We start from the raw sequence: 56,751 nt of genomic DNA, 5'->3' as shown, positions 1-56,751 counted from the left end.
AAGCCGTCGAGCGTCGGCGCGCGCAGCCCGCGGAGGAACAGGTACACCAGCAGCGCCGCGAACAGCAGCATCACGATGATCCCCGACTCGATCGCGAGTACGAGGAAGAAGCTCTCGACGAGGACGCTGTCGGTCGAGTACAGCTGCGCGCGCGGGCCGACCTTGCCGAGGCCGAAGCCGAACGGGTGCGCGACGAGCAGCGGGATGTTCTCGAGCAGGCTGTCGCTGTGGCCGATCAGCGACGGGTCGGCGACGTGCGAGATCACCTTGTCGATGTAGAGGTAGAGCGTGACTCCGCCGACGGCCGCGGCCGTGGTCACGGTGAGCATCGCCCACACCAGCATCGGCTTCGCGCGGAACAGCGCCCAGGCCACCAGGGTCACCGCGAGCATCGCCAGGCCGATGTAGCCGCTCCGGGACTGCGTCAGGTAGACGGCCACCAGCGGCAGGAGCGTCAGAGCGCCCTTCAGCCACAGCGGCCAGCGGGGGCGGGTCCACAGCACGGCGAGCGCGATCGTGACGGCGACGGCGCTCTCGTTCGGGGCGCTGTAGGGGCTGAAGCCGCGGGGCACGATGCTGCCGGCGACGAAGAGGGAGGAGGGGAACGGCGTCCCGGGAGCCAGCGGGAACACCCCGAGGGTGAACAGCCAGTCGAGCCCCTGGTTCCAGGTGAGGATCGTCGTGATCGACGAGAGCTGCAGCGCGACGACGAACGCGGTCGCGAGGATCCCGAGGTGGCGCTTCTCGAGCACCGCGGGCACCACGATGAGCGCGAGGAACGGCAGGAAGTCGTTGCGCCAGCCGTACGCGGCCTGGATCGGGTTCTCGGTCCACACGGCCGAGACGGCGCCGAGGCCGACGATCATCAGCACCAGCACGACGATCGGCACCGGCACCCGCTTGATCCGCCCGCTGACCAGCACGAGCAGGAAGAGTCCGAGGATCGTGGCGTCCTTGATCGCGCCGAACGCGGTCGCCGAGGCGCCCGGCAGGAACGCGGAGGCGACTCCGTTCGCGGGGAGGGCGAAGACCAGCAGCAGGACGCCCAGCCACGGCAGGCCGAGCCCGTCACGGCCGAGGAGGGCGCGGAGCGTGCGGCGGGTGCGCACCGGTCCGCGGGCGACCGTGCGGGAGCCGGCCCGGGGCAGCGGCGCCGCGGTGCGGGTCATGCCGCGCCGCCCCGCATCGTGAGGCGCCGGACGACCAGCGGCACGTCGGAGGGCCGCGGGACGATGGTCCGCGCCGGGGGCCGGATCGCGAGCACCATCACCACCAGCGCCATCAGGATCCCGCTCGCGTTGGCGATGGCGGCGGCGATCGCGCCGTTCGCCGGGCCGAAGGCGAACAGGAGCACGAGGCAGGTGATCAGCCCGGCGCCCTGCGCGACGGTGAGGCTGATGCCGCGGTTGCGCGCCGAGAGCACCTCGCCCGCGCTGACGGTGACGACCACGAAGACGGAGCCGAGGATCGCGAAGAAGACCGCGGGCATCGCCTCCGCGAACTCGTCGCCGAAGAGGAACGGCACGCCCCAGGGGGTGACGACGGCGAGGAACACGGCCGAGGCCAGGCCGACCGCGAAGGCCGAGCGCAGCGCGTCGCCGGTCGCGGTGACGCGGGCGCCCCCCTCCGTCCGGCTGATGTCCGAGAACACCGGAGCGGCGACCGCGTGCGCGAGGAACACGGGCAGCGTGCCGATCGTCACGGCGACCGAGTAGAGACCGGCCTGGTGCGAGCCGATCAGCGGCAGCATGATCACCTGGTCGAGGCGCTGGTACGCGGCGTCCGAGGCCTGCGCGCCGTAGAAGGTGACGGAGCCGCGGACGAGCGGCCGCCAGGGCGCCGGAGCGGCTCCGCGGGGGCGGTTGAGCAGCGAGCCGATCAGCGCGGTCATCACGGAGCCGGCGAAGTTCGACCAGATCACGCCCGAGACGGTGATCGAGTCGAGGAGGAACAGCACCACGATCCCGCCGACGTAGACCAGCGGCTGCGTGGCCTGGAGCAGCGCGACCGCTCCGAAGCGGCGCTGCGCCCCGACGACGCCGATGTCGATCATCCAGCAGACCATCAGCGGGGTCCCGGTGATCGCGACGAACACCGCGATCGTGGCCGCCTCGTCGAGCGCCGAGAGGAGGGTCGAGGTGAGCAGCCAGGCGACCAGTGCCGCCGGGATCGCGGTCAGCAGCGCGAGCCGCCGGGCAGTGCGCACCGCGCCGAGGTCGCCCGCCGCGGCGAGCACGCGCCGGCGGATCTCGAGGGGCATCCCGAGCGCGAGCACGATCGGGATCAGGTACATCGAGGCGAGGGCCGCGGCCGTCTCGCCGCGTCCGCTCGGGCCGAGGGCCTGCGCGATGAGCGGGGCGCTGACCAGCCCGAGCGCCGCCACCGAGAGGCGGCTCGCGAGCATGGTGATCGGGGAGTTCAGGAGGCGCAGCAGCCCGCTCACGAGGCCTCCGCGGCCCGGGCGCCGACGGCGGCGAGCAGCCGCTCCTCGAAGCCGTCGAGAGCGAAGGTGCCGGTCTCGTCGTGGACGGTCAGGTGCATGCTGTCGCGCAGCGGCGCGATCTCGACCCAGACGCCGAGCGGGAAGCGCAGGTGGGCGGGCATCCCGCCGACCATGGTGTCCGGCTCGATCCGCGGCAGCAGCTCCTCCGGGACGGGCACCTCGGTGGAGGGGAGGGAGACGTGGATCTCCCACGGCACGCGGGGCGTCCCGCGCGGCGTGCGCAGGGGTGCCAGCGGGTGCTGCACGAGGGTCTTGATGCTCAGCAGCGCGCTCGCGAGCAGCCAGGTCGCGGGGAGGCCCGACCTGGTGGCCGCGGACAGCCGCTCGAGGAGCGAGGTCGCGGACCAGTCGTCGGCGCGGAGGCGGCCGAGCGGGAGGGAGGGCGAGAGGTTGCCGCCGACCTCGGTGCCCTTCGCGACCCAGCGGCGCGCGTCGACCGGGACGACGACGCGGAAGTCGAGGCCGTCGGCGGCGCAGTCCTGCAGGCAGCGGAGCACGAGGCTCGCGGTCTTGAGCGACACCGGCGGGCGGGCGGGGCGCCGGCCCTCGCGCGCCTGCTCCGGGGTCGCGGCGATCGCCCGCAGAGTCTCGGGGCCGAGCACCGCGGTCACCAGGCGCGCGCGGCGGTCCGACTCCTCCTTCGAGAGGGTCGCGTCGAGCTGGTAGCCGGTGCCGGTCGCGGCGGTCAGGGTGCGGAAGGTGTCGCGGGCCCTCCTGGCGCCGGCGAGACCGGTGAGCTCGAAGCGCTCCACGATCTCGCGCAGCGGAGCGGCGGCGAGCGGTTTCGGAGCGGTGCCGTCGGCCCCCGGGGCGCCCAGCTTCTCGATCACGAGCGCGACGACCGCGGTCGCTCCGGTGCCGTCGAAGAGGCTGTGCGGGAGGGTGAAGCCGACCGTCGCGCCGTCGAACAGGATCCGGACCGGCAGCTCGCCTGGCGCGAACTGCGGCGCCAGCAGTCGGTGCGCCAGGTCCTCGCGCTCGAGCGGGCCGTCGACGATCCGCACGGCGCGCTCGGCCGCGTCGAGGGCGGCGGCCACGTCGATCCGGCGCCACCCGCGGAGGCGGGTGCGGCGCCGCAGGAGCACGGCGCCGCGGGGCGAGAGGAGGAGGTCGCGCAGCGCAGTGCGCACACGCTCCGCGGTCACGCCCGTCAGCGGGCCGACGTGGTAGCTGATGAGGAGGTCGTCGTAGCCGAGGTCGCGCGGGGCCCTCACGCCCGGCTCCTGCTCGCTCCCGCCGAGGCCCGCTCGGCGATGACGCTGAGCAGCGAGCGCTCGTAGCCGGCGTTCACCTCGGCCCAGGAGTAGGAGTGCACGGCCCGCAGGTGCCCGCGGTACGAGAGCCGCTCCTGCTCGATCGGGTCGTTCAGCACGGCGAGCACGCCCTCGGCGATCGCGTCCGGGGTCGGAGCGACGAAGCGCCCCGCCTCCTGGAGCACCTCGCGGTTGAAGACGGTGTCGCGGGCGACGACCGGAGCCCCGCAGGCCATCGCCTGCACGAGAGCCGGGTTGGTGCCGCCGACGCTGTGCCCGTGGAAGTAGGCCCCGGCGTGCTGCCAGAGGGAGTGGAGCCGGGTGTCGTCGCTGACGTGCCCGAACCAGTGCACCCGCGCGTTCTGCTGCGCGAGGGCGCTGACCGCCTGGTCGATCGGCCCGCCGTAGCCGGAGGAGCCGACGACGACCACGTCGTGGGTCCGCGCGATCCGCTCGGCCGCCTCGATGAACTCGGGCACCGTGTTCTCGGGGACGAAGCGCGCCACGATCAGCGCGTAGCCGCGGTGGGTGAGCCCCGGCTCGACCGGGTGCTCCGGGGGGACGTCGCCGCCGTAGGGGATGACGTCGCCGTCGCGGCCGAACTCCCGCTTCCAGCGCGTCTCGATCGCCGCGGCGTCGTAGACCATGCGGTCGCCGTGGCGGGCGGTCCAGACCGCGCCCTGGTGGAAGACGAACTTCGCGAAGCGGCCCCACTTGGCGCGGTCCCACTCGATGCCGTCGACGTTGACGACGGTGGGGATGCCGCGCTGCTTGAGGATCGGCAGCCAGAAGCCGTTGGCGCAGTTGAGCACCAGGGCGACGTCGGGCTTGCGCTTCGCCGCGTCGAGAGCGGCCGTGAGCCCGTAGGAGAGGGTGCTGAGCGACTTGCTCTCGACTCCCCGCGTCTGCCGGGTGTTCACCCGCTCGTCGCGGTCCGGGTCCTGCAGGGCCGTGGTGCCCGGCCTTCCGTAGACCGTGACCTCCCATCCCCGCTCCGCAAGGAATGGCGCGAGACGTCGGACGGCTGTCTCGAATCCCCCGTAGTAACTGGGATAGCCCCGCGTGCCGATAATGGCGACCGACCTGCCCATGTCCCGGTTCTCCCTTTGTTGTGCGGCGCCGTGAGAAAGGCGCGCGCCCGACGAAACTCTGCTGTCGCAATACCAGGCGATGCGACGGTGCACAGCAGTTGTCCGACGGTGTTGTCACACCCCCGAAGGCGGGTATTGGCGCTCATACTAGCGGCGAACGGACCGCCGTTCGCCACCGCTGGAGGGACAGGATCGCGACACCCATCAGGAAGAAGATCGAGAGGATCAGGACGGTCATCCCGACGATGATCCGCTCCCCGCCGGAGAGCTCCGGGTCGAGGAACTCGTACACGTAGCGCGACGTGAGAGCGCCCCTGGCGAAGGTGTAGGCGAACCACAGGACGGGGAACACCATCACCGCCCAGACCAGCCGGAGGTCGACCGGGCGGGCGCCCGGGACGGCGAGCAGCTCGACCAGCGCGAGCGCCGGCACGAGCACGTGCAGGACCACCGTGCTCGGGTTCAGCTGAGCCGGGTCGCCGAGCACGGCGGGCCCGTATATCACCAGGAACAGGCCCGACATGCTCAGCAGCGTGGCGGTGTTGAGGGTGCGCATCGCCGTGATCGCCCGCGACTCCCCGTGCGCCGCAGCACTCCTCCTGCCCCCGGATCGCGCGGATCGCCAGGCGCTCCGGCCCGCGATCGCGAAGGCGATCACCGAGAGGATGTTGGTCAGCGCCGTGACCGAGCTCAGGAAGTCGGCGGTCGCGTCCGAGCCCACCTGCGTCTGGGCGACGACGACCGCGTTGAGCACCACGACAGCCCCCAGCGCGGCGACGGCCCAGCGGACGAGTGCAGTGCGGCGTCGAGCTCTCATGGGGCCCTCTCCTCGGTGCGGCGACCCTCGGGCCGGTACTCGTGGGCGTCCGGTGCAGGAGTCCGTTCGCTACAGTCGGGACATCCATGAGAACCCATTCCCAGACAGGGGTCGAATGCCCGGCACAGGTTCGCACCGAGGATCCCTACGGGTCCTGCTCGATGGTAATTGGTGGATTCGCGGCCCGATCTCCAACCGTGAGGTCATGCGAGAGATCACCTTCTCCTGGGCGCGGCTCTTTCCTGAGGATTCCCTTGTCATTGCTGTCCCCCTGACGGGGGTGGAGACGGCGAGACGGGAGTTAGCGGGACTCGCCCGAGTAGTGCCGACGAGACTCCGGCCGCAGGGGATCAGTGCTGTTCTCGAACTCGCTCTGCTCTCTCTCCGGCTCCGCCCGGACATCACTCTGGCGCACAACTTCACCCCCCTGACGGGGCGGTCCGCGGTGTTCATCCAGGACTTCCTCTTCCTCACGAATCCGGAGTGGTTCACGCGGAAGGAGCGCGCCTACTTCTCGCTCATGCCGCTCAGCGTCCGCCGCGCCGACGTGGTGATCGCGAGCAGCGTCGCGGAGTCGCGCCGCATCGTCCGCACGTCCGCCGCGACGAGCGCGGTGCCCGTCGGCCTCGGCCTCAACCGGGCGTTCGCCGCCGCGGAGCCCGTGGCGCCCGCCGGCGTCGACGGCCTCGACGGCTTCCTCCTCGCCGTCGGCCGCCTCAACGCGCGCAAGAACCTCGCGACCACGATCGAGGCCGCTCTCGCCTCGGGAGTGCTCTCCCCCTCCTTCCCGCTCCTCGTCGTCGGCGAGGCCTCGGGCGTCCGCACCGAGTTCCCCCCGGCCGTGCGCGCCGCGCTCGACGACGGCTCGGTGCGCCTGCTCGGACGGATCGAGACGGAGGAGCTCCGCTGGCTCTACGAGAACGCCGCGCTGTTCCTCTTCCTCACCCTCGACGAGGGCTTCGGCCTGCCGACCCTCGAGGCCCTGGCCTGCCGCACGCCGATCCTCGCCAGCGACATCCCCGTGTTCCGCGAGATCCTCGGCGAGCACGCCCGCCTGGTCGATCCGCGCGACGTGCCGGCGATCGCGGCGTCGATCCGCGAGCTCGTCGCCGACCCGCCGGAGCCGCTCGATCCGGCTCCGGTGCTCGAGTACTACAGCTGGGACGCCGTGGTCGCCCGGCTGCGCGCCGCGATGGTGGCGGTACTGCCGTGAGCGGGCCGTCCGTGTCGATCGTGATCGTCACCTACAACAGCATCGGCGTCATCCGCTCCTGCCTCGACGCGCTCGCCGGCCGCGACGAGAGCGTCGAGATCCTGGTGGTCGACAACCTCTCGCGCGACGAGACGGTCGCCGTGCTGCGCGCCGAGTACCCGGACGTCCAGGTCGTCGAGAACACCGAGAACGCCGGATTCTCGCGGGCCGTCAACCTCGGCGCCGCCCACGCCACCGGCCGCCACCTGCTGCTGCTGAACCCGGATGCGCAGATCTCGGCGGAGGTCGTCGGCTCGCTCGCGTCACTCCTCGACAGCGATCCGACGATCGGCGCCGTCTCCCCCCTCCTCGAGAACGAGGGCGAGGACGTCGTGATCGTCGCCGCCGGCCACGCCCCCACGGTCCGCCGGATGCTCCTGCACCAGACCGGCCTCTCGCGCCTCGGTCGCCGCTTCCCCTCCTTCGAGGGCCACTACCTGTTCGCCGCCGACCTGCACGGCCGCCCGCGCGACGTCGACTGGGTGAGCGGCGGCTGCCTGATGATCCCGCTGGCCGTCTGGGACCGCGTCGGCGGACTCACCGACCGCTGGTTCATGTACGCCGAGGACGTCGAGATCTGCCTCCGCCTGCGCGCCGAGGGCCTGCGCGTGGTCCTCGATCCGCGCCTGCACGCCCTGCACGCGATGGGCGGCTCCTCGAGCGGCGTCGACGGCCGCGTCGGCACTGCCTGGATCGTCAACCTCTTCGACCTGTACGGCTGGCGGATGGCGCGCTCGGACCTGCAGCAGCAGGTCTGGCGGGCGGTCGTGCTCGCGGGGATGGCGTCGCGGATGCTGGTGTACCGGCTGTCCGGCCTGCGCCCCGGACGCGCCGCGGCGGCGGCCGGCCAGCTGCGGCGGTACGGGGTCTACATGCGGGCGCTGCGGGCGGCACCACTGACGCGCGACCGCGAGCCGCTCGCCTGACAGCCCCTCTCCGTGCGGCGTTCCCCGCGCACGGTCCGCTGCCCGCGATCGAGGCGTCACGAACGGTCGCTTCCAGGCGTGCTTGACGACCGTTCGTGACGCATCGGAGTCCCGTTCGCGCGACAGGCTCGTCCGTCGGCCGGCAGCGGGCGCGGGAAAGGGGCGGCAGCCCCGGGTCCAGCCCGGAGCCGCCGCCCCTCCTCGCCGCTACTTGCCGGTGCCGCGGTACGCCACCCGGAAGGTCTCCCGGGTCCCGTCCGGGGCGGTCGCCGTCACGCGGAACGAGCCCGACGGCACCCGGGAGAGGTGCGTGTCGACCGAGACCGTCTTCGTGCGGCCCGCCGCCAGCGAAGCGACCTTCAGCTCACCGAAGGCCGTCGGGATGCTGAGACGGACCGGCGCGCTCCCCTCGTTCGTCGCGGTGGCGGTCAGCACGACCGAGCCGCCGCGCTTCACGCCGGTGATCGTCACGTCGACGTCGACCCGGGTCGCCGGGGCGACCACGGTGACGGCGGGGAGGAGCCGGCTGACGCCTCCCGAGACCGCGGTGATCGAGACGGCACCCGTGCCGGGGCCCGCCGTGGCCGCGGGGAGCGGAGCGGAGCCGTCGGCGCCGGTCGTCGCGGCGGCGGTCGTGCCTCCGTCGGCGAAGCGGGCCGGACCCTCGATCGTGTACGCGACGTCCGCGCCCGCCACCGGCTCGCCGGCCGCGTTCGCTGCGGTGACTCCGAGGCCGGTGATCGCCGCTCCGGTCTCGACGGTCTGCTCCGCGCCCGCGGGGGTCAGCGAGGCGACCGCCGCCGGATCGGTGAACATCGACGGAGTGAGCGGTGTGACCGTCAGGCTCTCGAGGCGCGCCGTCCCTCCGGAGGAGAGGAGCGAGACTCCCGTGCTGCTCGGGTCGGGGAAGACCTGGTCGGTGATCGTCGCGCGGCCGCCCTGCGCGAACGTCTCGACGGAGGCGCGATCGACGTAGAGCTCGAGGTGCAGCTCGCCGTCGTCGAGCGCCACCGGGGCGGTCTCGACCGACGGGAAGTCGGCGTCGAAGCCGACGTCGCCCGAGCGGGTGCGGTCGACGCTCAGCTGACCGGACGCGATGTCGTAGGTGATCGGCGTGCGCTGGGAGCCGTCAGCGGAGTTGCGGACCGAGAGGCCGAAGGAGTCCGCGTCCCCGGCGCTGAAGACGGCGTCGAGCTTGTAGACGCTGCCCTCGGCGGCGGCCGGGAGTGCGGTCTCACCGTCGGCGATGTCCGTGGCGCCCAGTGTGAACGCCTCGTCGCCGCGCTCGAGGGCCGCGGTCTGATCGACGACCTTCTGCACGAGCTTCGGGGCGCCGTCGACGGTCTCGAGGGAGAGCTCGCGCGGGAGGGCCATCGCTCCCCGCCAGGTCCCGGTCGGGATGGCCTCGCCGTACTGCCAGTTGTTCATCCACGCGATCATGATCCGCTTGTCGTCGGGCGCGTTGTCGAAGGTGACCCCTGCGTAGTAGTCGCGGCCCCAGTCGAGCCAGTCGTAGTCGACGAGGCGGCTCTGCGCGGGCTCGTCGGACAGCATGAACTGGTCGGCGAGGATGTGGCCCCAGCCGGCGCGGTTGTTGTCGACGACCTGCAGGTGCGCCGTGCGGCCGGCGAGGTCCGCGACGTCCCAGCTCTTCCAGTCCAGCGTCTCGCTGTCGCTGCCGGTCGCGGTGCGGACGATCTCCCCGTCGACGACGAGGTTCACGCTCGTCTCGTTGGAGCGGACCTGCGCCGGGGTGTCGGCGAGCACGATGTGGTCGACCGTCAGGTGACCCCAGCCGCCGGTCGCGTCGTCCACGACGACGATCCGCGCCGCCTTCCCCTGGTAGGCCGAGACGTCCCAGCTCTTCCAGTTCAGGGCGCCGTCGTTCGTGCCGGCGGTGGTCCGCACGACCTCGCCGTCGACGACGAGCTGCACCTCGAGGGTCTGGGCGTCTCCCTCGGGGCGGAAGCCTCCGCCGACGAGCATGCTCAGGTGGCTCTTGTCGATCGTGAACTCCGGCGAGGTCAGGGTGCCGAGGTTGTCGTCGCCCTTCGGTCCGCCGTCGAAGGTGTTGATCCGCTTCTGGCCGAGGAAGAACTCGCCGCCGCTGGTCGAGGGGTTGGTGCCGCCGACGAGGTCGCCGGTCACTGCCCAGCCGTTGTCCGCGAGGCCCTGCTGGTCCGGGAACTCGAAGCCCTCGAAGAGCAGCTCGCTCCCGGCGGGCGGGTCGTTGGCGAGCTGCGTGCCGTCGACGTGCGGGTGGTTGCCGCCGCCGACGAGGAAGTTCAGGTGGTCCTGGTCCACGGTGAAGTCGGGCGATTCCATCGTGCCGACCGGCCAGTCGCCGTCGTTGAAGCCGTTGATCAGTCCCGTCCCCGAGAAGCCGGTGACGGTCTGCTGGCCGTCGATCGGACCGGTGGCGGGGGCGGAGCCGAAGGGCCCGTTCTTCCAGTTGCCGGCCTCGTTGTCCACGGTCCAGCCGTTGTAGGTGCCATCGTCGAAGCCGGCGAGGGTCGTGCCCTCGGGGAGGGTGTCGGAGCCGACGGTCGACTCGGAGGTGAAGGTGGTGCCGTCGAAGTCGCCGACGAAGTACTGGCCGCCGGAGCCGCCGCCCACCGCCCCCGGGTTGAGGTTGACGACCATGACCCACTTGATGTTCGACGGGTCGCCGTCGACCGCCAGCGGGAACAGGTCCGGGCACTCCCAGACGCCTCCGGTCGCGTTGGCCGGGCCGAACTCGCTGAGCTCGGTCCAGTTCCGCAGGTCCGTCGACTTGTGGAGGAGGACCTTGTGGTCGTCGGCCTCCACGGTGACGACCACCCAGTAGGAGGATTCCGGAGTGCCGCCGTCGTACCAGAACACGTGCGGGTCGCGGAAGTCGTTCTGGTCGCGGTCGATGACCGGGTTGCCCTCGTACTTCGTCCACGTCTGCCCGGCGTCGGTGCTGTACGCGAGCGCCTGCGCCTGCTCCCCCGTCTTGTACGCGGCCGTGTACATCGCCACCAGGGGCGGGTTCTCGGCGGTGCCGAATCCGGAGGTGTTGTCCTTGTCCACGACGATCGAGCCGGAGAAGATGTCCGACTCCGCATCGCCCGGGATCGCGAGCGGCTGCTCGGTCCAGTGCGTGAGGTCGGTGCTGGTGGCGTGGCCCCAGCTCATGTTCCCCCAGCGCGTCCCCTGCGGGTTGTACTGGTAGTAGAGGTGGTAGACCCCCTCGTAGTACACGAGCCCGTTCGGGTCGTTCATCCAGTTCTTCGTCGGCGAGTAGTGGATCGCCGGACGGTAGGTCTCCGCTGCCGCGTCGAGCGGAGCGGCGGAGACGGCGGGGACGGAGAGCCCGCCGCCGACGAGGCAGAGCGCGGCGGCGACGGCCACCAGGCCGCTGCGCCGTGGGAGCGAGCGATGAGGAGAAAGCACGGAAGAACGCCCTTCGTTGCGCGTGTCACGAGTGACAACGTTGTCAATTGCTGGGCAATCTACGGACTGTCCTTCGGACAATTCAAGAGCGGTCTGCGAGAAAGATCAGATCCCGTCCCACCTCCTCTCAGTCGGGGCAGGGCACCTCGCCGGAGCCGCGGGCGATCAGCTCGGTGGGGATCACGAACGTCCGCGCCGGCTCGTCCTCGCCGTCGAGGCGGAGGAACACCCGCTCGGCGGCCGTCCGCCCGATGACCGCGGGGTTCTGCGCGATCACCGAGACGGCGGGCTCGAGGAGCTCCGCCAGGGGGATGTCGTCGAAGCCGATCAGGGCGACTCTTCCGTGCGCGCCACGACGGCGGAGCGCGGCCAGCACGCCGATCGTGATCAGGTTCTGCCCGCCGACGATCGCGGTCGGCGGCACCTCGAGGTCGAGCAGAGCGGTCGCCATCTCCTCCGCCGCGTGCTCGTCGTGGGCGCCGTGGCGCACGTACGCGGGCGGAACCGGCAGGCCGAGGCGGCTCATCTCCTCGAGGAAGCCGCGCTCCCGCTCCTGCGCGGTGAAGATCTCGGGCCGGTCGCCCAGGAACGCGATGCGGCGATGCCCGAAGGAGGCGAGGTGCCCCACCGCGCGGGCGATGCCGGCGGCGTTGTCGGTGATCACCGCGTCCGCCGTGATCCCCGAGGGGACGCGGTCGACGAACACCGCAGGCGTGCCGCGGTCCACCTCGACGCCCAGGTAGGCCTGGCTGGGCGCGACCGTGGTCAGGATGAGCCCGTCGACGCGCCGCGAGACGAAGGCGTTCACCGAGGAGCGCTCACGGGCGGGGTCGTCATCGAGGCTCGAGGCGAAGACCGCGACCCCGCGCTCGTTCGCGAGATCCTCGACGGCACGGTGGAGAGCACCCGAGAAGGGGTTCGCCACGCTGCCCACCAGCAGTCCGAGGGTGTTGGTGCGCCCGTTGGAGCGGCGGAGGTTCCCGGCGTGCAGATCCGGCTGGTACTGCAGCTGCGAGGCGGCGGCCTGCACCCGCTCGATCGTGGCGGCCGACACGTTCGGCTCGCCGTTGATGACCCGGGAGACCGTCTTGATGCCCACTCCGGCCAGAGCGGCGACGTGCTTCATGGTCGGACGGCGGCCTGCACCGGCGCCGCTTCGATCTGACAACGATGTCACGGTCGGGTCTCGCTTTCTGGAGGATCGCTTGACCTTAGCGTCACCGACCCGATAGACCTACCTCTGACATCGTTGTCGGGAGGCTGCTCCCGCCTTATGAACAGGACTTTCAATGACGAACCGTTCCCCTCGCCTCACCCGGTACATCGGCCTCGGCTCCGTCGCGATCCTCGCGGCCCTGGGCATGACCGCCTGCTCCAGCTCCGGCCCCGGCTCGTCCGACGCCGGCTCCACCGCCGGCAGCGGAGACGGCGTCGGCGTCACCCTCATCGTCAAGACGACGACGAACCCCTTCTTCGTCGCGATGGAGGACGGCGCCAAGGAGGCGGCCACCTCCGCCGGCGTGAACCTCACGCTCGCCGCGGGCAAGGAGGACGGCGACGAGGACACCCAGATCCAGGCCATCGAGAACGCGATCTCGAAGGGCGACAAGGGCATCCTGATCACCCCGAACGGCCCCTCCGTCGTCGACGCCATCCAGAAGGCGCGCGACGCCGGTCTCTTCGTCATCGCCCTCGACACGGCGCCCGACCCCGCCGACGCCGTCGACATCACCTTCGCCACCGACAACTTCAAGGCCGGCGAGGCCATCGGCGAGTGGACCGCCGCGCAGCTCGACGGGAAGAAGGCGACCATCGCGATGCTCGACCTCTTCGACGACAAGGTCGTCTCGGTCGACTACAACCGCGACCAGGGCTTCCTCACCGGCATGGGGATCGACGTCGCCGACGACCAGACCAACGGCGACGAGGCGAAGACCGGCAGCTACAGCGGCGGCGACTACGAGATCGTCGGCAACGAGGCCACCCAGGGCGCCGAGGACGGCGGCCGCACCGCCATGGAGACGCTCTTGTCCAAGAACCCCGACGTGAACGTCGTCTACACGATCAACGAGCCCGCCGCCTACGGCGCCTACCAGGCCCTCCAGGCCGCGGGCAAGGAGAAGGACGTCCTGCTCGTCTCGATCGACGGCGGCTGCGCCGGCGTGAAGAACGTCAAGGAGGGTCTCATCGGCGCCACCGCGCAGCAGTACCCGGTGAAGATGGCCCAGCTCGGCGTCGAGGCGATCGCCCAGCTCGCCGAGGACGGCACCAAGCCCAGCACCAGCGAGGGCCTCGACTTCTTCGACACCGGCTCGCAGCTGGTGACCGACACCCCCGTCGACGGCCTCGACAGCATCACCTCCGACGACGCCGCCGGGATCTGCTGGGGCGAGTAGCCCACCGCGGGCGGGGCGCTCCGGCGCCCCGCCCTCCTCCTCCCGCTCCCAGCGACTCCAGAAAGGCCATCGTGGCTCAGAAGACCACCGACCCGAATCCGCCGACCTCCGCCCTCGACCTCGCGAGCGAGTTCCTCGACCGCCGCACGCCGCTGGACCGCGTCCGCGGAGTCCTGCACCGCTATCCGGCCGTCAGCCCGGCGGTCGTCCTCGTCCTGGCCGTCATCGTCTTCGGGCTCCTGAACGACCGCTTCCTCGACCCGTCGAACCTCTCGCTCATCACGCAGCAGGTCGCGGTGGTCGGCACCCTCGCCGTCGCGCAGACGCTGATCATCCTCACCGCCGGCATCGACCTCTCGGTCGGCGCGGTCATGGTCCTCACCTCGATGGTCATTGCGCAGACCGCGACCGAGAACGGCCTCCCGGCGGTCGTCGCCCTGCTCCTGGGCCTGGTCGTCGGCCTCGCGGCGGGCGCCTTCAACGGCCTGCTCGTGACGAAGCTCCGGCTCCCCCCGTTCATCGTCACCCTCGGCACGCTCAACATCTTCGTCGCGCTGACGCTCCTCTACTCGAGCGGCTCGACGGTCCGCGGCACCGACATGCCGGCCCTGCTGCCCTCCACCGGCGGCACCTTCGACATCCTCGGCGTCCGCATCAGCTACGGCGTCCTGCTGATGCTCCTCGTCTACATCGTGATCGCGTTCATCCTCGGCAAGACCGCCTGGGGCCGCCACGTCTACGCGGTGGGCGACGACAAGGAGGCCGCCCGCCTGGCCGGCATCAGCGTGAACCGCGTCCTGATGAGCGTCTACCTCGCCGCCGGCGCGATCCTCGCCATCGGCGCCTGGATCCAGATCGGCCGCACCAACGCGGCGAGCCCGAACGCCGGAGCCGACCTCAACCTCGACTCCATCACCGCGGTCGTCATCGGCGGCACCAGCCTCTTCGGCGGGCGCGGCACGGTCTGGGGCACGCTCCTCGGCGCCCTCATCGTCGGCGTCTTCCGCAACGGGCTCTCGCTCGCTGGGCTCGACGTCCTCTACCAGACGCTCGCTGTCGGCGTCCTCATCATCGTCGCCGTCTCGGTCGACCAGTGGATCCGGAAGGTTCGCAAGTGACCCTCATCGACGCCGCGGGCACCGCTCCCGCCGCCGCCCGCACCCCCGTCCTGCAGGCCAAGCGCCTCGTCAAGACCTTCGGCCGCGTGGTCGGGCTCGACGGCGTCAGCCTCGAGCTCTACCCCGGCGAGGTCCTCGCCATCATCGGCGACAACGGCGCCGGGAAGTCGACGCTGATCAAGTGCCTCACCGGCGCCGAGATCCCCGACGAGGGGGAGATCCTCCTCGACGGGCAGCCGGTGACCTTCAAGCGCCCGCAGGACGCCCGCGGCGCCGGCATCGAGACGGTCTACCAGAATCTCGCCGTCTCCCCGGCGCTCGACGTCGCCTCGAACCTCTACCTCGGCCGCGAGAAGCGCAAGAAGGGGATCCTCGGCTCCGTCTTCCGGATGCTCGACACCGCCGGAATGCGCAAGGAGGCGCGCGCCGAGCTCACCGAGCTGGGCATCTCGACCCTCCAGGACGTCACGGTCCCGGTCGAGAACCTCTCCGGGGGACAGCGCCAGGCCGTGGCCGTCGCCCGCGCCGCCGCGTTCGGCTCGAAGGTCGTCGTCCTCGACGAGCCGACCGCCGCCCTCGGCGTCCGCGAGTCGAACCAGGTGCTGCAGCTCGTGCGCAATCTGCGCGACCGCGGCATCCCGGTCATCCTGATCAGCCACAACATGCCGCACGTGTTCGACGTGGCCGACCGGATCCACATCCAGCGCCTCGGCAAGAAGGCCGCGACGATCACCCCGCAGTCGCACTCGATGACCGACGCGGTCGCGATCATGACCGGGGCGGCGACGGCATGAGCGCCCGCATCCTCTACGCCGAGTTCACCGCGAAGCCCGGTCACGAGGAGGCGGTCGCCGGCATGATCGCCGACCTCGCCGTCCTGGTCCGCCGGGAGCCGGGCAATGTCGAGTTCACGCCCTACCGGCGGGAGGACGATCCGGCCCGGTTCTTCGTCTACGAGGTCTACCGCGACGAGGACGCCTTCCAGGCGCACATCTCGGCCGACTACGGAGCCGAGTTCAACAGGGAGCTCGGCCCGCTGATCGTCGAGCCGCACTCGCAGCTCACCTGGCTCGTCGCGGTCTGATCCGTCGCAGAAGCGCACCGTCTCTCCGGGGGCGGTGCGCTTCCGCGTCCCTCGACTTCTTCCACGCCGACGGGAGCGCCCTCGAGTTCCCCGGCAGCGACCGGATGGTCCGCGTCTCCCGCGAGGATCTGGCGGCCGTGCCGCACGCCGTGGGCGTGGCGGTCGGGGCCGAGAAGACCGCGAGCATCATCGGCGCCGTCCGCGGCTCGCTGATCAACACGCTCGTGACGGACGCAGCCACGGCGGCGGCCATCCTCGCCGCCCTCTGAGCGCCGGCCGTCGCTCCCCACTGTCCAGAAGTCGTCGCACTCGACGCCGAATGCGACAACTCCTGGGGAGTCGAGGAGGGCGACCCGCGTCAGGGCTGCGTGAACGCGACCTTCTGCACGCTGGTGCGTCCGTCGAGCGTCGTCGTCGTGATGCGCATGCTGTAGGACCCGGCCGGGGCGACGGCGCCGTTCGTCAGACGTCCGTCCCAGGCGAGGGTCTGCCGGCCCGCGAGGTGGCGGATCGACGAGGTCAGCTGCTTCGCGACTCCGCCGGACGCCGTGAGCACCGCGACACTGGTCGTCGCACCGTCGCCGGTCATCCAGTCGAGCGTCGTCGTGCCGCCGGGGCGGGTCACCGCGGGCGCCGAGACCACGAACGCCGGCGTCCGGCCGAGCGTCGCGGTCGCGTGGCCGTCGGCGACGGTCAGCGCCGTGCTGCCCGCGGTGGTCCGGATCGACGCCGTCGCTCCCGAGACCTGCACCGAGGCCGTCGACGGGCCCGCGGTGTAGAGCGCCTGCACCGTCTCGGTCGGCGTCTGCAGCACCGTCCCGTGCAGGTTCACTCCGTAGTCGGCCGTCACGTCGTCGATCGAGACCGTGCCGGAGGAGACGCCCGACATCGCCTTGTAGACGAAGGCGTCCACGAGCTTCACCGGGTAGTCCCAGACCCCGTCCCCGTCGCCGCCGGAGTGCGTGTAGTTGGCGTTCAGCCCGTCCGAGAACAGCGTCATCTTCTGCCACGGCGAGCCGCCGACGTTGCCGACGAGGCCCTGGAAGGTCTCCCCGGTCGCGTCCTGCAGCTTCAGGTAGACGGGGCTGGTGCTCGCGTCGCCGCTGACCCAGACCGAGACCGCTGTCGGCGAGCCGGGGAGGGTGCGCGAGGTGTGCAGCTGCGCGCCCTTCGAGGCGCCGGAGAAGTCGTACGTCAGCTTCAGCGCGCCCGAGCCGGAGTAGCCGGTCGACGTCGCGGCCAGCGAGGCGGTCCCGCCGCCGATCGGCGCCACGGCCCACCCGCTCGTGGAGGAGAGGTCGTCGACCTTCACCGGCGAGGCGGAGGCGGTCGCGCTCGCCCGGCCGACCGCGGTGCCGGTCGCGAGGACCGCGCCGACCTCCTTCAGCGCCGCGTACGCGGGCTTCTGCCGTCCGGAGCGCTCGGTCACCGAGAAGGTGTCCAGCGGCGCCTGCGGGTCGGGGCCTCCGACGAGGTTGTACCAGGCGATCGCCTTGATGCCGCGGGCCGCGGCGTCGAGGTAGGAGCGCGAGAGGTACGACGCCTGGTCGGCCTCGCTGGTGGCGCCGGTGCAGGTGGTGCAGGTCGCCCAGCTGACCTCGGTGATCCACAGGCTCCGGCCCGGCGCGCTGCGGGTGAGGAAGTTCTGCGCCGCGTCGAGGTAGGTCGGGATCGCTCCCGTCTCGGGCGCTCCGTCGACCGTGTAGGTGTGGATCGCGAGTCCGTCGAAGGAGTCGCCCGCCCCGGCCGCCAGCACGCCCGCCATGAACGGGTCGCTGAACTGGTCGAGCCCGCCGACCAGCACGGTCGCGGTCGGGTCCACGGCCTTGATCGCCGTGTACGCGGCCTTCAGCATCTCGCCGTACTGGCCGGCCGTGGCGCCTCCGCGCCAGTAGTAGTCGGTGTTCGGCTCGTTCCACACCTCCCAGACGTGCACGCGGTCCTTGTACCGGGCCACGGTCGCCGCCGCGTACGACGCGAAGTCGGCGTTGCTGCGCGGCGGGTAGTACTGCGCGTCCTCCGCCGCGGTGCCGGCCGGGGCCGACGAGGCCCAGGGCGCGGAGTAGGCGAGCTTCCCGATCATGTCGACGTTGCGCGCCTGGCTGATCGCGACGGCCTGGTCGAACTTCGCCCAGTCGTAGAAGCCCTTGCGCGGCTCGACGCGCTTCCACTCGAACTCCTCGCGGGCCCAGCGCACCTGCGCGTCCTCGAGGAGGGCGGCCTGCCGGTCGGCCTCGACGGGCGAGTCCTGCTCGGTGAGGAAGCTGTTGATGCCGCTGATCGACGTGGGCGACGCCTCGGTGACCCGGGCGCTCACTCCGGTGAGGTAGGGGCGGGTCGCCGTGGCGGCTCCCGAGAGCGCGCCGTCGGCGGTCGTGTCCCAGGTGAGGCGTCCGGCGATGCTGCCGGCCATCGCGGCTCCGCTGTCGTCGGTGCCGTCGTAGGCCGCGGTGATCTCGCCCGCGGCGGCGGCGGTCCCGCCGAAGGTGCGGGTGCGGCCGGCGCTGTCGCGCAGCACCAGGGCGTAGTCGCCGGGCCCGCCCGCCGTGAAGCGGACGGTCGTGGTGGCCGCGTTCTCGCGGGAGAAGCGCGCGGCGCTCGCGGTCGGCAGCATCCAGTCCTTGTCGAGGACGCGCAGGTTGTCGAGCACGACGGTGCCGGTGGCGGGGGCCGAGGCGCCGTTGCGCACCACGTTGATCCGCACCAGCGAGACCGGGTAGTCGAGCACGCCGTCGTCGTTGCCGAGGTGGGTGTTCGCGGCGGGCGACCGGAGGTCGATCGTCGCGGTCGTCCACCGGCTGAGGCTCATCGCGTCGACGCGGTAGAAGAACATCTCGCCGGTCGCATCGCGCAGCTTGAGGAACACGGTGTTCCAGCTGCTGTCGCCGAGCAGGTCGACCTTGAGCGCGGTCGCGGGCTGCGTCAGCAGCGGCACCGGAGTCGTCGCGGTCTCGATCTCGGCGTCGGCGCGGGAGAGGTCGTAGGCGATCCTCAGCGCGCCCGAGCCCTCGGTGCGGGTGGCCGAGGTCGAGGGGGTCGCGGTGCCGGCGGCCTGCACCCAGTCCGTCCCGGCGGAGTCGAAGGACTGCGCGAGGCTCGCGTCCGCGTCGATCTCGGCGAGGGTCAGCAGGAGCGGGATCCCGCTGCGGGTGGCGTTCGAGGCGAGGACGCCGTCGTCCGTCCCGTCCTGCGAGAAGACGCCGCTGACGTCGCCGCGCATGCGGGTCCCGGAGTCGTCCGAGCCGTCCCAGGTCAGGGTGACCGGGCCGGCCGCGGCCGCACGCCCGGTGATCGTCTTCACGCGCCCCTCCTTGTCGCGCAGCTCGAGGCGGTGGTCGCCCGGGCCGGCCGCGGTGAAGGAGAACGAAGTGGTCGCCGAGGCGCCGGGGGTGAAGAACGCGGTCGCGGCCGTCGGCAGCGACCAGCCGGTGGCGAGGGTGCGCAGGTTGTCGAGCACGACGGTCCCAGTCGCGGGCTGGCTGCCGTTGCGCACGATGATCACGCCGGAGAGCTTCACCGGGAAGTCGAGCACCTGGTCGCCGTCGCCGCCCTCGATCAGCGCGGCCGGGGCGGTGAGGTCGACGTCGATCGTCGCCCACGCCGTCGAGCGCATCGCGTCGAGCCGGTAGGTGAAGGTCTCGCCCGAGGCGTCGCGGAGGCGCGTGTAGACGGTGTTGTAGGTGCCGTCGCCCTTGAGGTCGATCCGGAGCGACGAGGCCGGCTTCGCGATCACGGTCGCGGGGGTGCTCTGCACCGTCTCGACCAGGCCCGACGAGACGTCGTAGTCGATCCGCTGGGCGTAGGAGCCCTGGGTCTTCTGCGCGCTGGTGCGCGAGACCGCCGCCGAGCCCATCGCGACGCTCCAGCCCGACGCCGCACCCTCGAAGCCCTCGACCACGCTGGTCGTCGACGGCTGCGCCGCGGCGACGGTCAGCAGGGTCGGAGTCGCCGAGCGGGTCCGCGATGCGGAGAACTGCCCGTCCGGGGTCGAGTCCTGCAGGAAGGTGCTGCGGATCGGGCCGTCCATCTCCTGGCCGTCGTCGGCCTTCCCGTCCCACTGCACGGCGGTCTCGCCGGGCTCCGCGAGGGTGCCGGTGAGGGAGCGGCTGCGGCCGGTGCCGTCGCGGAGGACGATCATCCAGTCGCCGGCCGTGGCGGCCGAGAACGCGAGGCTCGCGACTCCGCCCTCCGACGGCACGAGGAACTCGGTGTCGGCGACGGGCATCGTCCACCGGCTGCTCACCGCGCGCAGGTTGTCGAGCACGAGCGAGCCGGTGGCGGACTGCTCGCCGTTGCGCACGACGTAGAAGCCGGTCAGCGTCAGCGGCATGTCGAGCACGGAGTCGGCGTTGCCCCCCTCAGCGAGCACCGGGTCCTGGGTGAGGTCGATGGGCACCGTGGTCCAGGTGGTCTGCCGCATCGCGTCCATCCGGTAGGTGAACGCCTCGCCGCTCGCGTCGGTGACGCGGAGGTAGACCGTGTTGTAGCTGCCGTCGCCCTTGAGGTCGACCTTCAGCCCCGTGACCGGGCCGGTGGCGACGTCGAGCGGAGCGGTCCGCGTGATGCCGGCCATGCCGTCGGTGAGGTCGTAGTCGACGGCGAGCGCGTCGGTGCCCTCGGTGCCGGTCGCGCCTCCCCCGGCCGCGGAGGCGCGGCGCAGGGTGGCGGATCCGGTGGCGACTCCCCAGCCGGCGTCTCCGCCGTCGAAGGCCTCGACCACCGAGGTCGCGTCGGGGTCGTCGGCCGCGGCCAGGGTGAGCAGGAACGGGACGCCGGTCGTCGTCGCGGCGCCGAGGGAACCGTCGGCCGAGTCGTCCTGGCGGAGCACCGCGCGCACGTCGCCGGTCATCGCGGCTCCGGAGTCGTCGCGTCCGTCCCAGTCGACGGCGACGGGACCCGCCGCGGCGGCCGTGCCGGCGAGGGTGCGCGAGAGCCCGGCGGCGTCCGCGAGCCGCAGCTCCCAGTCGCCCGCGGATCCGGCGTCGAAGGAGAGCGCAGCGCTCGCCCCGGCGGCGAGGTAGGTCGACGCGGCGACGGGGAGGGTCCAGCCGGTGGTGTCCGCGCGCAGGTCGTCGAGGGCGAACGTGCCGGTCCGCGGCTGCTCGCCGTTGCGGACCACGAGGACGCCGGCCACGGTGAGCGGCGCGTCCATGACTCCGTTGCCGTCGCCGCCGTCGCGGGCCACCGGCTCCGCAGTCAGGTCCACGGTGAGCGTCTGCCACTGGGTCGAGCGCATCGCGTCGACGCGGTGCACGAAGGTCTCGCCGCTCGTGTCGCGGACCCGCAGGTAGACGGTGTTGTAGGAGCCGTCGCCGCGGAGGTCGACCGTCAGGGCCGAGGCGGGCGCGGGGATGACGGGCGCCTGCAGCGGGTCGAAGCCGAGCTCGGCGAGCCCCCCGGTGACGTCGTACGAGACCTCGAGCGACGAGTCGCCCTCCGTGCTGTCGTCGGAGACGGCCGTGGAGGCCGTGCCGGTCACCGTCGCGAGCGCGGGCGAGCCGCTCTCGAAGCCCGTCACGGGAGTGGTCCCGGGAGTCGCGGCCGACGCGGCGCTCGGCGCCGTGAGCAGGCCCGCGACGAGGGCGGCGGTGACGAGGAGGACTGTTCGGGCACGGGACATGGGGGCACTCCGCTGGGCGTCGAATCGAGGATCGAACGCTCGCCTGGGGGTGATGGCGAGCCGGCCGCATCGACGACCTGCGCGTCACGCTAGGACCGGCGGAGGTGCCCGGACGGGCGCGGAGGAAAGCTCGATTCGCCCGCACTCGAAGAGGGGTGGCGGGCCGGGGCGGATCCCCTCGGGCGATATCACGAGGGCCGATCCGCGCGCCAGCCCTCGCAGAGAGGGCAGACGGGGCGCTGAGAGGAACGCTATCCCGTGCGGCGCCGGAGCGCACGCCTCACTTCGTTCGAGTGCTCTCAGGTCCAGTCGAGAGCGGAGCGCTCGGCCCAGTAGCGGGCCGGATCCACGGCGAGCGCCGGGAGATCCGCGAGCTCCACAGGCTGCGCGCGCAGGTTGGCCCGCAGCTGCTCCGGAGTCGCCGCGCCGCTCAGCACGACGTCGGTCCAGGGCTGCGCGAGGGCGGCCCCCAGGGCGACGGCGTCCGGCGCGGCGCCGGCGTGCTCGATCGGGTGCGCCACGAGCCTCCCGTTGGCGAGGGCCTCCTTGACCACCACCAGCCAGCCGTCGTCGTGCGCGGCGGCGAGCGCTCGGCCCGCGGACTGCTCGAGCGGGTTCCAGGTGCTCTGGACCGCGCTGAACGGCGACTCCGGGATCGCGCGGGCGAGCTCGATCACGCGCGCCTGCTCGGGTCCGCTGGTGGAGAGGCCGACCCGCACTCCGGAGCCGGCGAGGCCGCGCAGGCGGTCCAGCAGCGGGCGGTCGGTGAGGGCCGGGCTCTCGGGAGTGATCGAGTGGACGAGGTAGGAGTCGGGCGCCGAGCCGAGCGCGTCGAGCGTGAGCGGCCACTGGCGGTCGAGCATCGCGACCGAGTGCTCCTTGCGCTCGTGCACCGGCGCGTCCATCGCCCACCCGCCGACGTACTCGTAGCCCCACTTGGACTCGATCGCGAGCGCCGCCCGCCGCTCGGGGTGCCGGGCGAGCCAGCCGCCGAGGAACTCCTCCGCCCGCCCGTAGGAGCGCGCGGCGTCGAGGAAGCGGACGCCGGCGTCCCACGCCGCGTCGAGCAGCAGGTGCGTGCGCTCCCTCAACGCGTCGACGCTCCGCTCGGCCGCAGGGCCGAGGTCGTCGTCGCGCCCTGCCGTGATGTACGCCGGCCGGCCCACGGCCGCCAGCCCGATCCCGAAGCGCTGCATCCCGCCCACGGTACGCCCGTCCCGGAGCTCCGGCAGCCGCTAGCGTCGAGCGGTGACCTCAGCCCTCGACCGCAGCATCCTCCGGCTCGCCGTCCCGGCGCTGGGCTCGCTGGTCGCCGAGCCGCTGTTCCTGCTCACCGACTCCGCCCTGGTCGGCCACCTCGGCGCCGTCCCGCTCGCCGGGCTCGCGCTGGGCGGCACGGTGCTGCAGACGATCGTCGGCCTGATGGTCTTCCTCGCGTACAGCACGACTCCGCGGGTCGGCCGGGCCCTCGGCGAGGGCGACGAGCGGAGGGCCGTGGCGGCCGGGATCGACGGCGGCTGGCTGGCCCTGCTCCTCGGCGCCGGCATCGCCGTGGTGGGCGCGCTGACCGCTCCGGCCGTCGTGGCGCTCTTCGGCGCGGAGCCGGCGGTGGCCGAGGCGGGCGTGCGGTACCTGGCGGTGAGCATGGCCGGGATCCCCGCCATGCTCGGCGTCTTCGCGCTCACCGGGCTCCTCCGCGGCTTCCAGGACACCCGCACTCCGCTGGTGATCGCCGCCGGCGGATTCGCCCTCAACGCCGCTCTCAACGCCGTGCTGATCTACCCGGCCGGCCTGGGGATAACCGGCTCCGCGCTGGGGACGGTGATCGCGCAGTGGGCCATGCTCGCGGCCTACGCGGGAGTCGCGCTACGGCTCGCCCGGAGGGTCGGCGCGCCGCTGCGGCCGCACCTCGCAGGCCTGGCCTCCTCCGCGGGATCCGGCGGCTGGATGCTGCTGCGCACAGCGAGCCTCCGCGCGGCGATCCTGCTCGCGGTCGCGACCGCCACCTCGCTCGGGGCGGAGGAGCTGGGCGCCTTCCAGGTGGCGATGACGCTGTTCTCGACGGTCGCCTTCGCCCTCGACGCGGTCGCGATCGCCGCACAGGCGCTGCTGGGCCGCCTCCTCGGCGCGGGCGACGCCGAGCAGGCCCGCGCCGTCACGAAACGCTGTGTGACCTGGGGAATCGGTGCGGGTGCAGTGCTCGGCGCGCTGGTCACCGGTCTGAGCGGTGTCCTGCCGTACGTCTTCTCGAGCGACCCGGAGGTGCTGCGGCTGCTGCCCGCGGCGATCGCCGTCGTGGGCCTCACCGCTCCGCTCGGCGGCTACGTCTTCGTGCTCGACGGCGTGCTGATCGGCGCCGGCGACGGCCGCTACCTGGCGCTCAGCGGCCTCGCGAACCTCGCCGTCTTCGTCCCGCTCGCCCTGCTCGCCCCCGCCGCGCCCGCCGAGTGGCGCCTCCTCGCGCTCTGGCTCGCCTTCGCCGTCGGCTTCCTCGGCGCCCGCGCGGTCACCCTCGGGCTCCGGGTGCGCAGCGACGTCTGGCTCCGCTGACCGCACTCCTCCCCTGTGGAGAAGCCTGTGGACAACTCCGGTCAGCGCGGCGGTGCGCTGGTGTTCCCGCGGTGGAAGACGGCGTGGAAGCAGACCGCCTCCGCCTCCTCGTCGGCCAGGAGCGCGACCGCGGCCCGACCCGCCGCACGGCCCTTCTCGACCGCGGGCTGGGCCATCGTCGTGAGGTCGTACTCGGCCGCGAGACCGGGCACCTGCACGCCGTCGAAGCCGACCACCGAGAGGTCCTCAGGCACTCGCAGCCCGCGCCCCTCCGCCGCGAGGATCACGCCCGCGGCCAGCAGATCGCTCTGCGCGACGACCGCGGTCGGCGGCTCCGCCCCCTCGAGCAGCGTGCGGCCGGCGGCGACGCCCTCGTCGACCGAGCTCGCCGCGGCGGCGACGACCGACGCGTCCGGGAAGACGTCCTGCACTCCGAGGAGGCGGTCGACCGGAGTGATGCTGGGGCTCGAGCGCCAGCCCGCCGGGATCGCGCCGCGACGGCGGTCCTTCGCGAACGGGAGCGAGACCACCGCGACCCGCTCGTGGCCGAGCTCGCGCAGGTGCTCCGTGAGGGTGCGGCTGGCCTCGCGGTTGTCGAGCGAGATCACGGCGCCGCCCAGCTCCGAGAGACCCTCGACCACGACGACCGGCACCCCCCGGCGGCGCAGCACGGCGACGGAGTCGTCGACCGACGGGCTGCAGCCGACCAGGATCATCGCGTCGACCGGGGCGGTCGCCAGCAGGCCCGCGCCGTCGCCGGTCTCGGTGAGCAGCAGGATCCCGGCGTCGACCCCGCCGAGCACGTCGGCGATCCCGTCGAGCATGGCGATCTTGATCGGGTCGCGGAACGCGTGCAGCATCCGCTCGTCCACGACGACCCCCACGATCCCTGAGCGGCCGCGGCGGAGCGAGCGCGCCCGCGGGTCGGGACCGGCGTAGTCGAGCTCGGACGCCGCGCGCAGCACCCGCTCCTTCGTGGCCTCCGAGACGGGGCCGGAGCCGCTGAAGACCAGCGAGGCGGTGGAGGGGGACACTCCGGCCCGGCTCGCGACGCGGGCGAGCGTCGGCCGGGGGCTCTTGCGGGGTTCCACGTTCCTCCTCGTGGGGGCGGCGCGCTCGTCGTCGGTTGACCGTCCCCGGGGTTCCGGATAGCTTAGACCGGCTCGCTTCGAATCGATTCGACCGTGCATCTCGATCCGATGCCCGGATCCCGCCCGCACCAGGAGAACCGCCATGACCTCGACGTCCGCGCTCACGCGCCCGCAGCTGGTCGCCTGGCGCAACGCCGTCTTCACGATCTTCGTCCTCAGCGGGATCTCGATCGCCACCTGGGTCTCGCGCACCCCCGCCATCCGCGACGAGCTCCAGCTCTCGACCGCCGGAGTGGGCCTGCTGATCCTCTCGATGTCGATCGGCGCGATCGTCGGACTCGCGTTCTCGACGCCGGTCATGGGCGCGATCGGCGCCCGGCGCGGCATGGCGCTCGGCCTCACCGTCTCGGCGGCGGGCCTCGCGGTGCTGGGCGTCTCGGCCGACGTCATCGGCGTCCTCCCCGCGGCCTTCGTCGGCATGGCGATGCTCGGCTTCGGCAACGGAGCGGTCGACGTGATGATGAACGTCGAGGGAGCGGCCAACGAGAAGGCCTTCGGCAAGACGCTCCTGCCGCTGTTCCACGCCTTCTTCAGCCTCGGCACCGTGGCCGGCGCGCTGATCGGCGCGGGCGCCTCCGCCCTGGCCGTGCCCGTCGCCGTCCACCTCGGCGCGATCGCCGTGGTGATCGCCGTGACCGCGGTGATCGCGATCCGCTTCGTCCCGGTCCGCGAGGAGCTCGACACCTCCGGCGCGGCGACCACGGTGAAGCCGCCGGTCCGCGAGCGCGTCGCCGCCTCCCTCGGCGTCTGGCGTGACGGCCGCCTCGTCCTCATCGGCCTGATCATGCTGGGCATGGCCTTCGCCGAGGGCTCCGCGAACGACTGGCTGACCCTGGCGATGGTCGACGGCCACGGCACCGACAAGACGACCGCCGCCGTCGTGTTCGGCGTGTTCGTCGCCGCCATGACCGTCGGACGCGTGATCGGCGGACCCGTGCTCGACCGCTTCGGCCGCGTCCCGGTGCTGCGCGCCTCCGCCGGGCTCGCGATCGTCGGCATCCTGCTGTTCATCCTCGCCCCGGTCGACGCGCTCGTCGTCGTCGGCGCGGTCGCCTGGGGTCTGGGCTGCTCGCTCGGCTTCCCGGTGGGCATGTCGGCCGCGGCGGAGGGGCCGCACTCGGCCGCCCGCGTCAGCGCGGTGGCGATGCTCGGCTACGTCGCGTTCCTGGTCGGACCGCCGGCCATCGGCTTCCTCGGCGAGCACTACGGCCTGCTGAACGCCCTCTTCCTGGTGCTGGCCCTGGTGGTCGTGGCCGGGCTCGCCTCCCCCGCCGCCCGCAGCCGGCGGAGCTGACCGCCCCGGTCCACGCGCCTCCGCAAGCCCCCGTGCGGCCCGGGCGCCCCGGCGCGCCTCCCCCTAGGCTTCCCAGGACGGCGGCGGAGGGGGAGCGGATGCGGTACCGAGCGCGCGACGGCGCCCTGCTCCACGTCGACGAGCACGGAGCCGGTCAGGGGCGGCCCCTGGTGGTCGTCCCCGGCGAGCCGGAGCGCCACCCCTCCTATCTCGGCTCGTTCGCCTCGATCGCCTGCACGCGCCGCGTCCTCGTGCTGCACCCGCGCGGAGTGGGCGGCTCCGCGGAGCTGCCTCCCGCTCCCCCGGCCACGACGGCCGCCGACGTGGAGGACCTGCGCCGTCACCTCGGCGTCGACGAGCTCGATCTCGCCGCGCACGACTCCGGCTGCCGCGCCGTCCTGCTCGCCGCCGTGGACGCGCCCGAGCGCATCGCCCACCTGCTCCTGATCGCCCCCGGCACCGCCTGGCTCGGGATCGACGACCGGGCTGCCGGTCACACGACTCCCGCCGGCTCCGACGACACCGCGGCGATCCGCGACGCTCTGCAGCGCCTCGACTGCCCCGCGGTCGTCCTCGGCGGCGAGGACGATCCGGTGACGGGCGTCGCCGCTCTGGAGGCGCTCACCGCGCTCCTGCCGCAGGCGAGCCTGGCCGTCATCGAGTCGAGCGGCCACCACCCGTGGGCGGAGGCGCCGGCCGAGTTCGCGGTCGCGCTGCGCGCCTCGCTCTCGGTGCCGCCGCCCGCTCCTCCGCTCGGCCGCCGGCCTGCCGTCGCCGCGCGCTGAGCCGGGAGCCCGCCGGAGCCCGCCGGAGCCGCGCCGTCTATCCTCGACGGGTGCGTCTCGTCATCGCGCGCTGCTCCGTCGACTACACCGGCCGTCTCAGCGCCCACCTCCCGCTCGCCACCCGCCTCCTGCTCGTCAAGGCCGACGGGAGCGTCCTCATCCACTCCGACGGCGGCTCCTACAAGCCGCTGAACTGGATGAGCCCTCCCTGCACGCTGATCACGGGCGAGCCCGACGAGGAGGCGCGCGCCGCGGGAGTGACGCAGCAGTGGACCGTCGCGCACCGCAAGACCGGCGACGCTCTCGTCGTCTCGATCCACGAGGTGCTGCACGATTCGGCGCACGAGCTCGGCGTCGATCCGGGACTCGTGAAGGACGGAGTGGAGTCGCATCTCCAGCGCCTTCTCGCCGAGCAGATCGGCCTCCTCGGAGAGGGGCACACTCTCGTCCGGCGCGAGTACATGACCGCGATCGGCCCGGTCGACATCCTCGCCCGCGATTCCTCGGGAGCCGCCGTCGCCGTCGAGATCAAGCGCCGCGGCGAGATCGACGGAGTCGAGCAGCTCACCCGCTATCTCGAGCTGATGAATCGCGATCCGCACCTCTTCCCGGTGACGGGAGTCTTCGCCGCTCAGGAGATCAAGCCGCAGGCGCGGACTCTCGCCGAGGACCGCGGAATCCGCTGCGTGGTGCTCGACTACGAGGCCATGCGCGGCACCGACGACTCCCACACGCGCCTGTTCTGACAGGCACGGCGACAGGCACGGCGAAGACGCGGCGACAGGCACGGCGAAGACGCGGCGACAGGCACGGCGAAGACGCGGCGACAGGCACGGCGAAGGCCCCCGCGATCGGATCACGGGGGCCTTCCGCTCACCGGGCGCGAGGCCCGGGAATGCGGCGTCTCACCGGGCCGAGAGCCCGGCGGCCGCTACTTGTGGGCGGCCTGATAGGCGGCCTGGACCTCGGAGGGGATGCGTCCGCGGTCGGAGACGGGGTGGCCGTTGGCGTTCGCCCACTCGCGGATGGCCTTGAGCTGCTTGGGGTCGCTCTTGGAGGCGGTCGCGACGCTCGTGGCGGCCGCGGGGCGCGAGCCGACGCGGCGGGCGCTCGAGACGAACTTCTCGAGCGCCGAGTGGAGCTCGGCGATGTTGTCGGGGCCGAGATCGATCTCGTAGTTGGCGCCCTCGATGCTGAAGCGGACGGTACCGCCGTCACCGGAATCGATAAGGGTTCCGTCGATATCGTCGACAAGCGTGATCTTCTGGGCCACTTTTCCTCCTGGAGTTCGCGGGACCGGACTGTCTCGACCCGGACCGGAAGAGACATTACCCCCTTTCACAATCGAGTGCGCCATGAATGGCGCCATTCGTCCCTTTCTCGCGCCATGTCGAGGGGAATGTTCAGGATAAGCGGAGGCAATCAGGGCGGAATCGAGCTGTTCGCCACCAGCCGTCGAATAGAGGACACGGTGTCCGCAGACGGCCGTAACGATTCCGGACACCGATCGCGCGCATTCCCGGGAACCGGTTCCGGCGATTCCGATCACGCCCCGGTCTTCGTTAGCGTGGAGTCATGGCACGACGAGGCGGACCCCCTGCACGCCCGGCGCGACCCGGTCCGTACCGCAATGCGGAGGCTCGGGAAGCACTGGAGGCGCTCGTCGCCGCTCCCACCGCCGAGGCCGTCGACCGGCTGCTCGAGGCCTGCCTCGACGGCTCCCTCGTGGTCGACGTCACGGGCTCCCAGCCCGGAGGCGTGCCGCACGTCCGCACCGTCGCGACGACCACCGGGGAGCAGGTCCTGCCGCTGTTCACCTCCACGGACGAGGTGCGCACCGCGGTCCCCCGGCAGCAGCATCCGCGGGTGCAGATGCTGGTCCTCCCCGGACGCGAGGCCTTCGCGCTGATCCGCACCGCCGACTTCGTCGCCGTGCAGCTCGACCCCGGCTCGATCGCCCAGGTCGTCACCCGTTCGTTCGTCGAACGGGCTCTGGACGCCGAACGGCCGTAGAGTGTGGCCCCCGGCGGGGCAGCGCCGGCGTCACCCCGTCCTCCGAGGTCAGGAGCCCGCCATGTCCGACACGACCCTCGCCGCCACCGGCCTCGACGCGCGCGCCGGCACCTGGTCCTGCATCCTGTTCGACCTCGACGGCACGATCACCGACTCGGCCCCCGGCATCACCGGCACCCTCGTCGAGACCTTCGTCGAGCTGGGCCGCCCCGTGCCCGCTCCGGCCGAGCTGCTGGCCTACGTCGGCCCTCCGCTGCTCGAGGCGTTCCGCGAGCTCGGCGGGATGACCGTCGAGGAGGCGCAGGCGGCGCTCGTGGTCTACCGCCGCCGCTACAACGCGGGCGGGCTGTTCGACTCCTCGGTCTACCCGGGGCTGCCCGAGGTGCTCGCGCGCATCGCCGAGGCCGGCGTGCCGCTCTCGCTCGCGACCTCCAAGCCGGAGTCGGCGGCCACGCGCATCCTCGAGCACTACGGACTGGCGCAGTACTTCACGGTGATCTGCGGCGCCTCCGAGGACGAGGTCCGCAGCGCCAAGGCCGACGTCGTGGAGGAGGCGCTGCGCCGGCTCCGCGAGCTCGGCGTCGACCTCTCAGCGCCGGTGATGGTGGGCGACCGCGAGCACGACGTGCAGGGCGCCGCAGCCCACGGCGTGCCGACGATCATGGTCGAGTGGGGCTACGGATCGCCGCTCGAGGCGGTCGGGACGATCGCGCTGGTGTCCGGTGCCGAGGAGCTCGCGGACCTTCTGCTCCCGTGACCTGCGTACGATGAGGGCATGACTGGTCTGGGCGTCGTCCTCTCGTTCGTGCTGTTCCTCGGCGGGATCCTCGTTCTCGGCAACTCGTTCCTGCTGCCCGACATCGCCGGATTCCTCTTCGTCGGCGGCATCCTGATGATCTCGGGATCGCTCGCCGTCGCGTTCCACGTCCTGCCGAAGTCCCAGTAGCCGGGTCGCTCTGAGCGGCCGCCTCCGCGGCTCGCCGCTCCGCTCAGCCCAGCGTGCTCGCGTCGAGGTTGATGACCGCATTGATGTAGACCGCCTCGCCGGCTCCGGCGATCGTCGGGTTCATCCGGAGCAGCTGCTGCACCGGGATCCCGAAGCGCTGCGCGATGTCGAAGAACGTGTCGCCCTGCACCACGGTGTAGCTCACGATGTCCCCCTCCCCGTCGCGGGTCGGCTCGCCGTTCGCCCCGGGAACCGCGCCGTTGTCGACCGCGAAGGCGGTCTCGGGGATGTCCGGCGTCGCGTTCGGCGTGAAGGTGACCGTCGCCTCGGGGACCGGTGCGAAGACCGTGGCCGTCGCCTGCGGGAGCGCCGCCGTGACGGTCGGGTCCGGCACCGGAGTCGGCGTCGCCGTGGCGAACACGGTGACCGTGACCGTGGGAGCCGGAGCGGGCGCCGAGCACCCCGCGAGCGCGAGCACCCCGGCCAGTGCCGTCGCTCCGATGACCGTCCTGCGCATGTCCCCTGCCCTCCGCGCGCCCCGCGGCGCCCGCTCCACCCTAGGAGACGGGGCGGCCGGGGGCACGTGCGCTGTCGCAGGAGGCCGGTGCTGCGGATCCACCGTCGTGCGGGGAGCTCCGCGGTCGTCCGGGCCGGGTCGGCCTCACCGGGACCGGGTCAGGACGGGGGCTCGGGGAGCAGCCGCAGCCCGCCGCCGCTGTTCGCCGCGTCCATCAGGAGCTCGACCCAGGTCGGGTTGATCGTCGGCTGCCGGCTCCCCGCGAAGTGGAACTGCAGGGCGATGTTCGGGTTCATCCAGAAGGAGTGGCGGCCCCGCGCGCCCTCGGGCATCGAGTCGAGGGTGAGGCTGAAGCGCTCGTCGCGGCGGAACTTCGCGTAGATCACGATCTGGAGGTGGGCCAGGGTCCGGTCCTCGATCTCGATGACGGCGGGAGGAGTGCCGTAGAGGAATTGACCCATGCCGCCAGACTATAGGCCCCTCGGCTTATTACTAGTCCGTCTAGCTATTTCGCCGCGGAGGGTTCCGCCGGGTCGGCTTCGTCCGTATCGTGCCCGTCGCCGTGCTCCGCGTCGATCTCGTCGACGGCCGCGCTCATCCGGCGGAGGAAGTTGACGACGACCTCGGCCTCGGGGGCGTCCAGGTCCTCGGCGATCTCGAGCATCCGGCGGTGCATCTCCTGGAGCGTGGCGCGCACCTCGTCGTCGCTGTCGACGGTCGCCTCCACGACGATCCCGCGCCGGTCGGTCGGGTTGGGCTTGCGCACGAGGTGGCCGCTGCGGACCAGGCGGTCGATGAGGACCGTGGTCGACGCGGACGAGATGGAGAGGTGCGAGGCCAGATCCTTGCCGGTCACCAGCTCGCCCTTGCGCTGCTGGCGGAGCAGGTACTGGATGGCGATCAGGTCCGTCTCGCCCATCGCCATCCGCTCGCGCGTGCGGCGGCGCATCGAGACCTCGGAGACGCGGTACGTGCGCATGGCGCTCAGCACCTCGACAGCGCGGCGGGTGGACGACTCGTCCGGGTACCAGTACCCGGCGCCGCTCCGCAGGCTCGTGTCGCTCATCCGCACATCCTAGACCGGCTGATCACCAGGCCGTCTAGCGAGTCGCCCGCGCCTACGCTGGACCGGTGACCGCCACCCTCGTCGCCAAGGGCCTCTCCGGAGGCTATGCGCACCGCACCCTGTTCGACGGACTCGACCTGACGGTCGCCCCCGGGGACGTGGTGGGCGTCGTCGGGGCGAACGGAGCCGGCAAGTCGACGCTCCTGCGCATCCTCGCGGGCGAGACGGCTCCACTCGAGGGCTCCGTCGTTCTCTCGCCGGGCGACGCCTTCGTCGGCTGGCTGCCGCAGGAGCACGAGCGCCGCGAGGGCGAGACCGTCGCCGGCTACATCGCGCGCCGCACCGGCTGCGCCGAGGCCTCCGCCGAGCTCGACGCCGCCGCCTCCGCCCTGGCCGACCCCGATCCCGACGGCTCGATCGCCGACCGCTACGCCCTCGCGCTCGACCGCTGGCTCGCGAGCGGCGCGGCCGACCTCGACGAGCGCACCCCGGTCGTCCTGGCCGACCTGGGCCTGTCGCTCGGAGCCGCGGCCGCCTCCTCGACGATGACCTCCCTCTCCGGCGGGCAGGCGGCGCGGGTCGGCCTCGCGGCGCTGCTGCTCTCGCGCTTCGACGTGGTGCTGCTCGACGAGCCGACCAACGACCTCGACCTCGACGGCCTGGAGCGCCTGGAGGCCTTCGTCCGCGGGCTCCGCGGCGGCGCGGTCCTCGTGAGCCACGATCGCGAGTTCCTCGCCCGCAGCGTCACCCGCGTGCTCGAGCTCGATCTCGCGCAGGGCACCAACCGGGTCTACGGAGGCGGCTACGACGCGTTCCTGGAGGAGCGCGAGACCGCGCGCCGCCAGCGCCGCGAGAAGTACGAGGACTTCGCCGAGCAGAAGGCCGACCTGGTCTCCCGCGCCCGCACCCAGCGGGAGTGGTCGAGCCAGGGCGTGCGCAACGCGATGAAGAAGGCCCCCGACAACGACAAGATCCGCCGCAAGGCCTCGGCGGAGTCGAGCGAGAAGCAGGCGCAGAAGGTGCGCCAGATGGAGAGCCGGATCGCGCGGCTCGAGGAGGTCGAGGAGCCGCGCAAGGAGTGGCAGCTCGCCTTCACGATCGGCAGCGCCCCGCGCTCGAGCTCGGTCGTCTCGACACTGAACGGCGCGGTCGCCCGCCGCGGCGCCTTCACGCTCGGGCCGGTGTCGCTCCAGGTCGACGCGGGCGACCGGATCGGCATCACCGGGCCCAACGGCGCCGGCAAGTCGACGCTGCTGTCGCTCCTCCTCGGCCGCGCCGAGCCGGAGGAGGGCGGCGCCTCCCTCGGAGCGAGCGTGGCGATCGGCGAGATCGATCAGGCCCGCGGGATGCTCGCCGCCGAGGTGCCGCTCGCGGACGCGTTCGAGGCGCTGGTGCCCGAGTGGCCGACCGCCGAGGTCCGCACGCTGCTGGCGAAGTTCGGGCTGAAGGCCGACCACGTCGGCCGCCGCGTCGGCGAGCTCTCGCCGGGCGAGCGGACCCGGGCCGCCCTGGCGCTCCTCCAGGCCCGCGGCACGAACCTCCTGGTGCTCGACGAGCCGACCAACCACCTCGACCTGGTCGCCATCGAGCAGCTGGAGGAGGCGCTCGAGGCGTACGAGGGCACCCTGCTGCTGGTCACCCACGACCGGCGGATGCTCGAGACGGTGCAGCTGACGCGGCACTGGCACGTCGAGGCGGGCGTCGTCACGGAGGCGTGACGCCCGCCGCCGCGTCAGTCCCCGGAGGCGCGGGCCGCCTCGTCCTCGCGCCAGCCGGCCTCCTTCTGCACGTACTCGTTGTCGGCGAACTCCGCGAAGTCGCTCTCGTCGGTGATCCGGCGCACTTCGAGGCGGTTGCCGGGCACCAGCGGGCAGCGCAGCGCCCACTCGCGGGCCTGCTCCTTCGAGTCGACCCCGATGATCCAGAAGCCGTTGAAGAGCGACTCGGTCGGGCCGTAGGCGCCGTCGACGACGGTCGGCGGCTCGGAGGAGAAGTCGACCACGAAGCCGGAGGAGGCGACGTCGTCGGCCAGGCCGTCGCCCGAGAGCAGCACGCCCGCCTCGATCATCGCCTCGTTGTACTGCCCCATCCGGGTGATGATCTCGTCGAACGGGATCGAGGCGTAGGCCTCCTTCGCCGCATCGGTCGCGCGCATGATCAGCATGTACTTCATCGGGTCTCCCTGGGGTCGGTGCGCGGGGGCGCACCGCTCACTCTGGCGCGTCGGCGGCTCCGGGGGGAACAGCGGATCCGGAGGCGCATCGTCCTCGGCGCGGCCGTGAGCCGCAACCCCCGCGCAGACCCTCGCCGAGCGGCGGAGACTGGCGACGGCCCGTTGCTCGACGGGCGCTCATCGACGGAAGGAACGACCCCATGGTGGATCTCGGAGGACTCGCGGACAAGGCGAAGAACGCCGCGAGCAGCGACAAGGGCGAGGAGCTGACCGACAAGGGACTCGACAAGGCGGGCGACGCCGCCGACTCCGCGACCGGCGGGAAGTTCGCCGGGCAGGTCGACAAGGCCCAGGAGGCCGGCGACCAGCACGTCGGCAACGACTGACCCCCGGGGCGGCCCTTCCGCGCAGTCGCGGAGGGCCGCCCGTCCGTCAGTCCCGGTCGCCCAGCCCGACGAGCAGCGCCCGCACCACGGCGACGGAGCGATCGGCCGCGTCGTCGACGTGCGCCTCGAACTCGCCGGGGGCGCAGAGGTCCGAGATCCCGCGGACCGAGACGAACGGCAGCCCGTGCACGTGCGCCGTCTGCGCGAGCGCGACCGACTCCATGTCGGTGGCGAGCGCGCCGGGGAAGTCGCTCCGCACGCGGTCCACGTGGGCGCTGGAGACGAAGACGTCGCTCGAGACGATCACGCCGCGGCGCACCCGGGGCCCCTCGGGCAACTCGAGCTCCGCGGCGAGCGCCGCGTCGTCCCCGGAGTAACGGGCGGGCATCCCCGGGACCTGCCCGAGCGCGTAGCCGAACGCCCGCGCATCGGCGTCGGTCTGCACGTACTCGGCGCCGATCACGACCTCGCCCACGCGGACGTCGGCGCCCAGGCCGCCGGCGGTCCCCGCGCTCACCACGAGCGGCCGCTCGCCGGCCTCCCGAAGGATCGCTGCGGTGAGACCGCCGGCCGCGTTGACGAGGCCGATGCCGGTGCGGACGAGCAGCACCGCGCGGGAGTCGAGCTCGAGCTCCCACTGCAGCGCGTTGCCGACGGCGCGCGGCTCGGAGGCTCTCGACGCGGCGACGAGGAACGGCGCGGCCTCCTCGTCCATCGCGACCAGGACGATCGCCGTGCTCACGCGGTGACCGTCTCCCACTCCGAGCGGTGCGCGAGGAACGTGCGCGCCGCCTCCTGCGCCCCCTCGAGGGAGTGGTTGGCGCCCCAGCCGCACTGGGTCTCGTTGGCCGCGGGGACCTCGTCGGCCTCGGTGATGTCCTGGAGCGTCGCCTCGACCAGTCCGAGCACCTCGGCGAGCTCGGGCTCGCCCGAGAGGAGCAGGTAGAAGCCGGTCTGGCAGCCCATCGGCGAGAAGTCGATCACGCGGTCGGAGTGGTTGCGGGACTTCTCGGCGAACAGGTGCTCGAGCGAGTGCACGGTGGGCATCTCGAGGTGCCCGCGGTTGGGCTGCGTGAAGCGCACGTCGTACTTGACGAGGTGGTCGCCTCCGGGCAGCGTCTTCGCGTCGGCGAGGCGCACGTACGGCGCGGCGACGGTGCGGTGGTCGAGGTTGAACGACTCGACGTTCATGCGCGGCTGATCCACGGTGGTCTCCTTCGCTGGGGGTCCCTCCATTGTCCTCCGCTCCGCGGAGCGGAGGCGGACCCCGGCGGATCCGGCTGCTTCTCCTCCGGGGCTGCGCCCGGATGCGAGGAGTTCCTCGCCGGCCACGACGAGGTACGCCGCGTCGAGCGCGATGCTCACCAGGACCGCCTCGAACAGGCGCGCGGTGACCGTGCGGTCGTCCAGCGGGACCCGCCGCCCCGCACGGAGGAGTGGAGCACCCCGGGCAGCACCAGCGCGACGAGCGCCGTCACGCCGAGCACACTGTCCGGAACGACCATCGCCGCCACCTCCTCCGTCGACGGGTCGAGCATGCCGTCGCGCCCTGCGCGGCGGGGAACCAGGCCCCTGATCAGTGAATTACGGGCCGCTCCGATCCCTGGGGAGGAGCCTCGGCCGCTCCTCAGAACAGGTCCGAGAACCCCATCGCGACGAGGTTGTCGTGCGAGATCCGCAGGCAGTCGAGCGCGCTCCGCTCGTAGCGCTCGTCCTGCTCGACGAGGAGGTGGTCGACGCCGAGCGCGAGGCTCGTCCCGATGATCCCCGGGAAGTCGAGATTGCCCTCCCCCACCTCGGCGAACTGCACGTTCGAGGTGAAGGCGTGCACGGACCACCCGCCGGACATGTCGGCGGGCGGCCCGACCCGGTAGTCCTTCAGGTGCACCAGGGCGACGCGCTCCCCGTACCGGCGCAGCGTCGTCACAGGATCGAGCCCGCCCCGCTGCACCCAGTGCACGTCGAGCTCGAGCCCCAGCAGCGGAGCCCGCTCGGCGACGACGTCGAGCAGGAGGCGGCCGTCGTGCCGCGCGAACTCGTGGTGGTGGTTGTGGAGCAGCAGCCGCAGCCCGTCGTCGCGGAGCCTCGCCGCGGCGGCCTGGCAGCGGTCGGCGAAGTCGAGCAGGGCGGCCGGCGAGGCCGCCGCGGAGGCGGGCAGCATGCCGATCCGGACCGTGCGCGTGCCGAGCGCACGGGCGTCGGCGACGATCCCGGCGAGCCCGCCCTCGAGCGCGGCGCCCGGGGAGTCTTCCGGTGCCAGGCCCGCCGAGATCGCCGCGATCTCCACGCCGAGCTCGTCCCGCGCCCGCTGCAGCTCGGCCACGGTGGCCGCCGTCAGCGGGATCTGCGAGATCTCCACCGACCGGTAGCCGATCGCTCGGACCTCCCGGAGCGTCGCGAAGGCGCCCGCCGAGGCGAACGCGTCCTTCAGCATCATCGCCTGCACGCCGATCCTGGTCACGGCAGTCCTCCCGGTCTCGGTGGGGGCCGGCGTCTCCGCGGCCCGGAACGCCCCCGACGGTAGAGGCGTGCCTCCGATCTTGTCAATCGGTTGCCAATACGCGTATGGTCGTGGCACGGCGGCGCTCCTGCCCGCCGGTTCCCGACGACGAGAACGAGGCACGCACCGTGACCACCGCACCCGCGACGACCGCACCCGCGACGACCGCATCCGAGAACCCCGCGCCCTGGACCCTCTCCGGCTTCGGCGACGAGATCGACCCCGACCCGGTCGTCCAGGTCGCCGTCCTCCGAGCGCTCGGCGCGCACAGCATCGAGGTGCGCAGCGCCTGGGGCCGGAACATCGTCGACCTCGACGACGAGCGCCTCGCCCGCCTGGCCGCCGTGCTCGAGCGCGGCGGCCAGTCCGTCTCGGCCGTCGCCTCGCCCATCGGCAAGGTCGACGTCGCCCTCGACCCCGAGCTCGAGGTCGCGCGCCTCGACCGCGTCATCCGCGCCGCGCACGCCCTCGGCACGCCGAGCATCCGCGTCTTCTCGTTCTACCGGGGCGAGGGAGTGCCGGTCGAGAGCATCCGCGACGACGTCCTGCTGCGCATGCGCAGGCTCGCCGACCGCGCCGAGCGCGAGGGCGTGGTGCTGCTGCACGAGAACGAGAAGGACATCTACGGCGACGTCCCCGAGCGGATCCTCGACCTGGTCGAGTCCGTCGGCTCGCCCGCCCTGCGCCTCGCCTGGGACAACGCGAACTTCGTGCAGTGCGGGGTGCGGCCCTTCGACGACGGCTGGGCGACGCTGCGGCCCTACGTCGACTACCTGCAGGTGAAGGACGCGGTGGCCGCGACCGGCACCGTGGTGCCCGCCGGCGAGGGCGACGGCCAGCTGCGCGAGACGCTCACCGCCCTGCGCGACGACGGCTGGACGGGCGTCGCCTCGCTGGAGCCGCACCTCGCGATCACGGACGCCCTCGGCGGATTCTCCGGCCCCGAGTCGTTCGGAGTGGCCGCTCGGGCCTTCCGGGGGCTCGCCTCCTCGCTCGGGATCGACCTGCGATGAGCGTCCGCGCGGCGGTGATCGGCTGCGGCGACATCTCCTCCGTCCACCTCGCGGCGATCGGCACGGCGCCCGGCGCGGAGCTGGTGGCGGTCTGCGACACCGACCCGGGCCGGCTCGCCGCGGCCGCCGAGAGGCACGCGGTGCCGGGCTTCCCCGAGGCGGTCCGGATGCTCGACTCCGTCCGCCCCGACGTCGTGCACGTCTGCACTCCGCACAGCACGCACGCCGCGCTGGCGGTCGCGGCCCTGGACCGCGGCGTCGCGGTGCTCCTCGAGAAGCCGCTCGCCTCCTCCGTCGCCGAGGGCGAGCAGGTGATCGCCGCGGCCGAGCGGGGCGGGGCGCGCATCGGCGTCTGCTTCCAGAACCGCTACAACCCGCCCGTGCAGCGCCTCCGCGAGCTGCTGGTGTCCGGCTCCCTGGGCGCTGTGACGGGTGCGGCCGCGACCGTGCTCTGGCACCGCACTCCCGGCTACTACCTCGACCGCCCCTGGCGCGGGATGCGGGCCGAGGGCGGCGGCGGGATGCTGATGAACCAGGCGATCCACACCATCGACCTCCTGCAGTGGCTCCTCGGCGAGGTGGTCGCGGTGAACGGCTCCGCCTCCACGCGCCTGCTTCCGATCGAGGTCGAGGACACCGCCGACCTGGTGCTCACCCACGCCTCCGGCGCGCGCAGCGTCCTCTACGCGACCGTGGCGAACGCGTGGGACGAGCCGGTCGAGCTCCGCCTGCGCACCGAGCGCGCCACCGTCTCGCTGCGCGGTGCCCTCACCGTGCGGCGCGACGACGGATCCGTCGAGGTCGTCCCGGACACGGAGCGCCGATCCGGCGGGCGCTCGTACTGGGGCGCCTCGCACGAGCTGCTCGTGCACGACTTCTACGCCCGCCTCGGCGAGGACGAGCCCTTCTGGATCTCGCCCCGCGAGGCGGCGAGGTCGCTCGCGATCGTCCAGGCCGCCTACGCCCCGAGCGCGCCCGCGCGGATCCCCCTTTCCACCCCGAACGAAGGACTCCTCCCATGACCACCGTCCGCCTCGGCATCATCGGATTCGGCGCCCAGGGCTCCTCCTACGCCCGCTTCCTCGCCGACGGCAGGGTGCGCGACCTCGTCGTCACGGCCGTCGCCGACGTCGACCCCGCCCGGGAGGCGGCGGCCGCCGCGCTCGCACCCGGAGCGTCCTTCCACACCGACCACCGCTCCCTCCTCGCGAGCGGAGAGGTCGACGCCGTCGTCGTCTGCACTCCGCACTACCTCCACCCCGGGATCGGCATCGACGCTCTCGAGCACGGGCTGCACGTGCTGGTCGACAAGCCGGCGGGCGTCTACGCCGCGCAGGTGGCGGAGCTGAACGAGGCCGCCGCCGCCCGTCCCGGGCAGCGCTTCGCGATCATGTTCAACCAGCGGGCTAACCCGCTCTACCGCCGGCTCAAGGAGGTCGTCGACGAGGGCGGGATCGGCCGGATCCTGCGCTCGAACTGGATCATCACGACCTGGTGGCGGCCGCAGGCCTACTTCGACCAGAGCGCGTGGCGCGCGACCTGGGGAGGCGAGGGCGGAGGCGTCCTGGTCAACCAGGCGCCCCACCAGCTCGACCTGTGGCAGTGGCTGTGCGGAGTGCCGGAGTCGGTGGTCGCGAAGGCCGGCTACGGGCGGTGCCGCGACATCGCGGTGGAGGACGAGGTGACGGTGCTCGCCGACTTCGGCGGGGGCACGACCGGCGTACTGGTCACCACGACGCACGACCCGATCGGCACCGACCGCCTCGAGATCGTCGGCGACCGCGGCCGGATCGTCGTCGACGACTCCCGGGTCGCGACGATCACCCGGCTGAACGCCCCCGAGCGCGAGGTCAGCGCCGCCCTCAGCGCCGAGGACGTGGGCCTCCTGCTCAGCGGTCGCTACGACACCGCGGGCCTCTCCACGACGGAGCGGATCGAGTCGGCGTCGGTCTGGGGCGAGCAGCACACGGCCGTCCTGCAGGACTTCGCGGACAGCATCCTGCACGGCACGCCGCTGCTCGCACCCGGGGCGGAGGGGATCCTCGGGGTCCGGCTCGCCAACGCCATCCACTACTCGAGCTGGACGGGACGCGAGGTACCGCTCGACCTCGACGAGGGCGTGTTCCTGGCGGCGCTCAACGAGCGGATCCGCGAGGAGGGGGCGTTCCCGGAGCGGAGCTGACGGGGCGGAGCCGCGCGGACCCGCGCTGGAGGGGCCGGAGCGGTGGGCGGCCGACCGGCGACGGCGGCCTCCCGGAGCGCGGGCTCCCCGATCCGGCCCGACCCGGACGCGAGCGACGGGCCGGGCGGGCTTCTCGGCCCTGTGGCAGCATGGGCGGCGGACGGCGCCCCGTCCGCCGCCGTGCCCCTCGAGAGAAGACCGCGATCGTGCCCAGCGAAGACGCGCCCACCGGCCCCTCCGCCGCGAGACGCCGCGGCCGCTCCGCGACGACGATCTACGACGTCGCCCGACTCGCCGGCGTCGCCCCCTCCACCGTCTCCCGCGGGCTGAGCACGCCCGGACGGCTGAACGCCGCGACCGAGCAGCGGATCCGCGCCGCCGCGAAGGAGCTGGGCTACCGGCTCAACCCGATGGCGCGCGCGCTGCCGACGGGCCGCACCTCGACCCTCGGGCTGCTGGTGGCCGACATCACCAACCCGGCCTTCTTCCCCGCCGTGCGCGGAGCGGAGCGGGCGGCGTCGCTCCGCGGCTTCACGATGATCCTCGCCGAGTCGCAGGAGTCCGGGGAGCGCGAGGCCGAGGCGGCCGACCGCATCGCCGCCTCCACCGACGGGCTCGTCCTCGTCAGCACCCGCCTCAGCGACGAGGAGATCATCGCGCTGGCCGGGCGCATCCCGGTCGTCGTCCTCAACCGCGTGGTCCCCGGCGTCGCGGGGATCGTGCCCGATCTCGCCCCCGGGATCGACGCCGCGCTCGACCACCTCGCGGCCCTCGGCCACCGCTCCCTCGCCTTCATCGCCGGTCCGCCCGACTCGTGGATGAGTGCCGCGCGATGGGAGCTCCTCCTCGACCGCGCTCCGCAGCGGGGCATGACGGTCGTCGAGATCGGGCCGGGCGTCTCGACCCTCGAGGGCGGGAGGAGCGCGCTCGCGAGGGTGACCGCCTCCGGCGTCGGCGCGGTGATCGCCTACAACGACCTGGTCGCCATCGGACTGATGCGCGCGGCTCAGGAGTCGGGCGTCGCGATCCCGGAGCAGCTCAGCATCATCGGCTTCGACGACATCTTCGGCAGCGACTTCACCTCGCCGCCGCTGTCGACCATCAGCGCGCCGCTGGGCCGGATGGGCGAGCGGGCGGTCCGCCGGGTGCTCGGCGACGAGGAGCCTCCGGAGCGGGCCGACGATCTGCCGACGGAGTTCGTCCCGCGCGCCTCGACGGGACCCCGCCGCGACTCCTGACCCCGGTCCGCGCCCGGCGCGCCATCCGGTGCGACACCTCTGGCAATCGGTTGACACTCCTCGGCACCCATACTTGGATGGCCCCGTGCCGACGAAGCTGCTGAACGATCCCGACCGACTCCTGCCGATCGACCCGACGACCCGGGCGATCGCCCGCGATCTCCACGCGAGCGTCGCCGACCTGCCGATCCTCTCCCCGCACGGGCACGTGGATCCGCGCCTCCTGCTCGAGGACCGCCCCTTCGCCGACGCGTCGGAGCTCTTCCTCCGGCACGACCACTACGTCACCCGGCTGCTCCACTCCGCCGGGATCGACCTCGGCGATCTCGGCATCCCCGGAGGCGAGCGCCTCGCCGGCCCGGAGGAGGTGTGGCGCACGTTCTGCGCGCACTGGCGGATCTTCGCGGGAACCGCCTCGGGCTACTGGCTCCAGTCGATCCTCGCCGAGCAGTTCGGCATCACCGAGCAGCCCGACGCCTCCACCGCCGACGCCCTCTTCGCGGCGATCGGGGCCCGGCTGGCGTCCGACGCCTTCCGCCCGCGGGCGCTCTTCGAGCGGTTCGGGATCGAGGTGCTGGCGACGACCGACGATCCGCTGGACGACCTGGCCGTCCATCGGGCTCTGGCGGAGGATCCGGCGTTCCCGGGCCGCGTGCTGCCGACCTTCCGCCCCGACGCCTACCTCGATCCCTCCACCCCCGGCTGGCCCGAGCGCGTCGCCGCCCTGGCCGCCGCCACCGGAACGAAGGAGTCCAGCTTCCCCGGATTCCTCGAGGCCCTCCGCGCCCGGCGCCGGTACTTCCTCGACCACGGCGCCGTCTCCGCCGACCACGGAGTGCTGGAGCCGCTGACCGTCGACCTCGACCCCGCCGAGGCGCAGTCCCTCTTCGCCCGCGCCCGCGCCGGCACGATCGACGCCGAGGGCAGCCGCGTCCTCGCCGCGCACCTGCTGCTGCAGTCCGCCCGCATGAGCGTCGACGACGGCCTGGTGATGACCGTCCACGCCGGGGTGCTGCGCAACCACGATCGGCCGACCTTCGAGCGCTTCGGTCCCGACACCGGCCACGACATCCCCGTCGCGACCCGGTTCGCCGAGCCCCTCCGCCCGCTGCTGCAGGAGCTCGGCAACGCACCGGGCTTCCACCTCGTCCTCTTCGGGATCGACGAGAGCACCCACTCGCGCGAGCTCGCTCCCCTCGCCGGCTACTACCCGTCGGTGTTCCTCGGAGCGCCGTGGTGGTTCCTCGACGCGCCCGACGCGGTGCTGCGCTTCCGCGCCGCCGTGACGGAGACCGCCGGCTTCTCGCGGAGCTCCGGCTTCATCGACGACACCCGCGCGTTCCTCTCCATCCCGGCTCGTCACGACATGGCGCGGAGGCTGGACGCCGCGTTCCTCGCGCGCCTGGTCGCCGAGGGACGGATCGACTCCGAGACGGCGAGCGCCGTCATCCTGGACCTCGTCGACGCCCAGCCGCGGAAGGTCTTCAAGCTGTGAGCGGGCACGGCGGAGGAGGCGCGCTCGATCGCGCGTCCGCGGGCCTGCCGGCGGCTCCCGTCCGCATCGTCCACCTCGGCCTCGGCGCCTTCCACCGAGCGCATCAGGCCTGGTACACGCACGCGGTCGACGACGACCACGAGTGGGGCATCGCCGCATTCACCGGCCGGAGCCCCCGCGCGGCCGAGGAGCTCGCCGCGCAGGACGGCCTGTTCACGCTGATCGAGCGCGGACCGGAGGGCGACTCGGCGACGGTCGTGGGCAGCATCGTCGAGGCGGTCGACGGCGCGGACGTCGCGCGTCTCGTCGAGCTCGTCGCGGCTCCGGCGACGGCGATCGTCACGCTGACGATCACGGAAGCCGGGTACCGTCTCGCCGCGGACGGCGGCCCCGACCTGGACGACCCCGCCGTCCGGAGCGACCTCGACGCCCTCCGATCGGGAGGAGCGCCGGCGACCGCACTCGGCCGCCTCCTCCTCGGCCTCGCGGCCCGGCGCGACGCCGGCTCCGGCCCGCTCGCCGTCGTCCCCTGCGACAACCTCTCCGGCAACGGCCCTCTCGTGCGCCGTGGACTGCTCCTGCTCGCCGAGCGGCTCGACCCGTCGCTCGCCGACTGGATCGACCGCACCGTCTCGTTCGTGTCGACCTCCGTCGACCGGATCACCCCGGCGACCACGGCGGCGGACCGGGAGGCGGCGGCCGAGCTCACCGGCATCAGCGACGCCGCGTCCGTCGTGACCGAGCCTTTCCGCGACTGGGTCCTCTGCGGCGGCTTCCCCGCCGGCCGGCCCGCCTGGGAGCGCGCCGGAGCCCGCTTCGTGGACGACATCGAGCCCTTCGAGCGGCGCAAGCTGCGACTCCTCAACGGCGCGCACACGCTCCTCGCCGCCACCGGCCGCCGGCGGGGCCTCGCCACCGTCGCGGAGGCGATCGCCGACCCCGCCTGCCGGAGCGCCGTCGAGGCGTTCTGGGCGGAGGCGGCGGCCGGCCTCCCCGCCGGTCTCGACGCGGACGCCTACTGCGCCGCCCTCCTCGAGCGCTTCGGCAACCCCCGGATCGAGCACCGGCTCGAGCAGATCGGCGCCGACGCGACCGCCAAGCTCCGCATCCGGATCGTGCCCGTGCTCCTCGCCGAGCGCGCGGGCGGACACGGCGGAGCCGCCTCCCTCCGTGCCGTCGCCGACTGGATCGCACTGCTGCTCCAGGGCGACCGCCTGCCCGACGCGCAGCGCCCCGCCCTCGACCGCGCCCTCGGCTCCGCCCGGCCCCTCGAGGCGCTGCTGCGGCTCGTCGACCCGCGCCTCGTCGACGACCCGGCCCTCGTCGCCGCGGTCGCCGCTCAGGCGGCCTAGACCTCCACCCCGCCTCTCCGCGCGGTGCCTTCCGGCACCGTCGGCAACCGATTGCCACCTTCGCACCGTCTCGATGCGGCGCGGATCCCCGACGGGTCCGCGCCCGGGTAAAGGAGCCCGCATGATCCCCCGCACCACCGCGCCCGGAGCGCCCGCCGCTGAGAAGCTCTCGAAGCTGAGCATCGTGGGCTACGGCGCCGGCGACACGGCGAACAACCTCGCCTTCACCACCGCCACGATGTTCCTGCTCGTCTACTACACCGACGTCGCCGGGATCTCCGCGGCCGCGGCGGGCACGCTGCTGCTCGTCGTGCGGATCTTCGACGCGTTCGCCGACGTCTTCGCCGGCCGGGTCGTGGACCGCACCTACAGCAGGCGCTTCGGCAAGTTCCGGCCCTTCCTGATGTTCGGGTCGGTCCCGCTCCTGCTGCTCTCGGCCGCGACCTTCTCCGTCCCGCAGATCGGCGAGAGCGGAACCCTGCTCTACGCCTACCTGAGCTACGCCGCGCTCGGCCTCGCCTACAGCCTCGTCAACATCCCCTACGGCTCACTCGCCGGAGCGATGACGCAGGTCGGCACCGAGCGCGCGAAGCTCGCCAGCGCCCGCGCCATCGGCGGCGCGATCGTGGGGGCCGGGCTCGGCACCTTCATGGCCCCGCTGGTCGTCCCCGGCGCCGATCTGCAGTCGCTCTTCTCGATCGTCACGCTGAGCTTCGTCGTCGTCGGCTCCGCGCTCTACCTCTTCACGATCCTGACCGCGAAGGAGCGCGTCCAGCGCGACGTCGCGCACGTCACGTTCCGTCAGAGCATGACGACCCTCCGCTCCAACCGGCCGCTGCTCTTCCTGTGCCTCAGCTCGTTCCTGTTCCTCACCGGGACCCTCGCGCTCCAGACCGTGCAGCTCTACTACCTGCGCGACGTGCTCGGATCGGTCCAGCTCTACGCCGCGATGTCGCTCATCCAGCTCGCCCTGACCTTCGGCCTGGCCGCCCTCATTCCGACGATCGTGCGGCGGTTCGGCAAGCGCAACGCCTACATGGCCGGAGTCGCGGTCCTGATCAGCGGAGGAACGGTCGTCTTCCTCGCCCCGGGCGACGCGGTGGCGGTCGGCTTCGGCGGACTGGTCCTCGCCTACGTCGGCATCCAGCTCGTCAACATGCTCGTCTGGGCGATCGAGGCCGACACCGTCGAGTACGGGGAGTGGAAGACCGGCATCCGCTCCGAGGGCACGATCTACGCCCTGTTCTCCTTCACCCGCAAGACCGGCCAGGCGGTCGGAGGCGCCCTCGCCGCGTACGCGCTGGCCTGGGGCGGCTACGTGGCCGGGGCCGCGGAGCAGAGCGAGCACGCCGAGTGGGGCATCCGCGCCGCCGCCGGCCTCATCCCGGCCGTCGCGGCCCTGCTCGCGGTGCTGATCATGGCGTTCTACCCGCTGACCGACCGCCGGCACGCGCAGATCGTCGCCGAGATAGCCGAGCGCCGCGAGAGCACGGGACAGGCCGCGCCCGTGGCGCCCGGCCTCTCGACCGCCGCGTTCTCGATGGACCGCGCTCCCGGCCGGAACCCCTGACCCGATCCCCCACCACGAAAGGCATCCCATGAAGATCGACAAGGCCGAGGTCGTCGTCACCAGTCCCGACCGCAACTTCGTCACCCTCAAGCTCACGACCGACGACGGGCTGACCGGCCTCGGCGACGCGACCCTCAACGGCCGCGAGCTCGCCGTGGTCTCCTATCTCGCCGACCACGTCGTGCCGCTGCTCCTCGGTCGCGACGCCTCGCGCATCGAGGACACCTGGCAGTTCCTCTACCGGTCGTCCTACTGGCGCCGCGGGCCGGTCACGATGGCGGCGATCGCGGCGGTCGACACCGCCCTCTGGGACATCAAGGGCAAGGCCGCCGGCATGCCGCTCTACCAGCTGCTCGGAGGCGCGTCCCGCACCGGCCTGCTCGCCTACGGCCACGCGTCCGGGCGGACGGACGCGGAGCTGTTCGACAGCATCCGCGAGCACCAGGAGCAGGGGTACCGCGCGATCCGCGTGCAGACCGCGGTGCCGGGGCTGACCTCGATCTACGGCATCGCCTCCAACGCCGTCCTCGAGGGCAACGCCGGTGTGCGCTACGACCACGAGCCGGCGCAGCGCGGCGGTCTGCCGACCGAGGAGGACTGGGACACCCGCGCCTACCTGCGCCACGTCCCCCGCGTCTTCGAGGCCGTCCGCAACGAGTTCGGGCCGGGGCTCCCCCTCCTCCACGACGGCCACCACCGGATGACGCCGATCCAGGCCGCGGCCCTCGGCAAGTCCCTCGAGCCGTACGACCTCTTCTGGCTCGAGGACTGCACGCCCGCCGAGAACCAGGAGGCCCTCCGCCTCGTCCGGCAGCACACCACCACGCCCCTGGCGATCGGCGAGGTCTTCAACACCGTCTGGGACTACCAGCTCCTGATCCGCGAGCAGCTGATCGACTACATCCGGAGCGCGGTCACGCACACCGGTGGCGTCTCCCACCTCCGGAGGATCCTCGACCACGCCGCGCAGTACCAGATCAAGTCCGGGATGCACGGACCCACCGATGTCTCCCCGGTGGGCATGGCGGCCGCGATGCACCTGGGCCTGGCGATCCACAACTTCGGGATCCAGGAGTACATGAAGCACGGCGAGCGGACCGACAGCGTCTTCCAGCAGTCGTTCACCTGGAGCGAGGGACGGCTGCACCCGGGCGACGCCCCCGGGCTGGGCGTCGAGCTCGACGTCGACGCCGCCGGGAAGTACCCCTACGTGCGCGCGTACCTGCCCTTCAACCGCCTCGCCGACGGCACCGTCCACGACTGGTGACCTGCGGGCGCCCCTCCTCCGCCGAGGGGACCCCTGACGGTCGCGGGAGCCACGACCAGCGGGCTCCCTCGACGGTCCGGGGTTCCCCCCGCCGGGCACAGGCCGGTCAGGGCATGAAGCGGTAGCCCATGCCCGCCTCGGTCAGCAGGTGGCGCGGATGTGCGGGGTCGGGCTCGAGCTTCTTGCGCAGCTGCGCGAGGTAGAGGCGCAGGTAGCCGGTGTCGGTGACGTGCGCGGGGCCCCAGATCTCGGCCAGCAGCGAGCGGCGGGTGACCAGCTTGCCCGCGTTGCGGATGAGGATCTCGAGCACCTGCCACTCCGTCGGGGTGAGCCGCACGGAGACGCCGTCCCGCGTTGCGCTCTTGGCCACCAGGTCCACGGTCACCTCGCCGATCACGACCAGCGGCTCGCCGTCGGCCGGCTGCACGCGTCGCGAGAGGGCCCGGATGCGCGCGAGCACCTCGTCCATCGAGAACGGCTTGGTCACGTAGTCGTCCGCGCCGGCGTCGAGCGCGCCCACCTTGTCGGCCGCGCCCGTCCGCCCCGACACCACCAGGATCGGCGCGCTCGTCCAGCCGCGCAGTCCGTGGATGACCTCCACCCCGTCGAGCCGGGGCATGCCGAGGTCGATCATGTAGAGGTCCGGATGCTCGTCCACCGCGCGGTTGATCGCCTCGGTGCCGTCGCCGGCCGTCACCACGTCGTATCCGCGGGCGGTGAGCGTGATGCGCAGGGCGCGCAGGATCTGCGGGTCGTCGTCGGCGATCAGGATCTTCATGCGGCTCCTCCGGAGTCCTCGTGCGGAGCGGTGCCCGACCCGCCGTCGTGCGGGGCGGCCGGAGCGACGTGAACCGCAGGAGCAGCGGCAGCAGTCTCCGGCGCCAGCGGCAGCGTCACCACCATCGTCAGCCCGCCCCCCGGAGTGTCCTCCGTCTCGAGCGTGCCGCCCATCCCCTCCGTGAACCCCTTCGAGAGCGCGAGGCCGAGGCCCAGGCCCGTGAGGTTGTCGTCGTCGCCGAGTCGCTGGAACGGCACGAAGATCTCGGCGCGGCGCTCCTCGGGCACCCCGGGGCCGTGGTCGACGATCCGCAGCTGCGCGCTCCCGCCGAAGGCGCTGGCGGCCACGCGCACCCGGGTGCCGGACGGCGCGTAGCGGACGGCGTTCGCGAGCAGGTTGACCACGACGCGCTGCAGCAGAACCGCGTCGGCGAGCAGCGCCGGGCCCTCCGGATCGAGGTCGAGGTCGACCTCGCCGGGTCCGAGCCCGAGCTCGTCGAGCGCGGGGAGCACCACGTCGGCGGCGTCGAGCGGAGCGAGCGCCACGGCGAGCGCCCCCGCCTCCAGCCGCGTCACGTCCAGCAGGTCCGTGACCAGCGCGGCGAGCACGGTGAGGCTCTCGTCGGCGGTGGCGAGCAGCTCCTCCCGGTCGCGCTCGCTCCAGACCACTTCGGGCGAGCGCAGACCGCTGACCGCCGCGGTGGCCGCGGCGAGGGGCCGGCGCAGGTCGTGGCTGACGGCCGACAGCAGGGCGCTGCGCACCCGGTCGGTCTCGGCCAGCGGAGCGAGGGAGCTGGCCGTCTCGCTGAGGGCCGCGTTCTCGAGCACCGAGTCCAGCTGGGCGGCGACGACCTGGAGCAGTCGCCGCTCGCTCCCCTCCAGCTCGCGGCCGTGCAGCTCGAGCACCGCGCCCTCGCCCACCGCGATGCGCGCGGGATCGCCCTCCGGCTGCGGCTCACCGTCGGCCGCGACGAGCTCGCCGCCGCGCAGCAGCCGCACGCCGGTCAGCCCGAACGCCTCGCGCGAGCGCTCGAGGATCGCCTGCAGCGCCCCCTGCCCGCGGATCACGCCGCCCGCGATCGTCGCCAGCAGCTCCGACTCCGCCCCCGACCGCTTGGCGGCCCGCGCCCGCCGGGCCGCGCGGTCGACCACGGCGCTGACGAGCGCCGCGTTGAGCACGTAGAGCACCAGCGCCAGCGCGTGCAGAGGCTCGTCGACGGTGATCGTGTAGAGCGGATCGACGAAGAAGAAGTCGAGGGTCAGCCCCGAGAGCACGGCCGCGAAGAGGGCCGGCCAGAGGCCGCCGACCAGCGCGACCACCACCACCAGCAGCTGGTACGAGAGCACGTCGCTCGTGATCGACTCGTCGCTGCGGAGGCTCGAGAGCAGCCAGGTCACCAGCGGGCCGCCCACGAGGGCGAGGGCCAGTCCCAGGAGGCGGCGCCGCAGCGTCAGTGCCCCGTCGAGCCTCGGCAGCACCGCGGTGCGCCCGGCGGCGGAGTGGCTGACGATGTGCACGTCGATGTTGCCGGACTCGCGGATGACCGTCGACGCGGTGCCGGGCGTCAGCGCCGAGGCGAGACGGCTCCGCCTGCTCACGCCGATCACCAGCTGCGTCGCGTTCACCGAGCGGGCGAACTCGACCAGCGTGCGCGGCACGTCCTCGCCGACCACCTGGTGGTAGCTGCCGCCGAGCTTCTCGACCAGCACCCGCTGCGCCTCGAGCACGTGCGGGCGTGGGGTGCGGAGGCCGTCGGGGGTCACCACGTGCACGGCGAGCAGATCGCCCCCGGAGGCGCGGGCCGCGATCCGCGCGCCGCGCCGCAGCAGTGTCTCCCCCTCCGGCCCGCCGGTGAGGGTCACGACCACGCGCTCGCGCGCCTCCCAGGTGCTGTCGATGCCGTGCTCGACGCGGTAGTCGCGCAGCGCGCTGTCGACCTCGTCGGCGAGCCAGAGCAGCGCGAGCTCGCGCAGGGCCGTCAGGTTGCCGAGCCGGAAGTAGTTGGACAGCGCCGCGTCGATGCGCTCGGGCGGGTAGACGCGGCCGTCGGCGAGGCGGTCGCGCAGCGCCTGGGGCGCCAGGTCGACGACCTCGATCTGGTCGGCGGCGCGGAGGACCGCGTCCGGGATCGTCTCGCGCTGCGGCGCTCCGGTGATCGCGTGCACGACGTCGTTGAGCGACTCGATGTGCTGGATGTTCACGGTCGAGAAGACGGTGATGCCGGCGTCGAGGAGCGTCCGCACGTCCTCCCAGCGCTTCTCGTGCCGGGAGCCGGGGGCGTTGGTGTGCGCGAGCTCGTCGACCAGCGCGACGTCGGGCCGGCGGGCCAGCACCGCGTCGAGGTCCATCTCGTCGAGCAGCACGCCGCGGTGCTCGACGGCCCTCCTCGGCACGACCTCCAGCCCCTCGACCATCGCGGCGGTGGCGGAGCGGCCGTGCGTCTCGACCACGGCCACCACGACGTCGCGGCCCTCGGCGGCGAGCCGGCGGCCCTCCTCGAGCATCGTGTAGGTCTTGCCCACTCCGGGCGCGGCTCCGAGGAGCACGCGCAGGCGGCCCTTCGTCATGCTCCCGGCCTCCCCTCGTGCTCGCGGCTCCGGGGCGTCCCGGGCTCGCGGGACCGGCGTCGATCCGCTCGATCGGACGGTCCCGACGAGCCGATCGCGATTCTACGAGCCGGAGGCGCCACCGGAGCGGTCACAGCCGCGCGAGAGCGGCGTTGAGCTCGAGCACGTCCACCGTCGGCTCGCCGAGGTACCCGAGCTCGCGGCCCGCGGTGTGCTCGTCGACCAGCGCGCGCACGGCGCTCACGTCGAGCCCGCGGGCGGCGGCGACGCGGGGCGCCTGCAGCTGCGCGTAGGCGGGGCTGATCGCGGGGTCGAGCCCCGAGGCGGAGGCGGTCAGCGCGTCGGCCGGCACAGCGGCCGGGTCGACGCCCTCGAAAGCGGCGATCGCGGCCCGGCGCTCCTCGACGGACGCGACCAGGTCGGCGTTCTCGGGGCCGAGGTTGCTGCCGGTCGAGGCCGCGGCGTCGTAGCCCGCGGCGGAGGGACGCGACTGGAACCACTCCGGCAGGGGCGCTCCATCGGCGTCCGTGAACGACTGGCCGATCAGCGACGAGCCGATCACCGCGCCGTCCTGGCGCAGCAGCGAGCCGTTCGCCTGGGCGGGCAGGGCGAGCTGCCCGATCCCGAGCACCGCGAGCGGGTACGCCGCTCCCAGCAGCACGGTGAGCACGATCATCGCGCGCAGCGCGACACCGTAGGGACGGAACATGGTCTCTTCTCTCTGTCTTCGGTGGTCGGGACGGACGGGTCAGAAGCCGGGGATCGCGGCGACGATCAGGTCGACGAGCTTGATCCCGAGGAACGGAGCGATCACTCCGCCCAGCCCGTAGACCAGGAGGTTGCGGCTGAGGATGCGCGAGGCGGCGACCGGGCGGTACGCCACTCCGCGCAGCGCGAGCGGGATCAGCACGACGATCACCAGCGCGTTGAACACGATCGCCGAGAGGATCGCCGAGGCCGGCGAGTGCAGCTGCATCACGTTCAGCACCGCGAGCCCGGGGAAGACCCCCGCGAACATCGCCGGGATGATCGCGAAGTACTTCGCCACGTCGTTCGCGATCGAGAACGTGGTGAGCGCGCCGCGGGTGATCAGCAGCTGCTTGCCGATCCGCACGATGTCGATGAGCTTGGTGGGGTCGGAGTCGAGGTCGACCATGTTGCCCGCCTCCTTCGCCGCCGAGGTGCCGGTGTTCATCGCCACGCCCACGTCTGCCTGCGCGAGGGCCGGGGCGTCGTTGGTGCCGTCGCCGGTCATCGCGACCAGCGCGCCGCCCTCCTGCTCGCGCCGGATCAGGGCGAGCTTGTCCTCGGGGGTCGCCTCGGCGAGGTAGTCGTCGACTCCCGCCTCCGCCGCGATCGCCTTCGCGGTCAGCGGGTTGTCGCCCGTGATCATCACGGTGCGGATGCCCATCGCGCGCAGCTCCGAGAAGCGCTCGGCGAGCCCGTCCTTCACCACGTCCTTCAGGTGCACGACGCCGAGCAGGCGGGCGCCGTGGGCGTCCTTCACCGCGACGACGAGGGGCGTGCCGCCGCTCTCCGAGACGCCGTCGACGAGCACCGTGAGGCGCGCCGCGACCGCGGACGGCAGCGGCCCCTCCTCCTCCACCCAGGCGCGCACGGCCGAGCCGGCGCCCTTGCGGATGGAGGAGCCGTCGGGGAGGTCGAGCCCGCTCATCCGGGTCTGCGCGGTGAACGGCACCACGGCGGCCTGAGCGGGCTCGGCGGCGGGGCGGCCCGAGTCGCCCGCGAGGTCGACGATCGACTTCCCCTCGGGCGTCGGGTCGCTGAGCGAGGAGGAGGCTGCCGCGTCGACGAGGGCGGCCTGCGCCACTCCGTCGAGGGGGAGGAACGCCACCGCGCGGCGGTTGCCGTAGGTGATCGTCCCCGTCTTGTCGAGCAGGAGCGTCGTGACGTCGCCCGCCGCCTCCACCGCCCGGCCTGACATCGCGAGCACGTTGCGCTGCACGAGCCGGTCCATGCCGGCGATGCCGATGGCCGAGAGGAGGGCGCCGATGGTGGTCGGGATGAGGCAGACGAGCAGGGCGACCAGCACCGGGACGCTCACGGAGGCTCCTGCGAACGAGGCGATCGGGTTCAGGGTCAGCACGACCACGACGAACACGATCGAGAGGCTCGCCAGGAGGATGTCGAGCGCGATCTCGTTCGGCGTCTTCTGCCGCGACGCGCCCTCGACCAGGCCGATCATCCGGTCGACGAAGGTCTCGCCCGGCCGGGAGGTGATGCGCGCCACGATCCGGTCCGAGAGCACTCGCGTGCCGCCCGTCACCGCGCTGCGGTCGCCTCCGCTCTCGCGGACGACCGGGGCCGACTCGCCCGTGATCGCCGACTCGTCGATGGAGGCGATGCCCCAGACGATGTCGCCGTCGCCGGGGACGAGGTCGCCCGCCTCCGCCACGACCACGTCGCCCAGCTGCAGCTCGGCCGAGGAGACCTCGACCAGGCGGGCCGACAGGGCGGAGGGGTCCGCGGGGTCGTAGTCGGCCACGCGCCGGGCCGGAGTGCTGGTGCGGGTGTCGCGCAGGCTCTCGGCCTGGGCCTTGCCGCGGCCCTCAGCCACCGACTCCGCGAGGTTCGCGAACACCACGGTGAGCCAGAGCCAGATCGCGATGCCGGCCGTGAAGGTGCCGGGCACCGTCGATCCGCCCGACTCCTCCGGCCCGCCGAGGAACGGCTCGGCGATCGCCAGCACCGTGGTCAGCGCGGCGCCGACCTCGACGATGAACATCACGGGGTTGCGCCACATCAGGCGCGGATCGAGCTTGCGCAGCGCTCCGGGGAGGGCGGAGGCGAGCTGGCGCGGCCCGAGGGCGGCGCGGGTGGGGCGCGCGGGTTCCGCGGGGGCCTCGGTGAGTGCAGTGGTCATCGGAGTCGCAGTCCTTCCGCCAGGGGGCCCAGCGCGAGTACGGGGAAGTAGGTGAGCGCGGTCACGACGACCGTGACGCCCACGAGGAGGCCGACGAACTGCGGCCGGTGGGTGGGCAGCGTGCCGGCGCTGGAGGGCACCGGCGACTGCGCCGCGAGCGAGCCGGCCAGGGCGAGCACCAGCAGGATCGGGAGGAAGCGGCCGAGGAGCATCGCGACGCCGAGCGCCGTGTTGAGCCAGGGCGTGTTCGCCGTCAGCCCCGCGAACGCCGAGCCGTTGTTGTTGGACGCGGAGGTGAAGGCGTAGAGCACCTCCGAGAGCCCGTGCAGCCCGGGGTTCAGGATCGACGTGCTCTCCACGTCCTCCCGCACCGCCGGGATCGCGAAGCTCAGGGCCGTGCCGGCCAGCACGAGCGTCGGCGTCACGAGGATGTAGAGGCTCGCGAGCTTGATCTCGCGCGGGCCGAGCTTCTTGCCCAGGTACTCGGGCGTCCGGCCGACCAGCAGCCCGCCGACGAACACGGCCAGCACCGCGAGCACGAGCATCCCGTAGAGGCCCGAGCCGACGCCGCCGGGGGCGACCTCGCCGAGCATCATGTTGAGCATCGGCAGCATGCCGCCGAGCGCGGTGAAGGAGTCGTGCATCGCGTTGACGGCGCCGGTCGAGGTGAGCGTCGAGGCGGTCGCGTAGAGGGCGGAGCCGGCGATGCCGAAGCGCGTCTCCTTGCCCTCCATCGCGGCTCCGGCGGCCTGTGCCGCGGATCCGCCGCCCGCCGCCTCCAGCGCGGTGAGGGCCGCGAGCGACACGACGAAGATCGTCGCCATCGCCGCGAGGATCGCGCACCCCTGCCGCACGTCGCCGACCATCCGGCCGAAGGTGCGCGGCAGCGAGAACGGGATCGCGAGGATCAGCACGATCTGCAGCAGCGACACCCACGCCGAGGGGTTCTCGAACGGGTGCGCGGAGTTGGCGTTGAAGTAGCCGCCGCCGTTGGTGCCGAGCAGCTTGATCGCCTCCTGCGAGGCCACCGCGCCGCCCGGGATGCTCTGCTCGCCGCCGGTGAGCGTGGTCACCGTCAGCGGGCCGTTCAGGTTCTGGATCACGCCGCCCGCGATCATCACGACCGCCGCCACCACCGCGAGGGGCAGCAGGAGGCGCAGCGTGCCGCGCACGAGGTCGACCCAGAAGTTGCCGAGCGTTCCGGAGGAGCGGCGCGCGAATCCGCGGATCAGCGCCACCGCCACGGCCAGGCCCACGGCCGCCGAGACGAAGTTCTGCACGGCGAGGCCGCCGAGCTGCACCGCGAAGCCGAGGGTCGCCTCCGGGGAGTAGGACTGCCAGTTGGTGTTGGTGACGAACGAGACGGCGGTGTTGAACGCCAGCCCCTCCGGCACCGCGGGGAGGCCGAGGGAGCCGGGCAGGACCGCCTGGAGGCGCTGCATCCCGTAGAGCAGGAGCACGCCGACGAGCGAGAAGGCCAGCACGGCCCGGAGGTAGGCGCGCCAGCTCTGCTCGCCCGCGGAGTCGACGCCGATGAGGCGGTAGACGCCGCGCTCGAGCGCGAGGTCGCGCGTCGAGGTGTAGACGCGGAACATGTGGTCGCCGAGGGGGCGGTGGAGGAGGGCGACGGCCAGGCCGACGGTCGCGACCTGGAGGACGGCGAGGAGCGGATCCATCAGAAGCGCTCCGGTCGGATCAGGGCCGCGACGAGGTAGACGACGGCGGCGAGCGCCAGCACGGCCGCGAGGGCGTCGAAGACGATCACCGGCCCGCCTCCTTCTCGCGGGTCCCGCGGGTCGCCGAGGGGGGCGGTCCGCCCAGCCGCTCGACCCCCTTCGCGGCGAGAGCGATGAGCGAGAAGAGGGCGAGCACGCCGAGGAGGTAGGCGAGGTCGAGCACGGAGGACTCCATCCGGGGAGCGGACGACGCCCGGGACCGGACGCCTGCCGGGAAGCGGCACAGGAAGCGATGCAACACCTCGCGGGGGCCCGTCGGAGCGGTCCTCACGGTTCCCCTACGGCCCGGCCCGGAGTCCTCGCGTTTCCCTCACGCGGGCGGCGGGGGGCGCCCGGCGGAGGGGCGGGAGCCGGGCGGGAGCCGGGCGGGAGCCGAGCGGTGAGAGCGTTCTCCCCCAGCAACGGCGGGGGTCGACGTCCCGAAGATCACATTTCGGCATCGCCTGGACAAATTCGCCGCCCGCGCTTTACTCCCCCCGATCGAAGGAATATGTTCTCTCCGTGGACAAAGCCCCTCGGGGCTCTCCCGCCCTCCCGGGCGACGACACGACGACGTGCGCCACACGTGCACGCCTCTTGTCGTCCTCTCCCTCGGACACTGCTTTCAGAGAGGAATGCACTCCATGAAGTTCTCCCGCGGCATCACCACGCTGGCCGCCGCCGGCATCATCTCCCTCGGCCTCGCGGCCTGTTCCGCGAGCCCCGCCAACTCCGGAGGCGCCGCTGCCGGCGCCGGCGCGGAAGGCGACTGCACCGTCGGCATCTCGATGCCCACGCGCAGCCTCGAGCGCTGGATCAACGACGGCGAAGGCCTCCAGTCGCAGCTCGAGGGCGACGGCTGCACCGTCGACCTCCAGTACGCCGACAACAAGACCGATCAGCAGATCTCGCAGATCCAGAACCAGATCGCCGGCGGCTCCAAGATCCTGGTCATCGCCGCGATCGACGGCGAGGCGCTCGCGCCCGTCCTCGCCGAGGCGAAGAAGCAGAACGCCACCGTCATCGCCTACGACCGTCTCATCAACGGCACCGCGGACGTCGACTACTACGCGACCTTCGACAACTACAAGGTCGGCCAGCTCCAGGGCCAGTACATCGAGTCGACCCTCGACCTGAAGAACGCCGCGGGCCCCTTCACCCTCGAGCCCTTCGCCGGCAGCCCCGACGACAACAACGCGAAGTTCTTCTTCTCCGGCGCGTGGGACGTCCTGCAGCCCTACATCGAGAGCGGCAAGCTCACCGTCCCCTCGGGCAAGTCGCCCGCGTCGGACGACGACTGGGCCTCGATCGGCATCCAGGGCTGGGCCTCCGACAAGGCGCAGTCCGAGATGGACAACCGCCTCTCGTCCTTCTACACCGGCGGCCAGAAGGTCGACGTCGTGCTCTCCCCCAACGACAGCCTGGCCATCGGCATCGAGGCCTCGCTGAAGTCGGCCGGCTACACCCCCGGCGCCGACTACCCGGTCATCACCGGCCAGGACGCCGACAAGGCCAACGTCAAGGCGATCCTCGCCGACGAGCAGTCCATGACGGTCTGGAAGGACACCCGCACCCTCGGCGACCGCGTCTTCCAGATGGTGCAGTCGATCGTCGCGGGCGAGGAGCCCGAGGTCAACGACACCGAGACCTACGACAACGGCGAGAAGGTCGTCCCGTCCTACCTGCTGGAGCCGCAGGTCGTCACGAAGGACGACGTGCAGTCGGTCCTCGTCGACTCCGGCTTCCTCAAGGCCGGCGACGTCGGACTCTGATCCGTCGGGCGGGGGTGGGGAGGAGCGATCCTCCCCGCCCCCGCCTCCCCGTCCGCACAC

The 56,751-nt window shown here is 72.8% G+C and carries 50 protein-coding genes (1 of these 50 only partly in view); 25 read left to right on the top strand and 25 right to left on the bottom strand.

All coding sequences use genetic code 11. The annotated features are described in order from the left end of the window. The 5 genes from C5C39_RS12465 to C5C39_RS17545 all read right to left on the bottom strand — a co-directional run. On the bottom strand, positions 1-1,169 hold the 5' portion of the coding sequence (locus C5C39_RS12465; protein WP_104353500.1) for an O-antigen ligase. It extends 370 nt beyond the left edge of the window; the window shows 1,169 of its 1,539 coding nt (coding positions 1-1,169); it begins with the start codon at positions 1,167-1,169; the stop codon falls past the left edge of the window. Continuing rightward, positions 1,166-2,443 (bottom strand): lipopolysaccharide biosynthesis protein, encoded by a 1,278-nt coding sequence (locus C5C39_RS12460; protein ID WP_104353499.1) that lies wholly within the window; start codon positions 2,441-2,443, stop codon positions 1,166-1,168. Before C5C39_RS12460 ends, C5C39_RS12465 begins: the two co-directional genes overlap by 4 nt. Then, positions 2,440-3,717: a hypothetical protein gene (locus tag C5C39_RS12455; RefSeq protein WP_104353498.1), complete on the bottom strand. Its 1,278-nt coding sequence runs from the start codon at positions 3,715-3,717 to the stop codon at positions 2,440-2,442. The genes C5C39_RS12460 and C5C39_RS12455 overlap by 4 nt, the downstream gene beginning before the upstream one ends. Next, the gene (locus tag C5C39_RS12450) at positions 3,714-4,847 is read right to left on the bottom strand and encodes a glycosyltransferase (protein ID WP_104353497.1); all 1,134 of its coding nucleotides are present in this window, start codon (positions 4,845-4,847) and stop codon (positions 3,714-3,716) included. Before C5C39_RS12450 ends, C5C39_RS12455 begins: the two co-directional genes overlap by 4 nt. Positions 4,848-4,989: 142 nt before the next feature. Then, positions 4,990-5,664, bottom strand: coding sequence for a Pr6Pr family membrane protein (locus C5C39_RS17545; RefSeq protein ID WP_181072722.1), 675 nt, complete (start codon positions 5,662-5,664; stop codon positions 4,990-4,992). A gap of 445 nt (positions 5,665-6,109) precedes the next feature. Between C5C39_RS17545 and C5C39_RS17540 the strand changes: the two genes are divergently transcribed. Next, entirely contained in the window at positions 6,110-6,877 is a 768-nt protein-coding gene (locus tag C5C39_RS17540) for a glycosyltransferase family 1 protein (protein ID WP_181136377.1), read from the top strand. Further along, entirely contained in the window at positions 6,874-7,842 is a 969-nt protein-coding gene (locus C5C39_RS12435; RefSeq protein ID WP_181136376.1) for a glycosyltransferase family 2 protein, read from the top strand. Before C5C39_RS17540 ends, C5C39_RS12435 begins: the two co-directional genes overlap by 4 nt. 207 nt (positions 7,843-8,049) lie before the next feature. On the opposite strand, the gene C5C39_RS12430 is transcribed toward C5C39_RS12435, so the two are convergent. Continuing rightward, entirely contained in the window at positions 8,050-11,088 is a 3,039-nt protein-coding gene (locus tag C5C39_RS12430) for a GH32 C-terminal domain-containing protein (RefSeq protein WP_104353506.1), read from the bottom strand. A gap of 298 nt (positions 11,089-11,386) precedes the next feature. Further along, positions 11,387-12,385, bottom strand: a complete 999-nt coding sequence (locus tag C5C39_RS12425) for a LacI family DNA-binding transcriptional regulator (RefSeq protein ID WP_104353495.1) — start codon at positions 12,383-12,385, stop codon at positions 11,387-11,389. A 163-nt stretch (positions 12,386-12,548) separates the two neighbouring features. Here C5C39_RS12425 and C5C39_RS12420 point away from each other — a divergent pair, with 163 nt between their 5' ends. From C5C39_RS12420 to C5C39_RS12400, 5 genes are all read left to right on the top strand, one after another. Continuing rightward, complete coding sequence (locus C5C39_RS12420; protein ID WP_104238959.1) at positions 12,549-13,655, top strand: substrate-binding domain-containing protein; 1,107 nt, start codon at positions 12,549-12,551, stop codon at positions 13,653-13,655. A 71-nt stretch (positions 13,656-13,726) separates the two neighbouring features. Further along, positions 13,727-14,773, top strand: coding sequence for an ABC transporter permease (locus C5C39_RS12415; RefSeq protein ID WP_104238958.1), 1,047 nt, complete (start codon positions 13,727-13,729; stop codon positions 14,771-14,773). Further along, positions 14,770-15,567, top strand: a complete 798-nt coding sequence (locus C5C39_RS12410; protein WP_104238957.1) for an ATP-binding cassette domain-containing protein — start codon at positions 14,770-14,772, stop codon at positions 15,565-15,567. The genes C5C39_RS12415 and C5C39_RS12410 overlap by 4 nt, the downstream gene beginning before the upstream one ends. Next, positions 15,564-15,857: a putative quinol monooxygenase gene (locus tag C5C39_RS12405; protein ID WP_104256430.1), complete on the top strand. Its 294-nt coding sequence runs from the start codon at positions 15,564-15,566 to the stop codon at positions 15,855-15,857. The genes C5C39_RS12410 and C5C39_RS12405 overlap by 4 nt, the downstream gene beginning before the upstream one ends. Continuing rightward, positions 15,839-16,126, top strand: coding sequence for a sugar-binding domain-containing protein (locus C5C39_RS12400; protein ID WP_104350141.1), 288 nt, complete (start codon positions 15,839-15,841; stop codon positions 16,124-16,126). The genes C5C39_RS12405 and C5C39_RS12400 overlap by 19 nt, the downstream gene beginning before the upstream one ends. Before the next feature lie 89 nt (positions 16,127-16,215). Here C5C39_RS12400 and C5C39_RS17270 read toward each other — a convergent pair whose 3' ends face one another. Beyond that, positions 16,216-21,477 carry a FlgD immunoglobulin-like domain containing protein gene (locus tag C5C39_RS17270; protein ID WP_146083929.1) on the bottom strand — a complete coding sequence of 1,754 codons (5,262 nt, stop codon included), beginning with the start codon at positions 21,475-21,477 and terminating at the stop codon, positions 16,216-16,218. 299 nt (positions 21,478-21,776) lie between these two features. Then, the gene (locus tag C5C39_RS12390) at positions 21,777-22,673 is read right to left on the bottom strand and encodes an aldo/keto reductase (RefSeq protein WP_104353494.1); all 897 of its coding nucleotides are present in this window, start codon (positions 22,671-22,673) and stop codon (positions 21,777-21,779) included. Positions 22,674-22,725: 52 nt separating this feature from the next. Between C5C39_RS12390 and C5C39_RS12385 the strand changes: the two genes are divergently transcribed. Next, entirely contained in the window at positions 22,726-24,027 is a 1,302-nt protein-coding gene (locus C5C39_RS12385; protein ID WP_104346300.1) for an MATE family efflux transporter, read from the top strand. A 41-nt stretch (positions 24,028-24,068) separates the two neighbouring features. Here the strand turns inward: C5C39_RS12385 and C5C39_RS12380 are convergent, their stop codons facing one another. Next, positions 24,069-25,118: a LacI family DNA-binding transcriptional regulator gene (locus C5C39_RS12380; RefSeq protein ID WP_258075833.1), complete on the bottom strand. Its 1,050-nt coding sequence runs from the start codon at positions 25,116-25,118 to the stop codon at positions 24,069-24,071. Between the two features lie 142 nt (positions 25,119-25,260). Here C5C39_RS12380 and C5C39_RS12375 point away from each other — a divergent pair, with 142 nt between their 5' ends. The 3 genes from C5C39_RS12375 (at position 25,261) to nucS (ending at position 28,003) form a co-directional block, all read left to right on the top strand. Next, positions 25,261-26,472 carry a sugar MFS transporter gene (locus C5C39_RS12375; RefSeq protein WP_104353493.1) on the top strand — a complete coding sequence of 404 codons (1,212 nt, stop codon included), beginning with the start codon at positions 25,261-25,263 and terminating at the stop codon, positions 26,470-26,472. Positions 26,473-26,570: 98 nt separating this feature from the next. Further along, positions 26,571-27,257 (top strand): alpha/beta fold hydrolase, encoded by a 687-nt coding sequence (locus C5C39_RS12370; RefSeq protein ID WP_104353492.1) that lies wholly within the window; start codon positions 26,571-26,573, stop codon positions 27,255-27,257. Positions 27,258-27,307: 50 nt separating this feature from the next. Next, entirely contained in the window at positions 27,308-28,003 is a 696-nt protein-coding gene (nucS, locus tag C5C39_RS12365; protein WP_104222623.1) for an endonuclease NucS, read from the top strand. A 185-nt stretch (positions 28,004-28,188) separates the two neighbouring features. Here nucS and C5C39_RS12360 read toward each other — a convergent pair whose 3' ends face one another. Further along, complete coding sequence (locus tag C5C39_RS12360; protein ID WP_104222624.1) at positions 28,189-28,530, bottom strand: Lsr2 family protein; 342 nt, start codon at positions 28,528-28,530, stop codon at positions 28,189-28,191. Positions 28,531-28,832: 302 nt separating this feature from the next. Between C5C39_RS12360 and C5C39_RS12355 the strand changes: the two genes are divergently transcribed. The 3 genes from C5C39_RS12355 to C5C39_RS17535 all read left to right on the top strand — a co-directional run bounded on the left by C5C39_RS12355 (position 28,833) and on the right by C5C39_RS17535 (position 30,216). Further along, the gene (locus C5C39_RS12355; RefSeq protein WP_104222625.1) at positions 28,833-29,270 is read left to right on the top strand and encodes an SseB family protein; all 438 of its coding nucleotides are present in this window, start codon (positions 28,833-28,835) and stop codon (positions 29,268-29,270) included. A 61-nt stretch (positions 29,271-29,331) separates the two neighbouring features. Continuing rightward, positions 29,332-30,027: an HAD hydrolase-like protein gene (locus C5C39_RS12350; protein WP_104222626.1), complete on the top strand. Its 696-nt coding sequence runs from the start codon at positions 29,332-29,334 to the stop codon at positions 30,025-30,027. An 18-nt stretch (positions 30,028-30,045) separates the two neighbouring features. Next, positions 30,046-30,216 carry a hypothetical protein gene (locus C5C39_RS17535; RefSeq protein ID WP_159911733.1) on the top strand — a complete coding sequence of 57 codons (171 nt, stop codon included), beginning with the start codon at positions 30,046-30,048 and terminating at the stop codon, positions 30,214-30,216. 43 nt (positions 30,217-30,259) lie between these two features. Here the strand turns inward: C5C39_RS17535 and C5C39_RS12345 are convergent, their stop codons facing one another. The 3 genes from C5C39_RS12345 to C5C39_RS12335 all read right to left on the bottom strand — a co-directional run bounded on the left by C5C39_RS12345 (position 30,260) and on the right by C5C39_RS12335 (position 31,799). Further along, the gene (locus C5C39_RS12345) at positions 30,260-30,733 is read right to left on the bottom strand and encodes a LysM domain-containing protein (protein ID WP_104222627.1); all 474 of its coding nucleotides are present in this window, start codon (positions 30,731-30,733) and stop codon (positions 30,260-30,262) included. Between the two features lie 158 nt (positions 30,734-30,891). Continuing rightward, positions 30,892-31,194: an ATP-dependent DNA ligase gene (locus C5C39_RS12340; RefSeq protein ID WP_104225758.1), complete on the bottom strand. Its 303-nt coding sequence runs from the start codon at positions 31,192-31,194 to the stop codon at positions 30,892-30,894. 44 nt (positions 31,195-31,238) lie between these two features. Continuing rightward, complete coding sequence (locus tag C5C39_RS12335; RefSeq protein ID WP_104256423.1) at positions 31,239-31,799, bottom strand: MarR family winged helix-turn-helix transcriptional regulator; 561 nt, start codon at positions 31,797-31,799, stop codon at positions 31,239-31,241. A gap of 65 nt (positions 31,800-31,864) precedes the next feature. Between C5C39_RS12335 and C5C39_RS12330 the strand changes: the two genes are divergently transcribed. Next, a complete protein-coding gene (locus C5C39_RS12330) occupies positions 31,865-33,517 on the top strand; it encodes an ABC-F family ATP-binding cassette domain-containing protein (RefSeq protein WP_104222629.1) in 1,653 nt (550 codons plus the stop codon). Between the two features lie 14 nt (positions 33,518-33,531). Here the strand turns inward: C5C39_RS12330 and C5C39_RS12325 are convergent, their stop codons facing one another. Beyond that, positions 33,532-33,972, bottom strand: coding sequence for a YciI family protein (locus tag C5C39_RS12325; protein WP_104222630.1), 441 nt, complete (start codon positions 33,970-33,972; stop codon positions 33,532-33,534). 200 nt (positions 33,973-34,172) lie between these two features. Between C5C39_RS12325 and C5C39_RS12320 the strand changes: the two genes are divergently transcribed. Then, on the top strand, positions 34,173-34,358 hold the full coding sequence (locus C5C39_RS12320) for an antitoxin (RefSeq protein WP_104282784.1): 186 nt from the start codon (positions 34,173-34,175) through the stop codon (positions 34,356-34,358). Positions 34,359-34,404: 46 nt separating this feature from the next. Here C5C39_RS12320 and mtnN read toward each other — a convergent pair whose 3' ends face one another. From mtnN to C5C39_RS12305, 3 genes are all read right to left on the bottom strand, one after another. After that, positions 34,405-35,100 carry a 5'-methylthioadenosine/S-adenosylhomocysteine nucleosidase gene (mtnN, locus tag C5C39_RS12315; protein ID WP_258075832.1) on the bottom strand — a complete coding sequence of 232 codons (696 nt, stop codon included), beginning with the start codon at positions 35,098-35,100 and terminating at the stop codon, positions 34,405-34,407. Further along, on the bottom strand, positions 35,097-35,594 hold the full coding sequence (locus C5C39_RS12310; RefSeq protein ID WP_308470894.1) for an S-ribosylhomocysteine lyase: 498 nt from the start codon (positions 35,592-35,594) through the stop codon (positions 35,097-35,099). Before C5C39_RS12310 ends, mtnN begins: the two co-directional genes overlap by 4 nt. A 391-nt stretch (positions 35,595-35,985) precedes the next feature. Continuing rightward, positions 35,986-36,819: a sugar phosphate isomerase/epimerase gene (locus C5C39_RS12305; RefSeq protein WP_258075831.1), complete on the bottom strand. Its 834-nt coding sequence runs from the start codon at positions 36,817-36,819 to the stop codon at positions 35,986-35,988. A gap of 167 nt (positions 36,820-36,986) precedes the next feature. Here C5C39_RS12305 and C5C39_RS12300 point away from each other — a divergent pair, with 167 nt between their 5' ends. The 8 genes from C5C39_RS12300 to manD all read left to right on the top strand — a co-directional run bounded on the left by C5C39_RS12300 (position 36,987) and on the right by manD (position 46,975). Beyond that, a complete protein-coding gene (locus C5C39_RS12300; RefSeq protein WP_258075830.1) occupies positions 36,987-37,871 on the top strand; it encodes a sugar phosphate isomerase/epimerase in 885 nt (294 codons plus the stop codon). Further along, entirely contained in the window at positions 37,868-38,893 is a 1,026-nt protein-coding gene (locus C5C39_RS12295) for a Gfo/Idh/MocA family protein (RefSeq protein ID WP_104353490.1), read from the top strand. The genes C5C39_RS12300 and C5C39_RS12295 overlap by 4 nt, the downstream gene beginning before the upstream one ends. Further along, positions 38,890-40,053, top strand: coding sequence for a Gfo/Idh/MocA family protein (locus C5C39_RS12290; RefSeq protein ID WP_104353489.1), 1,164 nt, complete (start codon positions 38,890-38,892; stop codon positions 40,051-40,053). The genes C5C39_RS12295 and C5C39_RS12290 overlap by 4 nt, the downstream gene beginning before the upstream one ends. Positions 40,054-40,259: 206 nt before the next feature. After that, positions 40,260-41,291: a LacI family DNA-binding transcriptional regulator gene (locus tag C5C39_RS12285; RefSeq protein WP_159940282.1), complete on the top strand. Its 1,032-nt coding sequence runs from the start codon at positions 40,260-40,262 to the stop codon at positions 41,289-41,291. Between the two features lie 85 nt (positions 41,292-41,376). After that, complete coding sequence (gene uxaC / locus C5C39_RS12280; RefSeq protein ID WP_104250264.1) at positions 41,377-42,786, top strand: glucuronate isomerase; 1,410 nt, start codon at positions 41,377-41,379, stop codon at positions 42,784-42,786. Further along, positions 42,783-44,138, top strand: a complete 1,356-nt coding sequence (locus C5C39_RS12275) for a mannitol dehydrogenase family protein (RefSeq protein ID WP_258075829.1) — start codon at positions 42,783-42,785, stop codon at positions 44,136-44,138. Before uxaC ends, C5C39_RS12275 begins: the two co-directional genes overlap by 4 nt. A 121-nt stretch (positions 44,139-44,259) precedes the next feature. After that, complete coding sequence (gene uidB, locus C5C39_RS12270) at positions 44,260-45,708, top strand: glucuronide transporter (RefSeq protein ID WP_104353488.1); 1,449 nt, start codon at positions 44,260-44,262, stop codon at positions 45,706-45,708. Positions 45,709-45,736: 28 nt separating this feature from the next. After that, entirely contained in the window at positions 45,737-46,975 is a 1,239-nt protein-coding gene (gene manD / locus C5C39_RS12265) for a D-mannonate dehydratase ManD (RefSeq protein ID WP_104222646.1), read from the top strand. A gap of 106 nt (positions 46,976-47,081) precedes the next feature. On the opposite strand, the gene C5C39_RS12260 is transcribed toward manD, so the two are convergent. The 7 genes from C5C39_RS12260 to C5C39_RS17530 form a co-directional block, all read right to left on the bottom strand. Then, positions 47,082-47,753 carry a response regulator gene (locus tag C5C39_RS12260; protein WP_104353487.1) on the bottom strand — a complete coding sequence of 224 codons (672 nt, stop codon included), beginning with the start codon at positions 47,751-47,753 and terminating at the stop codon, positions 47,082-47,084. After that, complete coding sequence (locus C5C39_RS12255; protein WP_104266577.1) at positions 47,750-50,320, bottom strand: ATP-binding protein; 2,571 nt, start codon at positions 50,318-50,320, stop codon at positions 47,750-47,752. The genes C5C39_RS12260 and C5C39_RS12255 overlap by 4 nt, the downstream gene beginning before the upstream one ends. A gap of 130 nt (positions 50,321-50,450) precedes the next feature. Next, positions 50,451-51,029 (bottom strand): K(+)-transporting ATPase subunit C, encoded by a 579-nt coding sequence (kdpC, locus tag C5C39_RS12250; RefSeq protein WP_104222649.1) that lies wholly within the window; start codon positions 51,027-51,029, stop codon positions 50,451-50,453. Between the two features lie 39 nt (positions 51,030-51,068). After that, positions 51,069-53,204 carry a potassium-transporting ATPase subunit KdpB gene (kdpB, locus tag C5C39_RS12245; RefSeq protein WP_104353486.1) on the bottom strand — a complete coding sequence of 712 codons (2,136 nt, stop codon included), beginning with the start codon at positions 53,202-53,204 and terminating at the stop codon, positions 51,069-51,071. Continuing rightward, the gene (kdpA, locus tag C5C39_RS12240) at positions 53,201-54,880 is read right to left on the bottom strand and encodes a potassium-transporting ATPase subunit KdpA (RefSeq protein ID WP_104353485.1); all 1,680 of its coding nucleotides are present in this window, start codon (positions 54,878-54,880) and stop codon (positions 53,201-53,203) included. The genes kdpB and kdpA overlap by 4 nt, the downstream gene beginning before the upstream one ends. After that, positions 54,880-54,969 (bottom strand): K(+)-transporting ATPase subunit F, encoded by a 90-nt coding sequence (kdpF, locus tag C5C39_RS12235; RefSeq protein WP_068209492.1) that lies wholly within the window; start codon positions 54,967-54,969, stop codon positions 54,880-54,882. Before kdpF ends, kdpA begins: the two co-directional genes overlap by 1 nt. Then, entirely contained in the window at positions 54,966-55,115 is a 150-nt protein-coding gene (locus C5C39_RS17530; protein WP_167299012.1) for a hypothetical protein, read from the bottom strand. Before C5C39_RS17530 ends, kdpF begins: the two co-directional genes overlap by 4 nt. A gap of 448 nt (positions 55,116-55,563) precedes the next feature. Between C5C39_RS17530 and chvE the strand changes: the two genes are divergently transcribed. Then, complete coding sequence (gene chvE / locus C5C39_RS12230; protein ID WP_374952918.1) at positions 55,564-56,691, top strand: multiple monosaccharide ABC transporter substrate-binding protein; 1,128 nt, start codon at positions 55,564-55,566, stop codon at positions 56,689-56,691. The last annotated feature ends 60 nt before the right edge of the window (positions 56,692-56,751 follow it).

Origin of the sequence: Rathayibacter sp. AY1F3 (assembly GCF_002931975.1) — a bacterium.
Taxonomy (GTDB): Bacteria; Actinomycetota; Actinomycetes; order Actinomycetales; family Microbacteriaceae; genus Rathayibacter.
The sequence above is the reverse complement of the archived record's forward strand: the minus strand, read 5'-3'. Positions and strand labels throughout refer to the sequence as shown.

What these genes read in the sequence shown, in the direction of transcription:
- kdpA (WP_104353485.1), bottom strand. Translation starts at nt 54,880, where the DNA reads ATGGATCCGCTCCTCGCCGTCCTCCAGGTCGCGACCGTCGGCCTGGCC.
- C5C39_RS17270 (WP_146083929.1), bottom strand. Translation starts at nt 21,477, where the DNA reads ATGTCCCGTGCCCGAACAGTCCTCCTCGTCACCGCCGCCCTCGTCGCG.
- C5C39_RS12335 (WP_104256423.1), bottom strand. Translation starts at nt 31,799, where the DNA reads ATGAGCGACACGAGCCTGCGGAGCGGCGCCGGGTACTGGTACCCGGAC.
- C5C39_RS12405 (WP_104256430.1), top strand. Translation starts at nt 15,564, where the DNA reads ATGAGCGCCCGCATCCTCTACGCCGAGTTCACCGCGAAGCCCGGTCAC.
- kdpC (WP_104222649.1), bottom strand. Translation starts at nt 51,029, where the DNA reads ATGTTCCGTCCCTACGGTGTCGCGCTGCGCGCGATGATCGTGCTCACC.
- C5C39_RS12350 (WP_104222626.1), top strand. Translation starts at nt 29,332, where the DNA reads ATGTCCGACACGACCCTCGCCGCCACCGGCCTCGACGCGCGCGCCGGC.
- C5C39_RS17545 (WP_181072722.1), bottom strand. Translation starts at nt 5,664, where the DNA reads ATGAGAGCTCGACGCCGCACTGCACTCGTCCGCTGGGCCGTCGCCGCG.
- C5C39_RS12290 (WP_104353489.1), top strand. Translation starts at nt 38,890, where the DNA reads ATGACCACCGTCCGCCTCGGCATCATCGGATTCGGCGCCCAGGGCTCC.
- C5C39_RS17535 (WP_159911733.1), top strand. Translation starts at nt 30,046, where the DNA reads ATGACTGGTCTGGGCGTCGTCCTCTCGTTCGTGCTGTTCCTCGGCGGG.
- chvE (WP_374952918.1), top strand. Translation starts at nt 55,564, where the DNA reads ATGAAGTTCTCCCGCGGCATCACCACGCTGGCCGCCGCCGGCATCATC.
- C5C39_RS12260 (WP_104353487.1), bottom strand. Translation starts at nt 47,753, where the DNA reads ATGAAGATCCTGATCGCCGACGACGACCCGCAGATCCTGCGCGCCCTG.
- C5C39_RS12345 (WP_104222627.1), bottom strand. Translation starts at nt 30,733, where the DNA reads ATGCGCAGGACGGTCATCGGAGCGACGGCACTGGCCGGGGTGCTCGCG.
- C5C39_RS17530 (WP_167299012.1), bottom strand. Translation starts at nt 55,115, where the DNA reads ATGGAGTCCTCCGTGCTCGACCTCGCCTACCTCCTCGGCGTGCTCGCC.
- C5C39_RS12375 (WP_104353493.1), top strand. Translation starts at nt 25,261, where the DNA reads ATGACCTCGACGTCCGCGCTCACGCGCCCGCAGCTGGTCGCCTGGCGC.
- uidB (WP_104353488.1), top strand. Translation starts at nt 44,260, where the DNA reads ATGATCCCCCGCACCACCGCGCCCGGAGCGCCCGCCGCTGAGAAGCTC.
- C5C39_RS12370 (WP_104353492.1), top strand. Translation starts at nt 26,571, where the DNA reads ATGCGGTACCGAGCGCGCGACGGCGCCCTGCTCCACGTCGACGAGCAC.
- C5C39_RS12430 (WP_104353506.1), bottom strand. Translation starts at nt 11,088, where the DNA reads ATGAACGACCCGAACGGGCTCGTGTACTACGAGGGGGTCTACCACCTC.
- C5C39_RS12340 (WP_104225758.1), bottom strand. Translation starts at nt 31,194, where the DNA reads ATGGGTCAATTCCTCTACGGCACTCCTCCCGCCGTCATCGAGATCGAG.
- C5C39_RS12255 (WP_104266577.1), bottom strand. Translation starts at nt 50,320, where the DNA reads ATGACGAAGGGCCGCCTGCGCGTGCTCCTCGGAGCCGCGCCCGGAGTG.
- C5C39_RS12450 (WP_104353497.1), bottom strand. Translation starts at nt 4,847, where the DNA reads ATGGGCAGGTCGGTCGCCATTATCGGCACGCGGGGCTATCCCAGTTAC.
- C5C39_RS12355 (WP_104222625.1), top strand. Translation starts at nt 28,833, where the DNA reads ATGGCACGACGAGGCGGACCCCCTGCACGCCCGGCGCGACCCGGTCCG.
- C5C39_RS12295 (WP_104353490.1), top strand. Translation starts at nt 37,868, where the DNA reads ATGAGCGTCCGCGCGGCGGTGATCGGCTGCGGCGACATCTCCTCCGTC.
- C5C39_RS12420 (WP_104238959.1), top strand. Translation starts at nt 12,549, where the DNA reads ATGACGAACCGTTCCCCTCGCCTCACCCGGTACATCGGCCTCGGCTCC.
- C5C39_RS12425 (WP_104353495.1), bottom strand. Translation starts at nt 12,385, where the DNA reads ATGAAGCACGTCGCCGCTCTGGCCGGAGTGGGCATCAAGACGGTCTCC.
- C5C39_RS12390 (WP_104353494.1), bottom strand. Translation starts at nt 22,673, where the DNA reads ATGCAGCGCTTCGGGATCGGGCTGGCGGCCGTGGGCCGGCCGGCGTAC.
- C5C39_RS12325 (WP_104222630.1), bottom strand. Translation starts at nt 33,972, where the DNA reads ATGAAGTACATGCTGATCATGCGCGCGACCGATGCGGCGAAGGAGGCC.
- C5C39_RS12310 (WP_308470894.1), bottom strand. Translation starts at nt 35,594, where the DNA reads ATGGAGGGACCCCCAGCGAAGGAGACCACCGTGGATCAGCCGCGCATG.
- manD (WP_104222646.1), top strand. Translation starts at nt 45,737, where the DNA reads ATGAAGATCGACAAGGCCGAGGTCGTCGTCACCAGTCCCGACCGCAAC.
- C5C39_RS12320 (WP_104282784.1), top strand. Translation starts at nt 34,173, where the DNA reads ATGGTGGATCTCGGAGGACTCGCGGACAAGGCGAAGAACGCCGCGAGC.
- kdpB (WP_104353486.1), bottom strand. Translation starts at nt 53,204, where the DNA reads ATGACCACTGCACTCACCGAGGCCCCCGCGGAACCCGCGCGCCCCACC.